At 49.2% G+C, this 57671-nt stretch carries 54 protein-coding genes (1 of these 54 running past the window's edge); 26 read left to right on the top strand and 28 right to left on the bottom strand.

Annotation, left to right across the window (positions count from 1 at the left end; translation table 11 throughout):
- Together QCB45_RS06585 and QCB45_RS06580 are read right to left on the bottom strand one after the other, a co-directional pair.
- Positions 1-1788, bottom strand: partial view of a PD-(D/E)XK nuclease family protein gene (locus QCB45_RS06585; RefSeq protein ID WP_279420074.1) — the 5' portion only. It extends 963 nt beyond the left edge of the window; the window shows 1788 of its 2751 coding nt (coding positions 1-1788); the start codon lies at positions 1786-1788; its stop codon lies off the left edge, out of view.
- 74 nt (positions 1789-1862) lie between these two features.
- Positions 1863-2657, bottom strand: a complete 795-nt coding sequence (locus QCB45_RS06580; RefSeq protein ID WP_279420073.1) for a SprT family zinc-dependent metalloprotease — start codon at positions 2655-2657, stop codon at positions 1863-1865.
- A 203-nt stretch (positions 2658-2860) separates the two neighbouring features.
- Here QCB45_RS06580 and QCB45_RS06575 point away from each other — a divergent pair, with 203 nt between their 5' ends.
- The 3 genes from QCB45_RS06575 (at position 2861) to QCB45_RS06565 (ending at position 5198) form a co-directional block, all read left to right on the top strand.
- Positions 2861-3802: an RluA family pseudouridine synthase gene (locus QCB45_RS06575; RefSeq protein WP_279420072.1), complete on the top strand. Its 942-nt coding sequence runs from the start codon at positions 2861-2863 to the stop codon at positions 3800-3802.
- On the top strand, positions 3802-4245 hold the full coding sequence (locus QCB45_RS06570; RefSeq protein ID WP_279420071.1) for an HIRAN domain-containing protein: 444 nt from the start codon (positions 3802-3804) through the stop codon (positions 4243-4245). The genes QCB45_RS06575 and QCB45_RS06570 overlap by 1 nt, the downstream gene beginning before the upstream one ends.
- 71 nt (positions 4246-4316) lie before the next feature.
- Complete coding sequence (locus tag QCB45_RS06565) at positions 4317-5198, top strand: 3'-5' exonuclease (RefSeq protein ID WP_279420070.1); 882 nt, start codon at positions 4317-4319, stop codon at positions 5196-5198.
- Between the two features lie 75 nt (positions 5199-5273).
- Here the strand turns inward: QCB45_RS06565 and QCB45_RS06560 are convergent, their stop codons facing one another.
- Positions 5274-6230 carry a helix-turn-helix domain-containing protein gene (locus QCB45_RS06560; protein ID WP_279420069.1) on the bottom strand — a complete coding sequence of 319 codons (957 nt, stop codon included), beginning with the start codon at positions 6228-6230 and terminating at the stop codon, positions 5274-5276.
- 172 nt (positions 6231-6402) lie between these two features.
- On the opposite strand from QCB45_RS06560, the gene QCB45_RS06555 reads away from it, so the two are divergent.
- The 7 genes from QCB45_RS06555 (at position 6403) to QCB45_RS06525 (ending at position 13490) form a co-directional block, all read left to right on the top strand.
- Positions 6403-7809 carry an ethanolamine ammonia-lyase subunit EutB gene (locus tag QCB45_RS06555; RefSeq protein WP_279420068.1) on the top strand — a complete coding sequence of 469 codons (1407 nt, stop codon included), beginning with the start codon at positions 6403-6405 and terminating at the stop codon, positions 7807-7809.
- Entirely contained in the window at positions 7806-8681 is an 876-nt protein-coding gene (gene eutC / locus QCB45_RS06550) for an ethanolamine ammonia-lyase subunit EutC (protein ID WP_279420067.1), read from the top strand. The genes QCB45_RS06555 and eutC overlap by 4 nt, the downstream gene beginning before the upstream one ends.
- A gap of 22 nt (positions 8682-8703) precedes the next feature.
- On the top strand, positions 8704-10125 hold the full coding sequence (gene eat, locus QCB45_RS06545) for an ethanolamine permease (RefSeq protein WP_279420066.1): 1422 nt from the start codon (positions 8704-8706) through the stop codon (positions 10123-10125).
- 332 nt (positions 10126-10457) lie between these two features.
- Positions 10458-11096, top strand: a complete 639-nt coding sequence (locus tag QCB45_RS06540; RefSeq protein ID WP_279420065.1) for a hypothetical protein — start codon at positions 10458-10460, stop codon at positions 11094-11096.
- Between the two features lie 146 nt (positions 11097-11242).
- Entirely contained in the window at positions 11243-11881 is a 639-nt protein-coding gene (locus tag QCB45_RS06535; RefSeq protein ID WP_279420064.1) for a DedA family protein, read from the top strand.
- 349 nt (positions 11882-12230) lie between these two features.
- Complete coding sequence (locus QCB45_RS06530) at positions 12231-12992, top strand: Spy/CpxP family protein refolding chaperone (RefSeq protein ID WP_279420063.1); 762 nt, start codon at positions 12231-12233, stop codon at positions 12990-12992.
- Between the two features lie 204 nt (positions 12993-13196).
- Positions 13197-13490 (top strand): hypothetical protein, encoded by a 294-nt coding sequence (locus tag QCB45_RS06525; protein WP_279420062.1) that lies wholly within the window; start codon positions 13197-13199, stop codon positions 13488-13490.
- Between the two features lie 22 nt (positions 13491-13512).
- On the opposite strand, the gene ggt is transcribed toward QCB45_RS06525, so the two are convergent.
- The 9 genes from ggt to QCB45_RS06480 all read right to left on the bottom strand — a co-directional run bounded on the left by ggt (position 13513) and on the right by QCB45_RS06480 (position 26460).
- Positions 13513-15228, bottom strand: coding sequence for a gamma-glutamyltransferase (ggt, locus tag QCB45_RS06520; RefSeq protein WP_279420061.1), 1716 nt, complete (start codon positions 15226-15228; stop codon positions 13513-13515).
- 123 nt (positions 15229-15351) lie between these two features.
- Complete coding sequence (locus QCB45_RS06515; RefSeq protein ID WP_279420060.1) at positions 15352-17307, bottom strand: amylosucrase; 1956 nt, start codon at positions 17305-17307, stop codon at positions 15352-15354.
- 39 nt (positions 17308-17346) lie between these two features.
- Positions 17347-18255, bottom strand: coding sequence for a carbohydrate kinase (locus QCB45_RS06510; protein WP_279420059.1), 909 nt, complete (start codon positions 18253-18255; stop codon positions 17347-17349).
- Complete coding sequence (locus QCB45_RS06505) at positions 18248-19111, bottom strand: HAD-IIB family hydrolase (protein ID WP_279420058.1); 864 nt, start codon at positions 19109-19111, stop codon at positions 18248-18250. The genes QCB45_RS06510 and QCB45_RS06505 overlap by 8 nt, the downstream gene beginning before the upstream one ends.
- The gene (locus QCB45_RS06500) at positions 19111-21294 is read right to left on the bottom strand and encodes an HAD family hydrolase (protein ID WP_279420057.1); all 2184 of its coding nucleotides are present in this window, start codon (positions 21292-21294) and stop codon (positions 19111-19113) included. The genes QCB45_RS06505 and QCB45_RS06500 overlap by 1 nt, the downstream gene beginning before the upstream one ends.
- A gap of 462 nt (positions 21295-21756) precedes the next feature.
- Positions 21757-22953 (bottom strand): MFS transporter, encoded by a 1197-nt coding sequence (locus tag QCB45_RS06495; protein WP_279420056.1) that lies wholly within the window; start codon positions 22951-22953, stop codon positions 21757-21759.
- A 138-nt stretch (positions 22954-23091) separates the two neighbouring features.
- On the bottom strand, positions 23092-23736 hold the full coding sequence (locus QCB45_RS06490) for a 2OG-Fe(II) oxygenase (protein ID WP_279420055.1): 645 nt from the start codon (positions 23734-23736) through the stop codon (positions 23092-23094).
- A 141-nt stretch (positions 23737-23877) separates the two neighbouring features.
- A complete protein-coding gene (locus QCB45_RS06485; RefSeq protein WP_279420054.1) occupies positions 23878-25821 on the bottom strand; it encodes a M48 family metallopeptidase in 1944 nt (647 codons plus the stop codon).
- A gap of 42 nt (positions 25822-25863) precedes the next feature.
- Entirely contained in the window at positions 25864-26460 is a 597-nt protein-coding gene (locus QCB45_RS06480) for a LemA family protein (protein WP_279420053.1), read from the bottom strand.
- Between the two features lie 344 nt (positions 26461-26804).
- Here QCB45_RS06480 and QCB45_RS06475 point away from each other — a divergent pair, with 344 nt between their 5' ends.
- Together QCB45_RS06475 and QCB45_RS06470 are read left to right on the top strand one after the other, a co-directional pair.
- Positions 26805-27374, top strand: a complete 570-nt coding sequence (locus QCB45_RS06475; protein WP_279420052.1) for a lipid-binding SYLF domain-containing protein — start codon at positions 26805-26807, stop codon at positions 27372-27374.
- 125 nt (positions 27375-27499) lie between these two features.
- Positions 27500-27838 (top strand): DUF3392 domain-containing protein, encoded by a 339-nt coding sequence (locus QCB45_RS06470; protein ID WP_279420051.1) that lies wholly within the window; start codon positions 27500-27502, stop codon positions 27836-27838.
- A 103-nt stretch (positions 27839-27941) separates the two neighbouring features.
- On the opposite strand, the gene QCB45_RS06465 is transcribed toward QCB45_RS06470, so the two are convergent.
- Positions 27942-28220 carry a peptidyl-prolyl cis-trans isomerase gene (locus QCB45_RS06465; RefSeq protein ID WP_279420050.1) on the bottom strand — a complete coding sequence of 93 codons (279 nt, stop codon included), beginning with the start codon at positions 28218-28220 and terminating at the stop codon, positions 27942-27944.
- 168 nt (positions 28221-28388) lie between these two features.
- Between QCB45_RS06465 and QCB45_RS06460 the strand changes: the two genes are divergently transcribed.
- The 6 genes from QCB45_RS06460 to mvaD are packed head-to-tail and all read left to right on the top strand — an operon-like array spanning position 28389 to position 34807.
- Complete coding sequence (locus QCB45_RS06460) at positions 28389-29441, top strand: hydroxymethylglutaryl-CoA reductase (RefSeq protein ID WP_279420049.1); 1053 nt, start codon at positions 28389-28391, stop codon at positions 29439-29441.
- A gap of 2 nt (positions 29442-29443) precedes the next feature.
- The gene (gene fni / locus QCB45_RS06455) at positions 29444-30475 is read left to right on the top strand and encodes a type 2 isopentenyl-diphosphate Delta-isomerase (protein ID WP_279420048.1); all 1032 of its coding nucleotides are present in this window, start codon (positions 29444-29446) and stop codon (positions 30473-30475) included.
- 39 nt (positions 30476-30514) lie between these two features.
- Entirely contained in the window at positions 30515-31678 is a 1164-nt protein-coding gene (locus QCB45_RS06450) for a hydroxymethylglutaryl-CoA synthase (protein WP_279420270.1), read from the top strand.
- 39 nt (positions 31679-31717) lie between these two features.
- On the top strand, positions 31718-32752 hold the full coding sequence (locus QCB45_RS06445; RefSeq protein WP_279420047.1) for a hypothetical protein: 1035 nt from the start codon (positions 31718-31720) through the stop codon (positions 32750-32752).
- Complete coding sequence (locus tag QCB45_RS06440; RefSeq protein WP_279420046.1) at positions 32739-33731, top strand: GHMP kinase; 993 nt, start codon at positions 32739-32741, stop codon at positions 33729-33731. The genes QCB45_RS06445 and QCB45_RS06440 overlap by 14 nt, the downstream gene beginning before the upstream one ends.
- 41 nt (positions 33732-33772) lie before the next feature.
- Positions 33773-34807, top strand: a complete 1035-nt coding sequence (mvaD, locus tag QCB45_RS06435) for a diphosphomevalonate decarboxylase (protein ID WP_279420045.1) — start codon at positions 33773-33775, stop codon at positions 34805-34807.
- 11 nt (positions 34808-34818) lie between these two features.
- Here mvaD and QCB45_RS06430 read toward each other — a convergent pair whose 3' ends face one another.
- Positions 34819-35271: a ClpXP protease specificity-enhancing factor gene (locus QCB45_RS06430; protein ID WP_279420044.1), complete on the bottom strand. Its 453-nt coding sequence runs from the start codon at positions 35269-35271 to the stop codon at positions 34819-34821.
- Positions 35271-35909 carry a glutathione S-transferase N-terminal domain-containing protein gene (locus tag QCB45_RS06425; RefSeq protein ID WP_279420043.1) on the bottom strand — a complete coding sequence of 213 codons (639 nt, stop codon included), beginning with the start codon at positions 35907-35909 and terminating at the stop codon, positions 35271-35273. The genes QCB45_RS06430 and QCB45_RS06425 overlap by 1 nt, the downstream gene beginning before the upstream one ends.
- Before the next feature lie 297 nt (positions 35910-36206).
- Between QCB45_RS06425 and QCB45_RS06420 the strand changes: the two genes are divergently transcribed.
- Complete coding sequence (locus QCB45_RS06420; RefSeq protein ID WP_279420042.1) at positions 36207-36818, top strand: NAD(P)H-dependent oxidoreductase; 612 nt, start codon at positions 36207-36209, stop codon at positions 36816-36818.
- 14 nt (positions 36819-36832) lie between these two features.
- Here the strand turns inward: QCB45_RS06420 and epmA are convergent, their stop codons facing one another.
- Both epmA and efp read right to left on the bottom strand, forming a co-directional pair.
- On the bottom strand, positions 36833-37843 hold the full coding sequence (gene epmA, locus QCB45_RS06415; RefSeq protein WP_279420041.1) for an EF-P lysine aminoacylase EpmA: 1011 nt from the start codon (positions 37841-37843) through the stop codon (positions 36833-36835).
- Positions 37833-38399 carry an elongation factor P gene (efp, locus tag QCB45_RS06410; protein WP_279420040.1) on the bottom strand — a complete coding sequence of 189 codons (567 nt, stop codon included), beginning with the start codon at positions 38397-38399 and terminating at the stop codon, positions 37833-37835. Before efp ends, epmA begins: the two co-directional genes overlap by 11 nt.
- Before the next feature lie 135 nt (positions 38400-38534).
- On the opposite strand from efp, the gene epmB reads away from it, so the two are divergent.
- Positions 38535-39470 carry an EF-P beta-lysylation protein EpmB gene (gene epmB, locus QCB45_RS06405; RefSeq protein WP_279420039.1) on the top strand — a complete coding sequence of 312 codons (936 nt, stop codon included), beginning with the start codon at positions 38535-38537 and terminating at the stop codon, positions 39468-39470.
- A 33-nt stretch (positions 39471-39503) separates the two neighbouring features.
- Here the strand turns inward: epmB and QCB45_RS06400 are convergent, their stop codons facing one another.
- From QCB45_RS06400 to QCB45_RS06390, 3 genes are read right to left on the bottom strand one after another with little or no spacing between them, the layout of a single operon-like run.
- Positions 39504-41027 carry a glycosyltransferase family 39 protein gene (locus QCB45_RS06400; protein WP_279420038.1) on the bottom strand — a complete coding sequence of 508 codons (1524 nt, stop codon included), beginning with the start codon at positions 41025-41027 and terminating at the stop codon, positions 39504-39506.
- A 41-nt stretch (positions 41028-41068) separates the two neighbouring features.
- Positions 41069-41494, bottom strand: coding sequence for a divergent PAP2 family protein (locus tag QCB45_RS06395; RefSeq protein WP_279420037.1), 426 nt, complete (start codon positions 41492-41494; stop codon positions 41069-41071).
- On the bottom strand, positions 41495-42388 hold the full coding sequence (locus QCB45_RS06390; RefSeq protein ID WP_279420036.1) for a decaprenyl-phosphate phosphoribosyltransferase: 894 nt from the start codon (positions 42386-42388) through the stop codon (positions 41495-41497).
- A 94-nt stretch (positions 42389-42482) separates the two neighbouring features.
- Here QCB45_RS06390 and QCB45_RS06385 point away from each other — a divergent pair, with 94 nt between their 5' ends.
- From QCB45_RS06385 to QCB45_RS06365, 5 genes are all read left to right on the top strand, one after another.
- Entirely contained in the window at positions 42483-42890 is a 408-nt protein-coding gene (locus tag QCB45_RS06385) for a GtrA family protein (RefSeq protein WP_279420035.1), read from the top strand.
- Positions 42887-44191 (top strand): FAD-binding oxidoreductase, encoded by a 1305-nt coding sequence (locus tag QCB45_RS06380; RefSeq protein ID WP_279420034.1) that lies wholly within the window; start codon positions 42887-42889, stop codon positions 44189-44191. Before QCB45_RS06385 ends, QCB45_RS06380 begins: the two co-directional genes overlap by 4 nt.
- A 3-nt stretch (positions 44192-44194) precedes the next feature.
- Complete coding sequence (locus QCB45_RS06375) at positions 44195-44932, top strand: SDR family oxidoreductase (protein ID WP_279420033.1); 738 nt, start codon at positions 44195-44197, stop codon at positions 44930-44932.
- 41 nt (positions 44933-44973) lie between these two features.
- Complete coding sequence (locus QCB45_RS06370) at positions 44974-46464, top strand: glycosyltransferase family 39 protein (RefSeq protein WP_279420032.1); 1491 nt, start codon at positions 44974-44976, stop codon at positions 46462-46464.
- A gap of 73 nt (positions 46465-46537) precedes the next feature.
- A complete protein-coding gene (locus QCB45_RS06365) occupies positions 46538-47641 on the top strand; it encodes a glycosyltransferase family 2 protein (RefSeq protein WP_279420031.1) in 1104 nt (367 codons plus the stop codon).
- A gap of 17 nt (positions 47642-47658) precedes the next feature.
- Here the strand turns inward: QCB45_RS06365 and QCB45_RS06360 are convergent, their stop codons facing one another.
- Positions 47659-48270, bottom strand: a complete 612-nt coding sequence (locus tag QCB45_RS06360) for a DTW domain-containing protein (protein ID WP_279420030.1) — start codon at positions 48268-48270, stop codon at positions 47659-47661.
- Positions 48271-48291: 21 nt separating this feature from the next.
- Here QCB45_RS06360 and QCB45_RS06355 point away from each other — a divergent pair, with 21 nt between their 5' ends.
- Positions 48292-48774 (top strand): GNAT family N-acetyltransferase, encoded by a 483-nt coding sequence (locus QCB45_RS06355; RefSeq protein ID WP_279420029.1) that lies wholly within the window; start codon positions 48292-48294, stop codon positions 48772-48774.
- Between the two features lie 36 nt (positions 48775-48810).
- Here the strand turns inward: QCB45_RS06355 and rmuC are convergent, their stop codons facing one another.
- The 7 genes from rmuC to QCB45_RS06320 all read right to left on the bottom strand — a co-directional run.
- Positions 48811-50241, bottom strand: a complete 1431-nt coding sequence (rmuC, locus tag QCB45_RS06350; protein ID WP_279420028.1) for a DNA recombination protein RmuC — start codon at positions 50239-50241, stop codon at positions 48811-48813.
- A 26-nt stretch (positions 50242-50267) separates the two neighbouring features.
- Positions 50268-50885 carry a hypothetical protein gene (locus tag QCB45_RS06345; RefSeq protein WP_279420027.1) on the bottom strand — a complete coding sequence of 206 codons (618 nt, stop codon included), beginning with the start codon at positions 50883-50885 and terminating at the stop codon, positions 50268-50270.
- Between the two features lie 26 nt (positions 50886-50911).
- Entirely contained in the window at positions 50912-51502 is a 591-nt protein-coding gene (locus QCB45_RS06340; protein ID WP_279420026.1) for a hypothetical protein, read from the bottom strand.
- 43 nt (positions 51503-51545) lie between these two features.
- Complete coding sequence (locus QCB45_RS06335) at positions 51546-53117, bottom strand: hypothetical protein (RefSeq protein ID WP_279420025.1); 1572 nt, start codon at positions 53115-53117, stop codon at positions 51546-51548.
- Between the two features lie 2 nt (positions 53118-53119).
- Entirely contained in the window at positions 53120-54322 is a 1203-nt protein-coding gene (locus QCB45_RS06330; RefSeq protein ID WP_279420024.1) for a type II secretion system F family protein, read from the bottom strand.
- A 9-nt stretch (positions 54323-54331) separates the two neighbouring features.
- Positions 54332-56017 carry an ATPase, T2SS/T4P/T4SS family gene (locus QCB45_RS06325; RefSeq protein WP_279420023.1) on the bottom strand — a complete coding sequence of 562 codons (1686 nt, stop codon included), beginning with the start codon at positions 56015-56017 and terminating at the stop codon, positions 54332-54334.
- Positions 56014-57671 (bottom strand): tetratricopeptide repeat protein (locus QCB45_RS06320; protein WP_279420022.1); only part of this gene is annotated, 1658 nt, incomplete at its 5' end. The genes QCB45_RS06325 and QCB45_RS06320, both read right to left, overlap by 4 nt.

Raw genomic sequence — 57671 nt, 5'->3', positions numbered from 1 at the left:
CTGGTCGAAATTCACGCTCGCCAAGGTCCGGTAATCCGCACGAGTAAATGAACAGGCCTGTTCAAAAAGATCGGACTCCAATAAAGGACTGTTTAATAGCTCGGCTTCGCCCAGATAATGGGCGTAACTCCACACCTGAACCGGTGCGGCGGCATAAAGACGTTTTGTGACCTGACGGGCATATTCGAGTTCGCGCTGAGCGTCGCAGCGCGGCAGTTTGTAGGTACGCTGCAGGGCCACCGGCAGGAATGGATTCGGGTTCGGCATTCTTGGCCACGCTTCGTCGGTCAGTCCCATGACCCAAAGCGCGTCGAACTGCTGTCCACCCGCTTCGAGCATTCCCATAATCTGGATCGGCTGTAGTCCACGGCTTTGCGACTGGTGCAAGGTTTCGCCAACATAGCGGTTCAATACGGACAACCATTCGCTCAAAGACTGCTTACCTTGCGTGGCCGTCAGGCTGCGGAAACGGGCAAGCACATCGCCAAACGCCTGCTTCTGCTGGTATTCGTCACTGTTGAGTTCACGGAAGCTCGCCCAGCCGAGTGTCTGAAGACAAGCTTCCGCCAGATCGACGAATTCGGCAACGGAAAGCGACGCGGTCGATTCGCTTTCAATTTTCTTTTGCCATTGCTGCAGACGCTTTTTCAGGCCTTTCGGCAGTTTATCACCCGCTTCCGCCGCCAATAGCGACGGCCACTTAAAACTGGTCCATTGCATTCGTCGTAAACTTGCATCGGACTGCTGTCTCTGCAAGGCATTTTCGGCGGTATAAGGAGAAATCAGCCATTCGCTCCACTCACTATAAGCGCAGGTGCGTCTAGGCTGTAAAAACAATTTGAGGGTCTGAAGCGCATTCTTCACCAAAGGCACTTCACGCAGTGAAACACCGAGAGACAAGTTATAGAGAGTATGGGTTTTGGCGCTCTGCAAATGCAGCCACTGCTGTTGCGCCAAAGCGAGCTGTTCGTCCAACGCACCGCTCAAAGCGGCTTTGTAATCCGCCAGATTCGGAGCGACCACACCGATCTTGATGCTGTGAACCGGCTTGGTCTTCTGTAGTTCTAGCCACTGTTGCACACACCAGTTTGCTACCTGACGGACTTCGTCCAAAGGGTCTTGGGCGGTATAGAGAGACACTTGCGGTGCCGTTTCGATTTCCATATCGGCCTGAACCAATACCTGACAGCCACGCTGTTCGGCGATAGAACGCCAACGCTTCATCAATGGTGTGATTTCGTCAAATCCGTGCAGTACAAAGCTTTGCGGCAAACGTCCCTTTCCATCCGCCAGCCATTGCAAACGTTTGCGCTGATGCTGCACTTCATCCTGCCAGCCATGTTCGTCCAAGATAGCCTGATAGCGTTTAACGCCGCTTTTGAACAGTTCGACCTCTTCGGAATGGAAGTGCAGTTCCAACACCTCGTCACGCTGTGAGTCGTCCAACCACTCCATCCATAACGACCAGGCCTGATAGAGTTGTTTGGCGGTACTCGACGGATTCAACAACGTCAGCGGCTGTCCCTGATCGTCGGTTCGCTGTTCGATCTCCTGCTCCAGAACCTGCTCCCAGACAAGTTGCGCCTCAAAGGTGGAGAGAATCTTGCCGGACAGATCATCTTGTGCCAACTCGCCGCGTAACAGGCAGGCCTGTTCCCATTGCAGCCACCATTGCCCGATAGTCATCACCTGCGGCGTCACAATCACCGTCTGCGTCTGACTGGCAAGCGCCTGCTGTTTCAAGGTTTGGGTCAAACGGCTGTTAGCGGTTAGGTGAATCACGGACATATAAAATTCCAAAATCGTCGGTTTAACAATGTGTTTCTAACAAGGGGTTCAGCATACCAAAACGTTGGGGTTCTTTAGCTCAAAAATTGAATCAATTGCCCGCCATGCTGTTTGATCCAGCGTTTGGCCTGCGGCGTTTGTGGGTAATGGCGCTCCACCAGTTGCCAGAAGTTGCGTGAATGATTGGCGTGCACCAGATGGCACAACTCGTGGACGATGACGTAATCCACCACCCACTCCGGCGCCTGCATCAGCTTCCAGTTGAACTGGATACGCCCGTCGGGATAACAGCTTCCCCAACGCGACTTATAGGTTTTGACGGTAACACTTTTAGGCTGCACGCCGATCTGCCGCGCATAGCTTTCCATTCGCGGTTCGATGTAAGCATGGCTCTGTTCGATAAACCAGTGTTGGATGGCCCCTTTGATGTCAGTCAGAAACGTTTCGGATTCGGTATCGACGTTTTCGGCAATACCATGCAGATAGAAAGCACCGTCCTGCAAGCGGCATTGCAGTTTCGATTTACGGCGTCTTGAAGAAACCGCCCGGTTTTCCGATACATCCGCTTCGGAAAATTGCAGTTCATAAGCTTCGCCATGAAACAAAACCGTCTCGCCCGGTTGCGCCTTGAAGCCTTCCAGTGGTCTGGACTGCAAAGTCTGTACCTTGCGGGCAATCCATTGTGAATGATGTTGCAGCAGCTTGTTCAGCGCCCGCTCGGACAGATGACGTGGAACGTGCAGTTCGATGCCCGAAGACGTGTGTTTGAGCGCGATCGATTTCTTACGGGCGGTTTTGACCACGGGCAGCTCATGCTCTCCGGCCGTAAAACTATTCACAGGCTGTGTTTTCAGCAGTTTATTCAACAAATCGCAATCCCACGCATGACCAAAATCCGGCTCTTGGAATGTTCCGAAAACCCTCTTCGAAACCAAACGCCGCTTGTATGAATATTATAGAGACTCCACAAAAAATGAAACGGCTAATCCATCCTTTTTGTTGCACACTTTTCATTGCTTCTCCCGAACCCGAAAGCGGCCTGTTGTTCCTTTATCCGCTCAAGTGGCTTAGAATGCAAGCCATTGCACTTATAACGCGACGACAGCCGAATTCCATGCCGACAGCCCAGCACTTCAAACATCCGATCGACACAGAACAAACCGCCATCGATGCTTTGGCGGAATGCACAGGCCTGTCCAAAGCGGAACTCAAAACCTGTTTCAGCAAAGGGGCGGTATGGCTGACGCAAGGCAAGCAGAAACCCGTCCGCTTACGCCGCGTCAAAAAAGACCTCAAACCGGGCGACTTTATCGAACTCTATTACAACCCCGATGTGTTGCACGAAGAAGCCACCGCCCCGCGTCTGATGCTGGATAAAAAACAGTACAGCGTCTGGTTCAAACCGCGCGGCATTCTGTCACAAGGCTCAAAGTGGGCCGACCATACCGCACTCTACCGCTGGGTGGAAATGAACTATCATGCGGAAAACGAATCGTCGCCGAGACAAGCCTGGATAACCCACCGTCTGGATCGCGCCACCGCTGGCTTGCAGATTCTGGCGCACACCAAGAAGATGGCGCAGATCCTGACAGGCCTGTTCGAAAAACACCAAATAGACAAACAGTACCAAGCGATCGTGCACGGCGAGTTTCCGCAAGAGACCCAAACCTACAAAACGCCAATCGACGACAAACCGGCGGTTACGCATGTACAGCGCCTGGCTTACGAACCGGAGCGAAATCTGACGCAAGTTCAAGTTACGATTGAAAGCGGACGCAAACACCAAATTCGCAAACACCTTTCGCAAGCTGGCTTCCCGATTGTCGGCGACCGATTATATGGCGACGAACCCCTTGATAACTCACTTAATATGGAACAACGACCAGACCTGCAACTGACCGCATTCCGCCTGCAGTTCACCTGCCCGGTCGACGGCGAGCCAATAGACATCGAACTGAACGAAGAACAGCTCGATTTACTTCCGATAAACACAACTCAAACCGAGCCGGGCTGATGAAACGCCGTTACCGTTTTCCCGTCAAAGGCAGTTATTACTATTCGGCTGACGAGGCCTTTTACCAAGGTTTGATTTTCAACGGACAAACGGTGACATTCAAACCGGAACCGGAGAACCCGCACGACAAACACGCCATGCAAATCTGGTATTTCGCGCAACCCGACGACGGTTACCTGCTCGGTTACCTGCCACGGCAACTCGCGCGCTACTGGCAACCGGCCTTGAAACGTAAATTGCAAAACCACCCGGACGATATCCGCCTGACGCTCTCCAAAGCCGTCGCCAGAGGCAAACTTCTGCGTCTGGAATGTTCGTGCGAACTGGATTTCAACTGGCTGCAACACCTGTATTTTCTCTGGCTGAGTTTCTGGATTCGTCAGACACACCGACTCAATTTTCTGAGGCCGAACCGACAAATCCGACATTCACGCCCCGATTGATTTTCGCTCTGTTAAAATCTTCGCCATATACTGTTTAAAAATCGTTTAATCCAATTTCCGTCGGGAACCTTATGAACTCAATCAATCTGGAACAATGCGTTCAACAACTGCAACAGTCTGACGACTATCAGGTACTTCGAAAACTGCAACCGGCCAACCAATTCAACACACCGAATCCGGCTGCAGCCACCCACAAGGTTTGCATCATCGATACCGAAACCACCGGATTGGACACCGACGTTTGCGAGATCATCGAATTGGGTTATCAAATTGTCGAGTTCGATTCCGAAGGCCATTTCTACCGAGTGCTGTCTGCGCAGAACTTCCTCAACGAACCGAAAGGTGAAATCACCCCCGAAGTGACTCAGGTTACCGGACTGACTATGGAAGACGTCAAAGGCCACAGCATTCCGTGGCAGCAAGTGGAACAGGAACTGGCGGACGTGCAACTGTGCGTGGCGCACAATGCCGGATTCGACCGCCCGGTAGTGGAACGTTACAGTGAAACATTCGTAAACAAAATCTGGGGCTGCTCTGTGGCACAGATCGACTGGCTGAATCTGGCCGATGTCGGTTCACGCAGTCAAGAATTCCTGTGCTGGAAAATCGGCCAGTTCTTCTACGGCGCCCACCGCGCTTTAGATGATGTGCAGGCCTTAACACAACTGCTGTCGATGCCGATCTCCGACGCACAAAAACCGGCATTCCACTTCCTGCTGAAAGCGGTTCGCGTCAGCAAATCATTATTGAAAGCCACCGGCGCACCGTTCGACATCAAGGACGACCTGCGCAGCCGCGGTTATCGCTGGAACGTCGGCGAACGCGTCTGGCAGAAAGTCATCGACGACTCCGACCTGCAAGATGAACTGGCCTGGCTGATCGACCACAACACCCCGAACCCGAACGTCATCAAACTCAAAGCCACCGACAGCTTCTCGGTGCGTGCGCGATAAGAGTTAAAAGATAATTCAAAACCTAGCAGGCCTACTAGGTTTTCTTTACGGTGACATGAACGCCAATTTAGGCGTTTATCGATTTGATTTTCTCAAAGTTTCCGACGGCGATTCGCCGAACAATTTCTTATAATCCGCACTGAACTGCCCTGCGTGGGTGAAGCCCCACATTTCGGCGATCTCGATAACGGTACTGTCTTGAGGTGCGTTTTTGAGTGCCCGTCTGACTTGATTCAGTCTTGTCATGCGCAGAAACTTCAATGGGCTGTAACCCAGAATGGTTTCGAAACTGTATTGCAGAGTCCGTCGGCTGACGTAAGCGATTTGACAGAGTTCGGTCATGGTCACGGGTAACTGTTGATGCGTTTGAATATAGGCTTTGACCCGTTCGACCACATCTTTTCGATGCTTGTAGCTCGGCAAGGTTTTTTTGCGGGTCGGATGATCCGGAAAGGCCTGTAGCAGGCTGGAAACCAGAATGTCTTCCTTGATATGCGAGGCCATTCGGTTGGAGTTGGCACCAAGTACTTCGGCCAAATTGTACTTCAGAGATTCGAGTCTCTGCGGTTCCAGTTCAATGACCGGCGACTTGAAAACATCAAGCTCCCTTAACTCCAGTCCTTGCAGCTCTGCGATGTTATTGAGAAAAGAACTTTCCAGCACGATGCCGTAGATATTGAAGTCTTCGGGCGTGACCAGTTCAAACTCCTCGTTGCCGACACGGGTTGCCAAAGTATTGCTTGCAAGACTCTGACCGTTAATGCGCACATCCTCGCTGCGCTCGAACGGAATCCCGAACCAGATTGCATCCGGCCAGATCTGACACTGCTGATGCAAAGCGCGGTTTGTGTATTCCCGAAACACATGCAGATTCCGACTGGTGAGTTTATCGACCCTTCCATAAAAAGAACCTTCACTCATCTGATCGTATTCCTGTAGCCAGTTGGTCAGGTTATTAGCTTGCTGGTCTGGATCATTTGTATTCAAAGTGCACCGAGATAGTGCACTTTCCTGATTTTTAATACCCAACATTTCGCTCACCCTCCTGACCAACATCACTACATGAACCAATTAAACCACTATAAACAGTTGTTTTACATGGCTTTTAAAACATTTGCCAAAATTCGATATTCGCTCGGAATGTAACTCGCTTGCAAATTTTCAAGCAACTTTTATTCCTCGTAGTCATTCGAAATTATTACCAATGAACTCTAAATACCAATATTCACTCGGTGGATACCATTATCGTTTCAAGGATTTGGGCGACCTGCTCGCCAAGGCGACCCCTGCTCGATCGGGTGACCGTTTGGCGGGCGTGATTGCCGAATCCGCCGTGGAGCGTGCCGCCGCACAGATGACATTGGCGGAACTGCCGCTCAAAACCTTTTTGAACGAAGCGGTCGTTCCTTACGAAACCGACGAAGTGACCCGTTTGATTATGGACGATCATGACGCCGAGGCGTTCTCAGAGATATCACACCTGACGGTTGGCGATTTCCGCAACTGGTTACTGAGTGATAAGGCGACACCGGAAGTGCTTGAGCGGATTCGCGCGGGTATCACACCGGAAATGGCGGCAGCAACAAGCAAGATTATGCGTAATCAGGACCTGATTATGGTGGCGAAGAAATGCCAGATCACCACCGCGTTCAGAGACACCATAGGTCTGCCGAACCGTTTGGCGACACGCCTACAACCCAACCATCCGACTGACGACGTGAACGGCATCGCTGCAAGTATTCTGGACGGCCTGCTCTACGGCAACGGCGATGCGGTCATCGGAATCAATCCGGCGACGGACAATGTTTCACAAGCCATCAAGCTCATGAAGTTGATGGACGAGGTCATACAGACCTATCAAATTCCAACGCAATCCTGTGTGCTGACGCATGTCACCAACACGATCGAGGCGATTGAACTGGGCGCGCCGGTTGATCTGGTTTTTCAGTCCATCGGTGGAACCGAAGCGACCAACACCAGTTTTGGTTTCAACCTGAATACTCTGGCTGAAGCCCGCGAAGCGGCGCTTTCGTTGAACCGAGGTACGGTCGGCAATAACGTCATGTACTTTGAAACCGGACAAGGCAGCTCGCTTTCCGCCGACGCACACCACGGCATTGACCAACAAACCTGCGAAGCCCGCGCTTACGCCGTCGCCAGAAAGTTCTCGCCGCTATTGGTGAATACGGTCGTAGGCTTCATCGGGCCGGAATACCTGTTCGACGGAAAAGAAATCACACGCGCCGGACTGGAAGACCATTTTTGCGGCAAACTGCTTGGCCTGCCGATGGGCTGCGACGTCTGTTACACCAACCACGCCGAAGCCGATCAGAACGACATGGACAACCTCCTCACCCTGCTCGGTGTCGCAGGTTGTTCTTTTGTGATGGGGATTCCGGGTTCCGACGACATTATGCTCAATTATCAGACCACCTCCTTTCACGATGCACTCTATGTCCGCAGAGTGTTGGGACTAAAACCCGCACCTGAATTTGAGAAGTGGCTGGCCGACATGGCGGTGTTCAAAGACACGGAACAGTTTGTACTGCCGGATGAAATGCCAGCCTCTTTCGCACACTCGTTGAAATCTTTGCCGGGGGAAAGCGCATGAAGACCGAAGACTTTTCCATACAGAGTCATGCAACTTCTGAACCGGTTTCGTCTTCTGCCGAGGTGATTGATAACCCATGGCGCAAACTGCGCCGTTTCACCGACGCAAGAATCGGACTGGGTCGCACCGGGGTCAGTTTACCGACACATGAAATGCTGGGATTCCAACTTGCGCACGCCCAAGCCAAAGATGCCGTTCATCTGCCTCTGGACGTGAGTCAGCTGCATTCAAAATTACACGCATTGCAAACCTTTAACGGTACGCCTCCTTTTCTTCTGCAAAGCCGCGCTCTTGACCGATTCACTTATCTGCAACGTCCGGACATGGGAAGAAGACTGGAAGCCGCCTCTAAAAATCAGCTTGTCACTTATTCCGAATCGGGCAAAAAGGAATACGACCTGGCCATTGCCGTGGTCGACGGACTTTCTTCGAAGGCCGTTCAGCAAAATGTCGAGCCGTTTATGAAAACCTTCTTAAAGAATCTGGCCGAAGACCCGGCCTTAAATGACCTCAAATTAGCTCCGTTCAGCATCGTCCAGCAAGGCCGGGTGGCGATCGGAGACGAGATTGGCGAATTGCTCAAAGCGGAGATGGTCGTCGTATTGATCGGAGAACGTCCGGGACTGAGTTCACCGGATAGCCTCGGACTCTATTTAACCTGGCACCCGAAGGTGGGACGCCACGATGCTGAAAGAAACTGCATCTCCAATATCAGACCGGCTGGACTTTCCTATGAGGAGGCCAGCCGGAAAGCACTGTACTTAATTCGGGAATCACGCCGTCTGAAACTTTCAGGCGTTAACTTAAAGGATCGAAGCCATGAAAAAACAATAAGCAGGGACAGCAATGAAAAAAACTTTTTAATTGAATGACTCTCTCTTTGGAGGTAAGAAAATGGAAACGAAAAACAATCAAGAATATTATGCGAAACGGCAACTCAAGAAAGGCACGGCAGGCTGGTTTTTGCTGGCCGGACTTGGGGTGTCTTATGTAATTTCCGGTGACTTCGCCGGTTGGAATTTCGGGATTGAACAGGCCGGTTGGGGTGGATTCGCCATCGCCGCAATTTTAATGGCAGTCATGTATTTGACTTTGGTGTTGTCTCTGGCTGAGATGTCTTCAGCCATTCCTTCCGCGGGCGGCGGTTACGGTTTTGCCCGTCAGGCTATGGGATCTTCGGCTGGTTTCATGACCGGGCTTGCGGTACTCATTGAATATGCCTTGGCGCCTGCGGCCATCGTCATATTCATCGGCTCCGCCTTTCAGGAACTCACCGGTTTTGAAGGGGTATGGGTCTACGCCCTCTTCTATCTTATCTTCGTGGGAATTCATCTGATGGGTGTGGGTGAGGCCTTGAAGATCATGATGGTGATCAGTGGACTGGCAGTGTTTGCGATTCTGGCAACCGGAATTGCGCTTTTCAGCAGTTTCGACGCATCAAACTTGTTCAACATCGCCGTGAGCGACGCAGCCGGTGCTTCTGCATTCTTGCCTCTGGGCTGGTACGGTGTTTGGGCCGCTCTGCCGTTTGCTATGTGGTTGTTCCTTGCGATTGAGGGTGTGCCTTTAGCGGCGGAAGAAGCTAAAGATCCAGCCAAAGACGTTCCAAAAGGGATCATCGGTGCGATGTTGTTCCTGTTGTTCACAGCGCTTCTTGTGGTCTTTCTATTGGCCGGATCAGCCGGTTCGGAAATGATCAGTAAAAGCGCTGTTCCATTGGTGGATGCATTGAATGCCAACGGTAATCACAGCTTGGCGACGTTGGTGAACCTATTGGGACTGGCCGGTCTGATCGCCTCGTTCTTCTCGATCATTTATGGTTACAGCCGCCTGATCTTCGCACTTTCCCGTGCGGGTTACCTTCCAAAATCCTTGTCTCTGACCACAGAGCATAAGAAGGTACCGGCTCGTGCATTGATCATTCCTGGAATTTTCGGATTTCTGGTTTCGCTCAGTGGTGAGGGCGATTTGATTCTGGCAATGGCCGTTGTCGGTGCAACCGTTTCTTATGCTTTGATGGCTTATAGCCACATCGTATTGAGAATCAAGCAACCGGAACTTGAACGTCCATACAAAACGCCGGGCGGAATCATCACGTCGGGAATCGCTCTGGTGCTTTCATTGGTGGCGTTGACCGGGGTATATGCATTTGACCCTCGCGCTTTCTTCTACACCATGATTCTGTTCGCCATCGGTGCGGCCTATTATTTTGTTTTCAGCAAAAACAACCTTATGGCCCACAGCGCACAGGAAGAGTTCGAAATGTTGGCACAGGCACAAGCCGAACTGGAACCTGCTTACCAGAAAATCTCTTAAGCAACCCTAAACAAACCGGATTCGGTACGCCAGTACCGTTCCGGTTCCTTGACAGGCCTTTTCATTTTTAAAGGCCTACTAAAGCCCTCTCCTAAAGATCTTCTTCTCGACCATCAAAACTTACTTCATTTTATTGTAAGACTGTGCCTGTTGTTTTCCTACCGGGCTTTTGTTACCGTGACCGTCTGAATTTTAATTCCGTTAAATTGTTTTGAGGCTTTGTACGAACCGCCGACCGTCCACCGATCGGATGATGGGCATAGACAGACCGTTTCTTGAACGCTTTTGTCTTGGTTGGCGCAACCGTCTCTCCCTGAAAGTTAGGAGATTTCATGAATTTTCGTTTTAACCGCGTTTCTAAATCCGCATTGTCCGCTTTGGTTCTTTCCTTAGGACTTAGCGTTTCCGCCGCTGCATTGGCCGAACAACCGGCCGGACCGAGCGCAGGCCCTATGCCTCAAGGCCCAATGGCACACGGTCAAATGCAACCGCCTAAACTGACACCTGAACAGCAAGCGACCATGATGGAGCTGAGAAAGCTGCAGCAGGAAATGCAAAGCACACAAATGACTCTACAAAGCATCCAGCAGAAAACATTTGAAAAAAACCCGTCGCTGGTCAAACAGCGTGACAAACTTCAAGTGACCATGCTTAAAAAAATGTCATCCAAGGACTACGATGCCAAAGCGGAATTGGAAGCGCTAAAAGCTACTATGGCGAAATATCAAGACGGCAAAAACAAGCCATCTCAGGAAGAAGTCGTCAATTTCCAAAAGCGTCAATTGACTTTCCAGCAAAATCAGCAGAAAGCCTACCAGGATCCGGAAGTACAGAAATTGGCCACCTCTTTAAAAACAAACGTACAGGCTAAAATGGTAGAGGTTGACCCTAAAACCACTGACCTGTTGAAAAAGGCTGAAACCCAAGGCAAACAGTTCATGGAACTACGCCAGAAAATGATCGGCAAATAAAAACGATTTACTGATTTCCCCATACCCGCTCGGAAACAAATCCGTTTCCGGTCGGGTCTTTTTTTTAAACCAAAATCAAATCAATGGATGACAACCGCCCATAGGGCTTAAAACGTTCTTACCCTATCTTATTAAGGACTATTGTTGTGATCGACCTAATCAATTCACTGCTTCCCTCAATCGAACACTTCAGTGTTGAAGGCTACTGGATCGCCTTGCTCGTTGCGCTTCTAGAAACCACTGTCGCCGTCGGCATGCTTTTGCCCGGAACAACCATCATTCTGATACTGGGTGCCCTAGCGTCAAGCGGTTATCTGGATATTGTCGATCTTATCTGGTTCTCGCTGGTAGGCGCTGTACTCGGCGATAACTTGAACTATTATCTCGGCAGAAAATACGGTGCCCGTTGGCTCAAAGGCGGCTTCTGGTTCCTCAAGCCCAAACATATCCATAAAGCCAAAACCTTCATGAACAAACACGGCGCAAAAAGTGTCTTTCTGGGACGCTTTATTCCCAGCATGAAAGAGGTGGTGCCGTTCATTGCCGGCAGCGTACAAATGAACCGCAAAACATTTATGTTCTGGAACCTGTTGGGCGCAATCGGCTGGGCCTGCCTATGGACATTGACCGGCTATGCGTTTGCACAATCCCTCAATCTAGTCGAACTCTGGGTCAAACGGGCTGACGTTATCATTCTGGGCTTAATCGTAGCCGCAATACTGTACTATCTGATCAAATGGCTCACGATCAGAAAGCACAGGCTTTCTGAAAAAACCTCTAAATAACGGGACTTTCCAGAAATCGACTCACCGCTTCTTATCCATGACATTTGAATGCTGTTTCAAAAGCCTGAATAAATCCTGACTATAAAAAGAGGTTTTTTGACATTAAAAAAAAAGAGGCGCAGAATCTACTTATTAGTTGAGATGATTTACGACATCAAAAGGCGTCGAAATCCGAAGATACTCTCTACCCTCGATCACTCACCCGCCTTAGCAACAAGTGTTTCAGAACAGGTCATCTTCAACTTGATCCAGCCTGCTCTACCGACAAGATTTTCAAGATTTGTCACGCAGGCCTCTTGGTTGTTTTTTTACGATGTAACGTTACAAAAAACAATATAAGGAGTATCAAATGAAAACCTCTATGAAAGTTTGGTTGTTGTCTTCAATTGTGAGTATTTCCACCCTTTCCTACGCCATGGCGGACGAACCAGATAACATGCCCTACCAACGCGGTATGATGGGTGGTTCAGGCTATGGAATGATGGGCCAAGGATATGGACCGGGACCGGGTTATGGTCCAGGCCCTGGTTACGGCTATGGCCCCGGCTATCATATGGGGCCCGGCTACGGCATGGGTCCTGGAATGATGGGCCAAGGTTATGGTCCGGGCTACCACATGGGGCCTGGTTACGGAATGGGCTACGGCCCAGGACCTGGATACCACATGGGTCCAGGTTATGGAATGGGGTACGGCATGCACCCGGGGTACGGAATGGGTCCAGGATATGGAATGATGGGCCCATACGGTATGATGGGCGGCATGATGGGTCCAGGCTACGGCATGATGGGTCCGGGATACGGAATGGGAATCCAGCTGAGTAAAGATCAGCAAAAAAGTATCGATAAAATCCGCAGTGACCTCTTCAAATCACAACGCAATACCATGCGTGAAATGTGGCAAGAGCAGAAAAAACTCGGCGACCTGATGACAGCCGATAAAGAAGACCCGGCCGCCATCAAGGAAGCCTACGGCAGAATATCTGACCTACAGAATAGAGCGTTCAGAAAACGCATGGAAATGCAGAAACAGATGGATGGCGTACTGACCGACGAGCAGAAAAAGCAGATGCGTCGTGCTTATCCTTATCCCATGTACAACGATAACGATTAAACCCACTAACAAACCGAACAGGCCGGATTTCAACAGGCCTGTTCGGTTTTCAACAACCTATCCCGACCTCTAACTCATCAATTCCCAAGTCTATCCAACAGACGTGAAAAAACTTACCTAAAATCAATTCAAAACATAGGGTATTGGGTTTATATTAGAACCTTCGTCAGCAAACGAAAATCGAACCACAGAGGAGTGTTCACGATGAGCAAAAAAGACGAATACAAAGCGATGGCCGAAGCAAAAATCGAAGAGTACACAGCGCGAATCAATGAACTCAAGGCTAAAACCAAATTCGAAGCGGCCGAAGTCAAACTGGAAATGCATGAGCAGATCGAAAAGCTTGAGGCTAAATTAGACGTCGCCAAAAGCGAATTCGAAGAACTCTCCGATGAAGCCGGCCAAACTCTGGAAGATTGGTCCGACCGCTTTGAAGTGTTAGGCAAGGATCTGGAAAGCGCTTTCAAAAAATTCTTCAGCAAGCACGAATCCAAATAGCAGATTCCGTTTTCGCTCCCGATCAATTAGGCAGTTCGAAAACCTCGGACACTCCGCGTCCGCGTCGGTCGGATGCGGCGGTCACCTTACCTTGCTGGCTGACGATCAACTGAACGTCTCCCATATAGTTGTTCTGTTTCAAGGTATACCCCATCGCCTGCAATTCTGTCTTGACGGTTTCCGGCAGCTCCGGATTGTAGGCTATCTGATCCTTGGGTAGAAGCTGATGGTGCACTCGCGGCGCATCCACCGCCTGCTGGGCATCCATTCCTTCATCCACCACATTAACGATGGTCTGAAACACGGACGTGATAATGGTGGAACCGCCCGGCGTACCAACTACCATTTCAACTTGTCCGTCTTTCAACACAATCGTAGGAGACATCGACGACAGCATGCGCTTTTCAGGTGCGATCTCATTCGCCTTACCACCGACCACACCAAACACATTGGCAACGCCTGGCTTGGTACTGAAGTCGTCCATCTCGTCGTTCATCAGGAACCCGGCGCCGTTAATTACAACCCCGCTACCAAACGGCATGTTCAAAGTATAGGTGTTAGAGACCGCATTGCCTTGAGAATCGATAACCGAAAAATGCGTGGTTTCCGGCGATTCCAGTTTGCCGGGATGAATCGATTCCGATTCTGAAATTTCATCCATCAGCACAGATTGGCTTCGACGTTGCAGATAATCGTCGGCAATCAGCTTTGAAACCGGCACCTTTACGAAATCCGGGTCTCCCAGATAAAACGCACGATCGGCATAGACACGTTTTTCCAACTCGGCATAAAAGTGAGCTTTAACCGCCAGCGGGTCAATTCCTTCTTTTTCCGCCTGCTTCAACGCCGCTTCCAGCTTTTCCGCCAGCAGCTGCTTCATTTTCAGCAGCTGAACAATCGCCACGCCCCCTGAGCTTGGCGGCGGCGCGGAAACCACTTCGCGTCCCTGCCATTGACCAACAACCGGTTCACGCCAAACGGCCTGATAGCTTTTCAAATCGTCTAACGTAATCAAACCGTCTTGCGACTGCATGGTTTTGACCAGCAACTTGGCGGTTTCACCGCGATAAAAATCTTCCGGCCCCTGTTCGGCAATACGGCGCAACGTCTTCGCCAATTGCGGTTGTTTGAAGACTTCCCCCGCCTTCAACCCTTGAAAATACTCGTTGAAATTCAACGGCTGCTTCGACTTGTCGGCAATCCAGTTACGAAACCATTCTGCCGTCCCCTGAAGATGTTCCGATACGCTAAACCCCTTTTCGGCATAGTCGATTGCCGGTTGCAACAAGGTCTTCCATGGCAATGAGCCGAAACGTTGGTGCGCCTGCCACAGCCCCATGACCGTTCCCGGCACACCAGACGCCTGATACCCGACCAATGAACGGTAAGGAATCACCTGCTTGTCTTGGTCGAGATACATGTCGCGATGCGCGGCCTTGGGCGCTTTTTCACGGTAGTCCAGAAAGAATGCCTTTGGGGTTTTATGTTGAGCGGACTGTGTGTAAAGCGTCATGAAACCACCGCCACCGAGGTTTCCTGCTTCCGGATAGGTCACGGCCAAAACAAAACCCGCCGCGACAGCTGCATCCACTGCATTACCGCCCTGCTGCATAATCGACTTGGCAACTTCGGCACTGTATCCATCCGGCATGGCGACCGCGGCAGGCTTGGCATAAACCACGGCTGCAAAAAACAGGCTAAAGGCCGTCAACAATGAAATTATCGATTTTCTAATCATACGTTTACCACACACATCTGAATCACCAAACGGACAGGCCTGTTCGGTTTTAATTGCTTATTTAAATTGGGGCAAAGGATACAGCAAGAGAGAAACGGCGTCCATCTAGACGCCTTACCGGACTCACATCTCACATAACCAGTAAAAACTGAAACCGGGAATGACTAATGTGTCTTTGAATATCTCCGGACTTTGGCCGGTATAAAGATCGATTAAATGACCGTGCTGAGGATGCCCCCAACTACCGACATCATCCAGCTTCATAGACTGCGGTTTGCTGTCGAAATTAGCAACGACCAGCACACCTTCACCCTGACGATGCAGGTTGTAACGACCGAATACGAACAGGTGCGGGTTTTCGACATCGATCAATTCACGATTGTTGAAATCTGCGAAAACGTCAATTTCCTTGTGAACCGAAATCATTCTCTTCAAAGCACTGAAGATCGAATACTCAACCGTGCCCGGCACGTTGCGGCGCTCGGCCTTTTCCCAGTCAATGAACGGACGGTGCACCCAACGCGAGTCGTCCATTTTATGGGGATCGTTCAAATAAGAATCGTCATTGACGGTGCCGATCTCATCACCATAATAAAGCAACGGAATCCCACCGAAAGAAAGGATCAGGCTGTGCAAAAGCAGAATCAGTTTGACGGAATCTTCAATCGCCTGAGGATCACCTATTTCCTGCGCATATTGCAACCCGACCAAAGAGGCCAGAGAACCTGAAATACGTGCATCACCAGTTTTCTCGTTCTCACCGAAAGGCACGCCGCGTGCATGGGAATCGTCAAACCGTCCGGTGAAATAATCGATCAGGAATTTGCGGTGTCCGAAAGGTTCGTAGCCGGCCTGTACGATATCCTGATCGTCAAAGCCCAAACCGATGTCGTCGTGGCAACGCACATAGTTCAACCAGGTCGCTCGCTCCAGCTTCACAGGTAGGCTCTTAATCCCTTGATTAAGCAGCTTGGCATTCTTGGTAGCAACCGCGTCCCACAATAGTGCCATATAGGTGGCGTTGTACGCGATTTCACACTCTTTGGCGATAACCGCGTCCTCACCGAAATATTTGGTGACTTCTACTGGTGCGACAATCGCTTCGGCGATGAATAAAACACCCGGAGCGGTCACCTGGCAACAGTCTTTCAACAACTGCAGGATCAAATGGGCTTCGCGTTCGTTCTGACAGGTACTGCCAATTTTCTTCCACAGGAAAGCCACCGCATCCAGACGCAGGATATCGACGCCTTTATTGGCCCAGAAGAGAATGACGTCCAACATCTCGATAAATACGGACGGATTGCTGTAATTAAGGTCCCACTGGTAATTATTGAAAACCGTCATGACCCAACGGCCCATCTCTTCGTCCCAGGTAAAATTACCCGGTGCGGTCTGAGGGAAGATTTCCGGCATACTCTGTTCGAACATATCGGGCACATGCCGGTTTTCAAAGGTGTAGTAGTAATCCTGATATTTGGAATCGCCCTCGCGGGCACGCTGTGCCCATTCGTGTTCGTCAGAGGTATGATTAAGCACCACATCCAAAGCCAACAATATCTCACGACCCCGCATCTCATCGGCAAGCTGCTGCAACTCATCCAACGTCCCTACCCGTTCGTCGATCTCACGGAAATCACTGACCGCATAACCGCCGTCAGAATGCCCTTCCGGACAACGCATGATCGGCATGATATGGACCATGTTGACGCCAAGTTCGTTGAAATAATTCAGGTGGTCGCACATCCCTTTCAAATTACCGGCAAATCCGTTGCTGTACAAAGCCATACCGACCCATTTCTGACTAAGAAACCAGTTGTAATCCTTCTCTCTATCCAAATCGATCTGTCTGAGATGATCAGGACGTTTGATGTATTTTCGGGCCATCGTCTCCACGAGACGCAGAGCCTGTTGGTCAAAATCGTCGCGCTTGCCGTAAAGCTTTTCGAACAGAGAATGGATGGCATAGAAGTTGGCACCTAAACGGGTATAGAAATGCCTCAAATCCTGCTCGGAAATCTCCGGTTTGATCTGATTGAGAATGTCGTTGAGAAGTGAATGTGAAATCTGTTCGTACATACCCGTTAGTGCCCCTTAAAAAACCCTAAAACCAATTATTTATTCAACAATTCGAAAACCGTGCAACTCATTCTTGATGAATTCCCGGTAAAAATCGGAATCATTTGTCGTGGCACCCCGCAAACCGATCACCTGGCTGGCGAACTTCTGTGCGGACTGCAAGCTTTCTGAAATCCCCCACCCCGACAACAAGCCATGAATATACACCGCTGTAAACGCGTCGCCGGCACCGACGGCATCCACGAAATGGTCCGCTTTGGTCGGCACTACATAGTGAAATTCTCCATCATGCCCCAACACCATCGCGCCTTTTTCCCCGAGCGTCAAGATCACCTGCTCTAAACCGAACTGCATCTTCAGTTTTTCCATGGCTTCTTCTGTGTCGTCATGCCCCAATTCCAATTGTTGAATCTCATGCTCGTTCAACTTAACCCAGCGTGCCTTTTCTAACCAGTGATACACTTCCTCTTTTTTCCACCAGGGAGAACGTAAGTTTACGTCCAGAAAGACGGACAACTCGGGACAGCATTGCAACAGATGCGAAAACGCCTTGCGCGAAACCTCGTTTCTCAATCCCAAGGTACCATGATATAAAATGCCGCGCCGAGGCAAACTGAACATGCGTTCCGCCGAGATGAAGTCATAAGCGCAATTAGGCGTGATGCGGTAATTGGGTTCGTTATGGATCATCGTCACCTCGACCTTACCGGTCGGGTGTTTGGGATCAACCTGAACGTGGGTCACATCCATCTCCCAGCGACGCATGGCCATGAGAATCATCCGGCCGAGTTCATCGTCGCCGATTCGAGATATCAATTTAGGATTATCCCCCAGAGCCTGCAAGTGCCATGCCACGTTAAAAGGCGCGCCGCCCAAAACACGTTCACCGTTCTGAAAACAGTCGAACAACACCTCTCCGAAAACTAGGATTTCTGGTTTTTCACTCATGGGTCATTCCCCGTTTCTCAAAAAGCGTTTCGAAAGCCGGTACGTAATGCCAGACACCCTGCAAAACGCCGGCCGAATAGTTTCCATCACCATCAATACGGGTGTTTTCCGCCATAAACAGTGCCGATTCATAGCCATTTTCAGAGGCGATTTGTCGTGCGGCATCCTTTACTTCATCGGTCGCGTTCGCCACCAATACCGACTGCACCGGACTGGTCAGAACAGGCAAGTCATTACCGCTGTCACCGGCAAACACCACTTCATCACGACGGTAACCGAGTTGCTGCTGCAAGAACTCAATCGCATGTAATTTGGTCGCATTTCGGGGTAACACATCCAACAAACCTGTCTGCGTGGTTTCGTCCACACTCCAAATCAAACTTGCTGCAACGCCCTGCTGTTGCAGGCAGTCAGCAATCCGACTCATCACCTTTTGATAATCCGATTCAACCGGCAAGTAATAACTCAACTTATGCCGATTCTGCTTGCTGGCCTCTTGAAGCCTTAAACCATCCATCGGACCAATCAAATCTTCTATCTGTTGGCGGCTCTTGCCCCGCCAATCCGGATCGATTTCCGCTTCCCAACCACTCAATTCAAACCACTCGCCTTCAATAACCTGATAGATCTTGGTGCCGACATCAGTAATCGCATAATCCGGTTCGGGCAAACCGTACTCGGCAATGGCGTCCTGAACCAAATGTAAATGACGCCCGGTCACGTAAACCAGCTTGACCTCCGGCTGTGCACAAAAACGAGTGAACCGCTCTCTTGCGGACGTCTGCTCCGGTTGCTCACCGTTGGGAATCACCGTACGATCCATGTCGGTACAAAGTAATAAACGAATCCCGTCCATCAACTAACCCTCGCCCCGTTCTGGGAATGCTGACCACTCTCTCTTGGATCCTGGCAGGTATCAAAGAAATCATAATATTCGAGTGCTTCAAGAATCCCCGCTTCAAAGGGCTGTTTCGCAAAATAGACCCGTTCGATGTCCACCAGTTGGGACAGTTCTTCGTCGTGCCGGTTTGACACCACGGCAGCCAAGGCGTTCCCTCGCATCATATCTTCATCGGCTCCGGACCCACCTGCGACAAAAATCCTTTCAAGCGGAATCTGCCAACGATCCGCCACATAACGTAACGCCATCCCTTTGGAAGCGCGTAGCGGCAGAATGTCCAAAAACTCGCCGAAAGACATCTGTACATGCACGGATTGCTCCTCTTGATGCAACAAACGCTTAACATCCTCCACATCCACAACCTGTGGATCGATGTAATAACTCAATTTGAAACGGCTTTGTTCCCCTTTAGGCTGTCGAATCAATCCGGGAACTTCATCCAGAATCAGCCTTAATTTATGCGGCGACCATTGGTAATCGATGTGACCGTCCCACGCCGTATCGAAAGTCAATTTAGGTGCATAATAGATTTCGGTTCCGCCGCTGGTGATCAAGATATCCGGCTCCGGCATGTTGTAACTTTTGAGCAATTTCAACGCCGAATCCAAACGACGGCCGGTTGCGATTATGAATAAGGTACTGCTCCGGTTACGTCGGATGGCGCCAATCAGTTTCTGCAACGCTTCCTCGTCGCCGATTAGATTCTGATCAAGGCAGCTGACGATCGCCCGATCCCGATAGAGGCGTTCCCGGCGATGAATCGGCTGACGAACCAGATGTTCCGAACGTTCTGCAATCGGACGAATCAACTGCAAATAACGTTGAGCATGCGCATCCCAGGAATAGTGCTCACGAACGCCATCCAAACCGTTGGCAATAAAATTCTGCGCCAACTCTCGGTCCTTCAATACCTTTAACAACGCCTGCGTAATCGAATCTGCCTCCAGAGGATCGATTAAAAGGCCGTTACGACAGTTCCCGATAATATCTCTCGGTCCACCGTCTTCGGTGGCGATAATCGGCAAACCGGAAGCCGCCGCTTCAATCAATGTCAGACCGAACGGTTCGGTCAATGCCGGATTGACGAACACGCCGTTGGATGCCGCAGCAATCCGGTAAATCATGGGGACCTGGTCACGTTGATGATGTTTCGGCATCGCCACCTTGCCATAGAGGTCATGACGATCAATCGACACCAGCAATTCGTGAAACACCTCCTGCGCACCATCTTCAAGATCGTCTATGTCGTCCCGGTTACCGGCGATGATGACCAGATTGGCAAGCCCTTGGAGTTCCTGGGACAAGCCGTAAGCTTCAATTAAGGTAACAATATTTTTACGTTTATCGGGACGAGAAAGCGCGAGAATAATGGGTTTTTCGGGTTGTTTAAGGTGGCGGACAATTTCGAAATAGAGTGGTGTTTTGAGTTCTTCGCCCGTTGGCGGCATGAATTGTTTCAGATCGGTACCGGGGGGAAGTACACGCATCTGATCCGGTTGATAATGGTCATAGAGTTCGTACTGTTCTTCGATCTCCTGATGCGTACTGGTGATCACCCTTTCCGCCGTTGCCAGCGTCATCTCCTCCGCTTCGATCCGCCTCGCCATGTTGTAGCGTTTTTCTATCTCTTCCGCAGTCAGCCCGCTCGCCAATAAGCGACTGCGTTTGACCCGCCCCAACGAATGTCCGGTATGGATCAGAGGAATTCCGAGCTGGTTGGCCAAGTGTTCCCCCACATAACCCGCATCGGCATAATGGCTGTGGATGATGTCCGGCCAGATTTCAGACTCCCGGAAAAAACTGGTGAGATTGTCCGCGAAGCCGTCCAGATGATCCCACAATTGCTCTTTGGCGATGTACTCATCAGGCCCGGCATGGATGCGCACGATTCTCAGATTATCGGACAGTACCTCAATCGGCCTGGCATATTCCTCGTCCAGGGCATCGTCTACGACCTGACGGGTAATCAAGTCGACTTGAATCACATCCGGATGACGGGCCAAAGCCTGAGCCAACTCCAGCACATAAAGCGTTTGCCCTCCGGTATCCGCGTCACGGCCGAGTTCAAGATTTTTTCCACGAATCAAACCGTGGACACTAATCAAAGCAATATAGAGTTTCGGTGTGTGTTGACCCATAAATTATTCAGGTTCTGCCTATTTGATGATACGCGATTAATCGATTGTCCCTGGCGCTTAAGTCGGTTTCCCGAATAATTGGATTCGGTAGATCGCCAGCACTTTTAGCGGTAATAACAGCCGTGAATTGAAGATTTAAAAAAAAGCTTCAAACCTGAACCGGCCTGTATGTTTCTTACTTCTGGTTAATCTTTATATTGTCTTGTATATCTGGCACCAGATTAACTGGTGTTTAAAACCGTCACCTAAGCAGTGACCAAGTGGAAAGGTTATTCAACGAAACACTTAAATTTCGTTTTCAAAATTATTGACCTTACAAATAGAGCTAGAATTGATTGTACAAAACCTAGCGAAGAATACAACCGAAATAATGCAAAACACTTAGGAACGAACGCGACCAAGGCGCTGATAAACAAGGAAATAAAAATAGATTCAGGCGAACTTACTAGCCTTCAAACCCGGTTACCCTGAATGAGCCGGAAGCGTCTTTTTGCCGACACTGACCACGATCAACACCACCAATAAGCCTACGACTGAAAAGGTCAGCGCACTGAAGGTTCCAACCTTCTCCCACAACTGACCGACAATCAGATTTCCAACCGCCATCGCCACCGCCGTCCCCAGATAAAAAACACCATAGGCGCGGCCTTTGCCTTGTGAGGTTTGACCGATTCTTGCCCGCAACGCATTCAATCCCGACACCATGAAAACACCTTGGAAAACAAATGCCAAAACAATCGCCACAGAACCTTGCAGGTACATCAAACCAACCGCAAACAGGCCTGCCCACAAACTGATGATGAACAGTAACCTTGCGCCTTGGTCATCCAGCCGTTTACCCACTCGATAACTGATCAGTGTTTGGGTCAACGCGGAGACAACCATCAACAATGGCAGCCATTGGGTTGCGATGCCGATTTCACTTCCCCGCATCACCATAAAGGCATCGTTAATCATGAAAAACACCGCCAGAAAATAAGCGCCGAACCAAGTCCATAAAGTACCGTCAAACGCCTTTCGGCCATGAGGTTCTTCCGTATTCTCGGTTACAGTCTCGCTCCTTGCTTTCGCTGCCGTTGTATCCAGGCGTTCCTTAACGAAAAAGACCAGAATTAATACCCCAATGACCCCCGGAATGATCGTCATTTCGAAAATCAGACGAATCCGTTCCGGTGATTGTCCCAACCAACTCAACAGCAGAAACGCAGCCACACCGCCGACGGTTTCGCCGGCAATGTCCAACGTCTTATGAATACCGAATGCCCGCCCCTGACTGTGCTGTTTGGCGGACGCGGAAATCAGAACGTCTTTCGGTGCACTGCGGATTGCCTTGCCCAGCCGTTCGACCGAGCTGACTGCGGCCACGCCTATCCAACTCGCGGTAAATGCAAACAGAGGTTTCATGATGGCGGAAAGGCCGTAACCGGCCAATAAGAGAGGTTTAGTCACCTGCAAACGGTCACTGAGCCAGCCGCCCAACCAACGGAACAGGTAAGAGACCAATGTCGTGACCGCGAGAACGTAGCCGAGCTTATCCATGCCCTGATTGAGCACCAGCACCACATAGATTGGAATCAGGGGTTTGATCATCGCCGTCGCCAGGTCGGTAAAAAAGCTGACCCAACCAAGCGCCCAGATATTTCGTGAAGCTATGAACACGGCGATCACCCAAAATAGAAAGGAGAATTGACTTCAACCCGTCCGACAATCCAACCGAAACACCGGCTAAACAATCCAGACGTTACCGAACATCATACAATAATCACAACCGATTCGACGACCGGCCCGCAGCTAAAATCAGAAAGCCGGATCGATATTCCCGCCGATACTGGTATTGCAGCGGAACCAACCGGCAATACTGACTCTTGGGTGGTGAGTCACCAATACCTCATGGGGAACCTGTTCACTCATGAAAATGGCCAGCTTGCCCATTTCAGGAGTAATGACGGCCATTTGTGCGCTAGAGTCCTCATTATAAAGAACCAATTCGCCGCCCCACTCCGGCTGCCAATCCGGATTCAGGTAAAGAACAGTGGTGACCATACGATTGGCACGCCCGCGAAAACTGTCGAGGTGTTTTTTATAAAAGTCACCTTGCTTATACACCGCGAAATGGCACTCATACTCGAATAACCCAAGAAATAACGCGCGGTTGAGCTGGTACTGCAATTGCGCCATCTGTTGCAGATAGATATTCTGGGACACGGTCAGACCATCAAGCCACTTGATCTGGTCGCGACGAATCTCTTTATTAAGCTGATGAATCTCACCCCGGCCGATTCCGGCACGCTGCAATTCACCCTCTTCGTCATAGGTTTCGACTTCTTCCAACAGCGCCTGACAGAGTTCTTCGGACACCGCATTCGGCCATTCAAACCAGCCCTGTTCAACCAAAGAATCCAATAACTGATCAATGACTTTTAAATCCAACTCCTGCGACATTCGCACACACCTCAAATTAAGCGCGGGAATTATCCTCCCAAGTCATTCTTTTAGCAATAAAAATCGTCACTGCTAAGCCTACAATACAAAGGACTTGAAAAGGTTAAAAAAAAGACTGAAAGAATCGGATTAAAGGCCAATTTAAAGACGAATACGAGGAATCGGAGCGTCCATGGTCGCAGCGATAGCTAAAATGAGTTCACGCTCCACATCGGCGACCTTGCCGTCGAATTGTGCGCAGGCAAGCAACCCTTGCATGATCGTATTTTTAAGCTCTAAAGAACAGTGAGCAAGTTTTTCGGTGGCCCGATCAAAATCATTGGCCGAATAGGCATCTACTCGCGCACGACGCTCAAAAGAAAGTCCCACTACACCCATACCTTTTCGGTAGGCCTGTTCAACCTGCGCTTCCTCGGTGGCAGCGTGTCCGTAATGCGCCAGCATCGACATCAGCAACTGCACCTCGATTGCCACGGCACTGATCTTACGGTAACGGACTTTGCGGGCTTTGCTGAAACCGAAATGCACATCCAGAAAGTGGGTCACCAATTTATAGAGTGTCTGTTCGTAGATGTCGGCCTGATGATCCAACTGAATAATGCCATCCAGCAATTGTTTAAATCGCACATACTGCGGTTCGGAAAGTGATTTCAAAGACGGCATCGCCATCTCGACCAAAGGGAGTTCGTCTTGCAACCCAATCTTTTGCAACAGTACTGAAATCTCCACTACGCTGGCACCTAGCCCCTCGAAACCGGAAGCGTCCAACACGTTAACCGCCCCCTCTTCCGAAAACGTTTCTGCCGACTTTGTCGGCCGTAAGAGCAGGGCCACGACTAAAGCGACGGCCTCGTTAGGTTCCTGGATTTTCTCGAGTAACCGATCATACTCCGAAAGCGATTGGGGAACGGATTCATTCGTCACGCCTGAATCGGCTTGTGACGCGACCACACCATCAAGCACGGCTGCGGTCACCACCGTTTCCAAACGGCTTTCCGCTGTTGTCTCAGCCGTCTTTTCCTCTTCGGTTTTCTTAGGTGCAGGAGGCAACAGGTACTCGCCGTCCCAACTTGGTTCCAAATGCCGGATCCGCTCTTCAAGCGGCGGGTGGGTGGCAAAAATGAAATTGAAATAACTGTCGAACACCTGGCAAAAGAACAGATGGTTCACCTGAGACGTATCGGTCTTACGCAACTTGGAACCGTAAGCTTCTCCTCCGATCACTTTCAAGGCATTCGCCACGGCGCTCGGATTGCGTGTAAATTGCACCGCTGACGCATCAGCCAGATATTCCCGCTGTCGGCTAACCGCCGCCTGGATGATGCGTCCAAACAGCACGCCGATCCAACCGATCAGGCGCAAAACAATGCCAGCAAGAATGATCGCCCCCGCTCCCTTGCCGTTGGAACGGCGTCGAGAGCTGTAAGAGCGTCTAGATGAACGAGAACTTTGAGTGAAGATACGACCGATAATGCCGACAAACTCAATTCCGGTGATCAACATGATCAGGCGAATATTAAGTCGCATATCGCCGTTCAGGATATGGCTGAACTCATGGCCGACCACGCCTTGCAACTGGGCGCGGCTGAGCTTTTCAATCGCTCCCTGTGTTAACCCAATGATGGCGTCGGTCGGCGTCAGTCCAGCGGCAAAGGCGTTGATGGCGCTTTCGTCAGGAAGAATATAGACTTCTGGTACCGGCATACCGGAAGCAATGGCCATCTCTTCGACGACATTGAGAATCTTACGTTCGTTGAAATCGGAAGTATTTGGTTGGATTTTTCGCCCGCCTAACGACAACGCCACCATCCGCCCACCCTTGGAAAGCTCCCGGCCTTTGACATAGGAACTGATCAAGGCCCCGAAGAGGATGAATCCCGCCACGCCGGCAAACAACCAAATATCGTTTTCGGTCAATGTATAGAATTCCACACCGCGCGGGAACGATTGAAAACCGAGCGTTCGCAATAAAATCAGTAATACCCAGCTACTAATCACGGTCAGTGCTGTGAGGGAAAGCAAATAGACGATTACCAACCAACGCGTGCTTTTTCGGGCGCGATCCTGAGAAGCGTAAAAATTCATGGCGGCAGTCGTTCAGTCAATGAAAGTCACTGAGAAAGCGGCCTAAAAAATGACTTTCGGAGCCTGTTGAATCTGTTCGCTGTCGGCAAATTTAAGCAACTCGGCATCGGTCGGATGGCCGAAGGTCGCGGCAAATAAAATCGGCGGGAAGCTCTGACGGTAAGTGTTGTAGGCCATGACCGCGTCGTTAAATGCCTGACGGGCAAATGCCACACGATTTTCGGTGGTACTGAGCTCTTCAGTCAACTGCATCATGTTCTCATTGGTTTTCAGGTTTGGGTAAGCTTCCATCACCACGTTAAGACGAGACAAAGCTCCCCCCAACACACCTTCCGCCTGGGAAAGATGCTGGATGGCGGAGGCTTCACCCGGATTGGCCGCCGCCGCTTTCAAAAAGGCTGCGGCTTCATTACGGGCTGCGACTACCGCTTCAAGGGTTTCGCGTTCGTGCGCCATCGCTTTCTTGGCGACTTCAATCAAATTGGGAATCAGGTCGTAACGACGTTTTAGCTGCACCTCGATCTGAGCAAAACTGTTCTGAAAGCGGTTTTTCAATGACACCAACTGGTTATATATATTGATCAGATAAATAATCAACAAGACGATCAATGCCAAAATCACAATCAATGTAGTACCCATAACAATTCCTTTGCCGATTTAACTGAAAACAACTCCGTCTGAAAACCGGGCAGGCCTGTTGAAAACGTTTTCGTTAACTCTCAAAGCCCATCCGCCGTTCAATAGTACAAGAAATTCATACAAATACAAACCACTGTACTCGATGAAGCCAACGAACCCGTGTCTTCCGTACCTTATGATATTTTTCAAGCCAGACTTCTAAAAAATGGACAGCACAAACAAACAATTTCCGTTTATCTTCTACAGAGGGGTTTAGAGCGGATAAAAAACCACTATAATGGAAAAAATTAACTCACTTTTTGACTGCGCGACTTTGTCGGCACAGCTACAACGAGGTAACTATTATGTCTAAGTTGATCAATGCCATTCTACTAAGTGCTTTAGCATGGCTCACTATCGTACCTTCGGCGCAGGCCGATGAGTATAACGATACCGTCAATCGTTTCCACAAAGCCAATGAGTCCAAAGACTTCTTCAAAGACGCTTACGGCTTCGCCGTATTCCCAACGGTGGGTAAAGCGGGATTCGGAATTGGCGGCGCCTACGGTCAGGGGCGTGTTTACCGCGGATTGAAACACGTCGGTAACACCTCTCTGACGCAGTTGAGCATCGGATTCCAGCTGGGTGGGCAGGCTTACAGTCAGATCATCTTCTTCAAAGACAAGCGCGCATTCGATGAATTCACCAGCGGCAGTTTCGAGTTTTCCGCACAAGCCAGTGCCGCAATCATCACGGCTGGCGCATCAGCTGAAGCGTCTACAAAAGGAACCAGCGCTTCGGCCGGTTTAACCCAAGACAGCAACAAAAGTGAAGGCCAATACTATAAAGGCATGGCGACGTTCATCATCATCAAAGGCGGTTTGATGTACGAAGTATCGCTTTCCGGTCAGAAGTTCAGCTATACGCCGAAATAAGTCCGACCACATTACTTAAAAGGGCTGAATGGCCCTTTTTTATCGTTCGGCTTAAGACAGGCTTTTTTCAAAACCTCTCTTGCCGGGGTAACCGAACCAAGACCCAACAATAAAAAGAGAATTTTATGGATTTTAGTTTTGTAAGCGATTTCTTGAGCCTGATTGCAGGATGGATGAAACCTTATCTAGGAGAGATTGGTCTTTCGATGGCGGCAACGCTGCTGGTCATTTACGGTGACGACATCACCAATGTGGTGAAACGCCAAATCGGCTCGCTACAGTTCTTTTTGAAACTCACTCTGTTCGTGATTTTCTGCGCATTCGGTTTCGCCTTGATCACATCATTCCTCACGCCGCTACTCGTCAATCTGCTGCGTGACATCCATGATGCCTGGCTACCGATCGTCATCATCGGCGGTTTCTACCTGATCGGTTTAGGCGCCCAAAAGAAAGGCATGATCTGAACGGAGCTTTCCTTCCCGTTCAGCCTAAAAGCAAAAAGCCCGAAGCGGAATCTCCGTTTCGGGCTTTTTCTTTACCAATTCACCTCTAAGAGGCCAACGCCAATTAAGTTCGGCTGGTTACCTGAACCAAGTGATAACCGAACTGAGTCTTGACCGGACCTTCAACCGAACCGACTTCGGCACTGAACACCACCTTGTCAAATTCCGGTACCATCATACCCGGTCCAAACTGACCCAAATCACCGCCGCTACGGCCTGAAGGGCAATTCGAATTTTCCTTGGCCACTTCCGCAAAATCGGCACCGTTGGCGATCTGCTCTTTCAATTCATTACATTTTTCTTCGGTATCAACCAAAATATGACGTGCCGTTGCTAAAGTCATGTTATTTCCTTTACGTTCAAAATTGTCGGATTTCAGCGGAGATTTTCATCCACGAACAGGCTCTATGTAATGACATTTCCATCGTTTTCAACCCCTTTGTGGGCTTTTTCCGCTTTTTTATGACGCAGTTGCGTACGCTCATTTATAATAACGTCTATGAAAAATTCGATGCAATCATCCAACACTGCTTACGCCTCCATTCCTATGGAATCCGTGGGGCCATTCAAACTGATCGGCGACGTCGAAACCGATGACCTGATGGTGCCCATGGCAACCTATGAGTCTCCGCTTTGGCCTTCCGTCGCACGCGGCGCACGCGTCTCCGCACGTGCCGGCGGTATCCGTGTCAGCGTCATAGACGAACGCATGACTCGATCGATCCTGTTGGAAGCACCCAATGCCGGCATCGCGGCGTTGAGATTGAACGATATCCAGAACCGACATGCCGACTTGCAGGCCGTGGTTTCGGAAACCAGCCGTTTCGCCAAACTGATCGATACCCACTATCAGGTGGTCGGCAACCTGATTTACCTACGCTTGGAATTCACCACCGGCGACGCCTCCGGTCACAACATGGTGACCAACGCGGCGGACAAGATCATTCCGTGGATACTGAACGAATACGACGATTTGAAATACGTCTCGATTTCCGCCAACTACTGCACCGACAAAAAAGTCTCAGCAGTCAACGGAATTCTGGGACGCGGTAAATACGTGGTCTGCGAAACCACCATTCCGCGTAAACTTTGTCAGCGCTACCTAAAGACCACACCGGAAGCGATTGTCGACCTGCACATCAAAAAAGACCTAATTGGCAGTATCGTTTCAGGCGGTTTACGCAGTGCCAACGCACATGTAGCGAACATGCTGCTGGGCTTCTATCTGGCGACCGGTCAGGATGCGGCCAACATCGTCGAAGGTTCTCAAGCAATCAACCATGTGGAAGAAACCGCCGAAGGCGACCTATACTTCTCCACCACCCTGCCTAACCTGATCGTCGGCAGTGTCGGTAACGGCAAAGGCTTGGACTTTGTATTGGAAAACCTGAAACAGCTCGGCTGCGATAATCCGGATGTCGAACCGGGTGTAAATTCCCGTCGCCTGGCCTGTATTGCAGGCGCGACCGCTCTTTGCGGCGAACTTTCACTTTTAGCGGCTCAGACCAACCCGGGCGAACTGATGGAAGCCCACATCAAACTTGAACGTGCGGAAAAAGCCTGACCATGAGCCAAATCACGCAACGCAAACAGGACCACATCGACGCGGTTCTGAACGATCCCCAGGTAGAGCGCCAACAAAGCGAATTCGACGAAATTCAGCTAATACACCGCGCCTTGCCTGAATTGGATTTCGCGGCAATCGACACCCAGACCCAATTTCTAGGTAAGACAATCTCCTTTCCATTCATGATTGCTTCGATGACTGGTGGCGCGGCGCAGAATCTGCAACAAATCAACCGTCATCTAGCCGAAGCCGCCGAGGCCTGTCAGGTTCCGATGGCCGTCGGATCTCAACGTGCCATGATTCTTGACCAAGCCGCTCGCGACAGTTTCGAATTACGCCGATACGCACCGACGGCTCCGTTGATTGCCAATATCGGCGCGGTACAACTGAATTACGGATTCGGAACCGATCAGGCGCAACAAGCGATCGACATCCTTGAAGCGGATGCACTCTACCTACACCTGAATCCGTTACAGGAACTCATCCAGCCCGAAGGGGACACCAATTTCAACCGACTGAGCGACAAGATTGCGGAACTGGTCGATGCACTTGAGGTGCCGGTCATCCTCAAAGAAGTCGGCTGTGGCCTGTCTCCGGCTGACATTGAACTGGGACTGAAAGCGGGCATACGACATTTCGACGTCGCCGGTCGAGGCGGTACCTCATGGAGTCGAATAGAAGCGCACCGCGCCCAAAACGATCTCGGCTTTCTGTTCCAAGACTGGGGACTCACCACCTTACAATCCTTGGCCGGGGCACAACCGTATCAAGAACAAGCCGATTTTATTGCCAGTGGTGGCATACGAAACGGCATTGACATGATAAAAGCTGTTATAATGGGGGGTCGACTATGTAGCGTTGCCGCTCCGTTACTCACGCCCGCACTGGAATCCACTCAGGCTGTAGTCGCTAAAATAGAACAGTTTAAGCAGGAGTTCGCAACAGCGCAATTTCTGTTGGGCGTTCCCACTTCAGGCGCCCTGCATTTAAAGACCGAGCTCGTTTTCCGGCAGCCGAACTCGAAGTGTTAAATTAAACCCAAATACAAACGTAAAGATTCTGCTTTGAATATGAATGTAGGCATAGACTTAATCCATTTTTCCACTTCAGATTACTACTTAGGCCTTGACGTCTTTGCTGAAGAAAAAAATATCGACGTTGATAAATTCTATATCGGGATAGGACAGGAAAAAATGTCGATCGCGCCTCCCGACGAGGATGTGGTAAGCCTTGCCGCAAAAGCCGCTGCGCCGATTCTTGAACAGATCGACAAAGACAGCATCACGGCGATTCTATTCGCAACCGAATCCGGTGTGGATCAGTCTAAATCGGCGGGCGTATTCCTGCACGGTTTGCTAAATCTCTCTTCCCGATGCCGAGTCGTAGAATTCAAACATGCATGCTATTCCGGAGCCGCTGCACTGCAGATGGCCACCATGATGGTCCGAGCCAATCCAAAAGAAAAAGTATTGGTCATCGCTGCGGACATCGCAAAATACGATGTAGACACTTCCGGTGAAGCGACTCAGGGCTGCGGAGCCGTGGCCATGCTGATCACCGAATCCCCACGCATTATCGCGATTGAACCGGGCTCGGGTTACCATACCGAAGACGTTATGGATTTCTGGCGTCCGAACCAGCGCAAAACCGCGTTGGTGGACGGCAAGTATTCCACGAAAGTTTACCTGCACAGCCTGAAACAGGCCTGGCAGCACTTTACCGAAGAGACCGGTAAAACCTTCTCGGACATCAACCATTTCTGTTACCACATCCCATTTACCAAAATGGCTGAAAAGGCACACCAAACCTTGGCGAAAGTGGCGGGAGTCAAATTGACCGATGAGGAATTCCAGGCTCAGACACTGCCGAGCCAAGTTTATAACCGTATCGTCGGTAACAGCTACAGCGCCTCCCTATTCGTGGGCTTCTGCTCGCTGCTAGACAACTTGAAAGAGAACTTGTCTGAAAGACGTATCAGTTTCTTCAGCTATGGTTCCGGGTGCGTCGCCGAGTTTTTCACAGGGCTGATGCAGCCTGGTTATGAAAAGGTATTGATGACGACCAGTCATACGCGCCAGATTGAGCAGCGCGAACCGTTGACCTACGCCCAATATCTGGCGTTCTACCACGAGGTGGAAGACGATGTGGAAAACATCGAATTCGAGGTCAATAACAAAGGTCCGTATCGATTGGCCGGCATCAGAGATCACAAACGCTATTATCAAGCCGTCTGACGGGCTTAATCCACTCTACAAGGCGAAGGAGAACCGCACATGAGAACTCGCTGTTCCGTGCCCTCCAAACTGATTCTTTCCGGGGAGCATGCCGTGCTGTACGGCTGCCCCGCCTTGAGCATGGCGATCGACCTGCCCACGCTCTGTACCCTAACCGATGACGAAGCGATCCTGGACACACCTCGCTTTGAGATCAAGCTAAAAAATTTCAATCTGAAACAAAGCTTCACCTTCGAGCAGTGGCAACTTCGTGCCGAACAGGTCGAACAACGCTTTGAAACTTACGTGAATGACGATGGAACCATTGGCTCGGTGCTAAGCGACCCTTTCGATCTGGTACTCATCACATTGGCCAAACTAGACCAAATCCAGCCTTTTTCTCCGGCCAACTGGCAATTTGAAATCGAATCCACCGCCCCGATTGGGCGTGGACTGGGTTCTTCCGCAGGTGTCATCGTCGGTGTCGTCAAAGCCGTACAGGCCAAACTGGATTGGCCGATGTCGATACCTGAAACGCTTGAACTGGCAAAACAGATCGAATCCTATCAACACGGCCTGTCCAGCGGTATCGATCCGGCCACCCTACTGTACGGTGGCCTACTCAAATACCAGTTGCACCAACCGCCACAACCGCTACCAGCCCAACCGTTCCAAGGCTGGCTGATTGACACGGGTGAACCTCAAAGCACGACCGGAGAGTGTGTGACATGGGTCAAACAACACCACCAGAACGATAAAACACTTTGGGAAGCGTTTACGCAAACCACCAACCAAATCGAACAGGCCTGGTCAAATCAAAACCAGCCTGCATTGAAACAAGCCATCAAACAGAACCATGAACTGTTGTGCAGTATCGGCGTAGTGCCAGATAAAGTGCGCGACTTTATCGGCCTACTCAATGACACCTATGATGCGGCCGGTAAAATCTGCGGTGCCGGCAGTATCACTGGGCAACAGGCCGGTATGGTATTGTGCATCAGCCAAACTTCCCCTGAAGCGCTTTGCCGTGAGTACAGCTACCCATTATGGCCGGTTACCATACAATCCCAAGGAGCTCGATGTGAACTGGATTAGCCGAGCACCCGCCAATTTGATGTTGATGGGCGAACACAGTGTAGTCTACGGCCATCCGGCACTGGCCTGTGCCGTTGATCAGTTCATTGAAATCGAGTGGCAATCGACAGATGACGGCCTGATCTGCATTGAGTCAGAACTTTCCGACTATGAACTCACCTTGGAAGAACTCAAGATCGCACCGCTTGAAGCGTTCGAACACCCGAAGCTGCGCTTTGTCATCCACGCGCTCAAAGCGTTTGCACCATCTCTACAACACGGTTTGCAGATCGTGATTAACAGCGATTTTTCATCCACCGTCGGATTGGGCAGTTCCGCCGCGGTTCTGGCCGCCAGCCTACATGGATTGAATCAAATTACCGAACAGAACCTTGATACGTCGGAACTGTTTCAAATCGGCCGTAAAATCATCCTGGCGATTCAGGGACGCGGTTCGGCAACCGATCTGGCAGCCAGCCTCACAGGTGGCGTTATCTATTTTCAACCGCAAACTCCCGAGCACCAAGCGAAGATTTTCCCTTTGAATTCGTTAGTGGTCGATGCCCTATCCCCAACCTTAATCTACAGCGGATACAAAACGCCTACGGCCGAAGTCCTGAAACAAGTCGCCGAAAACTGGGAAACACAGGAACCACTCATGCTGGAACTCTACCAACTGATGGGCAATACAACCCACCAGGCCTGCATCGCCCTGTCGGAACGGGAGTATGATGAATTCTACCGTCTCTGTAGTGTCTATCAGGGATTGATGGAAGCACTTGGCGTCAGTGATTCAACCCTATCAAAACTCATATACGCCATGGAAAGCTGCGGCGGGATTCATGCCGCAAAAATCTCCGGCTCTGGGCTAGGCGACTGTGTACTGGGGTTCGGCGACCTGCAACACTGCCCAGCTACGGCTGAGGTTGAACTTGAGGCCTACCAGAGAATTCACGTACAGCTCACGCCTTTTGGCGCGAGTACCGAAACATTGAAATGAACCGATTCCCAAAAAACGATTTAGACGGAAAAACTGAAACCATGTCATTTGAAACCACCGCAAGCCTCAGTCCACAGGATTTTGTAAACCAGGTTATTGGGCACACCGCCGAACATTCAGCACTGGCCAATCCGAAAACAGAAGGCTTTGGAGAAGCGCCGGTCAATATCGCGCTCAGCAAGTATTGGGGAAAACGTGAAAAATCGTTAAATCTGCCGATCAACGGCAGTGTCTCGATCAGCCTCCCGGGGTTGGGAACCCAAACCGAACTGACATTGACCGAAGGCAAAGAGGATCAGATTGCCCTTAACGACAAACTTCTCGAACCTCATCACCCTTTTTCGCAGCGTTTAAGCCGTTTTCTGGACTATTTCAGAGCGACTGAAAACACAGCCTTCCAAGTCGACACCGTCAACAGCGTACCAACTGCAGCCGGCCTAGCTTCATCGGCATCAGGATACGCCGCACTGGTGCTTGCCCTAAACGACCTGTTCCAATGGCAACTACCGATGGAAAAACTTTCTTTATTGGCACGCCTCGGAAGCGGCAGTGCCAGCCGTTCACTCTACCCCGGCTTTGCGGTCTGGCATAAAGGGGACCGAACGGACGGCATGGACAGTTACGCCGAAGCCATCGAGGCAGAATGGCCGGAGCTGTGCATTGGATTGTTGAAAGTGGATGTCAGTGAAAAACCAGTTGGTTCAAGCGTAGGAATGCAACAGACCGTCGATACCTGCGAACTCTATCAGGCCTGGCCGGAAAAGGCTGCGAAAGACATGCAGACCATTCAGAAAGCCATCGAAAAGAGAAACTTCAGCCTGTTGGGACAAACCGCGGAGCACAACGCCTTAAGCATGCACGCTACGATGATTGCGACCTGGCCGCCGATCGTCTATTGGCAACCGGAATCGGTCGCAGCCATGCACAAGATCTGGCAACTTCGCGAGCAAGGAGTCGAAGTCTATTTCACAATGGATGCAGGGCCGAATCTTAAATTGCTGTTCCTAGAAACAGAAAAGCCTGCAATCTTGCAGGCTTTTCCGGAAATGAGTGTGATTCAACCTTTCAAACAGTGATCACACAGCCATTATTTGACGACGGATAGAGTCGGCTTTTTCTTATCGGATTTTGGTTTATCGGATTTGGAACCATCCGTTTTAGCCGGCTTTTCACTGCCTTTTACAGCCGTCAAACCTGGCTTACTCGAACTCCCGATTTCCTCTTCAGGATAAGGCTCTGCCGGGAACGGCATGCCTTGACCATTTTCACGTGCGAAAATCGCCAGAACCGCCTCAGGCGGGAAACCGACACGCTGTTCGACGCCTTGAAAACGGGCCATGAACTGGAACCAGTCGTTCTTCAACTCCAACCCGACCACTGCGGAAGGTGCGATGTTCAATACAATCACCCCCTCCTGAGCGAACTGCTGAGGGACTGTGATTCCCGGATAATTCGCATCCACCTGAACGTGCGGTGTCCACTCGTTATCCACCATCCATTCATACATCGCACGGATGATATAAGGACGATTTGAAATCATCAGATCACATCTCGCATATCAAGTTCGTCGTCCGACAAGCTTTCGGTAAACATCTCTCTTTCCAAAACCTTCTTCGCATAATCCAAGATCGGTTTCGCAGATTTCGGCAAATCGATGCCCAACGAAGGCAGACGCCATAATAGAACTGCCATGCTCACATCAACCAATGAGTATTCTTCACTCATGAAAAACGGCTTATGCTCGAACACAGGAATCAACTGAATCAAACGCTCAAGCAAATCACGACGGGCCTTCTTCACCTCGTCAGCGTCCGTACCGTTGCTAACGGTCTCAACCAATGGGTACCACTCTTTTTCGATCTGACGCAACATCTGACGGGCGCGCGCTTTAGAGATCGGATCAACCGACATCAATGGTGGATGCGGGAAACGTTCATCCAAATATTCGATGATGACTTGAGGATCGTACAAAACCAAATCGCGATCCACCAAAGTCGGCAAAGTCCCATATGGATTTAATTCCAACAAATCTTCCGGCAAATTTCCTTCTTCAACAGAAACCACTTCCAAAGGAATGTCTTTTTCTTTTGCCACTAAACGCACACGGTGAGAACTTGGGCTTTTTGGATCGGAAAACAGCACCATAACAGAACGTTTAGTAATTGGAATATCGGACATCTAAGCTCTCCTAAGCTAAAAAACAACGGATTGATATTTTTTTAAGTATTTGAATAGTATACACCCCTTGTCAACCCCCCTGACGGTGCCCTGAAAACGGTCTTCAAATCCCAACAGGCCTGCTGAGATTAAGTTAGGCTTTAAAGAAGCGATTAAAACGCTAAAATGCACCTATACACTAAGGAATTAATGCCGGAACGAGAACAATGTTTTGCCGAACGGCCGGTTTTTTACGTCGACCGATTTACGTAAACTGGAATCCACTTCAATCACTCTTATTGTTTAAAGGTAAACAGAATGACCAATCTAGTTCGCATTGATGCCAGCGCTCGGCCGCACACCAGCTCACATTCAAAACAACTGGCCGATTTTTTCCAACAACAATGGCTGGAAAAGCACCCGGGCGGTCAGGTCATTCAGCATGACCTGGTTGAACTGGAACTCGAACACATCAACGAAGACTTCATCAACGCCATGTATACGGCCAAGGAAGAGCGCACCCTGAAACAGGAGCAGACTTTAGAGTTGTCCACCCATTTCGTAGAAGAACTTAAAAATGCGGACACTTTGTTGATTAGCACGCCGATGTATAACTTTAGCGTTCCTTCTTACCTCAAGACCTACATCGACCTGATTACGAGAAAAGGGGAAACCTTCCGTTACGGCGAACACGGCCATGAAGGCTTGCTGGACGTCCCCCAGACCGTCGTCATCATGGCGTCCGGCGGAGACTATACACCACCGAATGATGCCGAGAACTTCGTCACCCCTTACCTGAAAACCATGCTGAAATACAACGGCATCGATGCGGTAACAACGATCGAAGCATTTGGAATGAGCCTAGGCGAAGAGAAACGCCAACAGAGCCTCGACAACGCCGAAAAAGCGATTCAGGATCTACTGGCCTAAAGAAAATAAAAGAATCAGGCGTCCTTCAAACCGAATGCAATGCCTTGACGGATATCTTCATAGCCTTGCTGTAATGCGAACAGACGATCCACCCCTAAAGCCACACCGCTGCAATCCGGCAACGGAAGATCTTCCAGCGTTTGCAGCAGTCTTTCATCAAGAGGAATCGATGGCAGCGCCATACCCTTTCGTTGTGCAAGGGAAGCTTCGAAACGTTGGCGATATAGCTCGGCATCAGCCAATTCATGGTAACCGTTGGCCAACTCCATGCCGTTCACGAACACCTCGAAACGCTCCGCCACCGTCGGATCCTCTTCACTGATCTGAGCCAACGCCGCATCTCTGGCGGGATAATGGTAAAGAACCGAAATCGCCCCCTGGCCGAGCTGAGCTTCAATCACTTCGGTCAGCACCAATTGCTCCCAAAGTGCTTTATCGTCCTCATCCACGCCAACGATTTCAGGCACACCATGCTTGTTCAGGCAATCCATACATTCCTGCGCCGTCGCACTTCCAATATCATCGATGCCCGCATAACGTTGAAAGGCCTGCTTATACGATAAACGCTCGACCGACCATTCTTCGGGCAATACAGCTTGGATCAATTCAACGACTTCATCCATCAAATCGAACATCGAAAATCCGATCCGGTACCACTCCAACATGGTGAACTCCACCTGATGCCTAGGGCTCAAATCACCGTCTCGGAATACCTTGCCTAAATAGAAGATATCGCCGCTCCCTTCGCACAGAAGCCGTTTCATAGGGTATTCGGGAGAAGTGTGCAAATAGTAACGCTGGCGATCAGTTTCACCGGGCACACGGACATCGGTGAACAACGAATGCAAATGCACATCCGGTACGCCGGCCTGGGAGAGCATCGGGGTATCCACCTCGATAACCGCGCGGGCATAAAAAAACGCCCGCAGAGTTTGCAACAACTGCGAGCGTTTTTTCAGCCTTTCCGGTAGTGAGCCTTGCCCACCACACGAAATGTTTTCGGAAAAACTTGGCTTATTTGGCACGTGAAACGTACTCACCCTTTTCGGTGTTCACGATCACTTTCTCACCGATCTGGACGAACAACGGTACCTGAACCACCGCACCGGTGTTCAAAGTTGCCGGCTTACCACCTGTTCCAGCGGTATCGCCTTTCAGACCAGGATCGGTTTCAACCACTTCCAACGTCACTTGCTTAGGCGGCGTAACCGAAATCGGCTGGCCGTTGAACAAAGTCACCGTACACATATCCTGTTCCGTCAACCACTTGGTAATATCCGCAACCGCCGCTTCTTCCGCCTGATACTGTTCAAAGCTTTCAGGGTCCATGAAATGCCAGTATTCACCGTCGTTGTAAAGATATTGCAGGTCAGTGTCTACAACGTCCGCCGCATCCACTTTTTCACCGGACTTGAACGTCTTCTCCAATACACGCCCTGTGACCAGGTTACGGTATCTAACACGGTTGAACGCCTGACCTTTACCCGGCTGAACAATCGTATTCTCAATAATCGAACAAGGCTGGCCGTCCATCAAGAACTTCAAACCGCCTTTAAATTCATTAGTACTGTAAGTTGCCATATCTTTACCTAAGCTGTTGCCTTAAAATAGTATTCAAAAATAAAATCATTATATTTTAACTTAAAAGCCAGGCGGTGAAAATACAACTGCGGGCAAACATACAATCATCCATCCAGCAGACAGACGCCGTTTTTCATGATGCAGCCACTCGCACAGCTTCACAAACAACTCGAACTAAACCTCGACGAATCGCTCGAGCGAGAAACCGGTTTTCGTTTCAAGGCGCATACCGACTTTATCGAACGCATCGAGCCTGGCAATCCTGACGACCCACTGCTCAAACAAATTCTGCCAATCAAAGAAGAGTTGCGCCCTCACCCCGACTTCAAACTCGATCCGGTCGGCGATCTGAACGCCAACCCGACCCCGAGCCTGATTCATAAATATCACGGTCGCTTACTGCTGATGGCAAGCCCGAAATGCGACATCCACTGCCGCTACTGTTTTCGACGCCACTTCCCCTACGGAGAACAGATCAACCAACGGCATTGGGAGACCGCCCTGCAACAAATTGCCGACGACAACACAATCCACGAAGTCATTCTCAGCGGCGGCGACCCTTTCAGTCTGGCGGAAAACGCGATGGTGACGCTGATTGAAAAGATCGAACGGATTGCACATGTGCGTACCTTACGCATCCACACCCGCACCCCGATCGTAGCACCGAGTAAAGCGCCGCGCGGAAAATTGCTGGAATGGGCTGAAAACAGCCGTTTGCAAAAAGTGATGGTGGTGCATTGCAACCACCCGAATGAATTGAGCGACAAAACCGCCGAGCTGATGAGTGTGTATCGCCTGGCAGGATTTCACCTATTGAATCAAAGCGTGCTACTGAAAGGGGTCAACGATTGCAGCGAGACCTTGGCCGAACTCAGCCATAAACTGTTTTCGCAAGGCATTCTGCCCTACTACCTGCACCAACTGGATCGTGTTCAAGGTGCCGCGCACTTTGAAGTGGACGATGCGACCGCACAAACACTCAAGAAAACATTAATGGAGAGCCTTCCCGGCTATCTGGTACCCAAACTGGTTCGGGAAATTGCCGGACAACCGCACAAAACCCCGCTCTAATACAAAATCGACAGGCCTGTTCGGTTTCAAAATCTACTGGAAACCGTACATCCGTTTGAAGCCGCACTCCGCTTTCGGCAGCCACTCAGGCGCGACATAGTACTGTTCGTATACCGGCTTTAAAATCCGCTCCCGATACGTGGCATAGTCAAAGCCGATCCCGGTTACCAGATAGTAGACAATTCCTTCCACCGGCTTAAGCTCCTCAATCTTCGCATCCTTGAAGAAACTCGCCACCTTCTCTAGGTCTTTCCGCTTGCTGACAAAAATCGTCAAATCCTGTCCGTCCAAACTCTTGTAGTTCACTTTCTTGTCGTCTTCGCGCCCATATTTCGACGTGCTCATGAACACATGAATATCATCATTCGCGCAATAATAAGACAGAGTCGACTGACTGCTGTAATCCAAGGTGAACATCATTTTTTCCCGCGGCAGCAATGCGCACACCTTATCGGTCTGCGTATAGATCGCCGCTTGCGATTTATGCGCGTCCGGCAAGAGTTGAGTCAGAAACGGCAACGCCCCCAGCAGAACGACGGCAATCACCAGAGAACTGACGGCATTGAATAGGTATAAGCCTTTGAGCTTGGCATCCGGCAAGGTCACGTATAGCAGATAGATGATCGGAATCGACAACAACGGCCAGTGCAAACCAATCACGTTGGAAAAGCTCACCAAGACCAAAACCAATAACAAAGGCAGCCCTGCATACACAGCCAGTTTCTGGGAGAACCCGGCATTCCACTTGGCATAGCGCACCCAGTAGTAGACGCCCAACGGAGACAACATCAACACCAGCATGCCCAGATACATCAGGACGTTGTTCAAATCGATTTCGCTGTCACGGGTACGCGAGAAGAAGTTGAACAGAATGTTGTTCCAGCAGTGCGTCAGGTTGAAGTAGATGTTTTCACCCACAAACAACAAGACAATCAGCGCGGCCAGCAACGGCAATTTCCAACCATAGGTTCTGATGTTCAAGACGCTGAAAATCAACAGGCCTGTGAGCATAAAGACGGCAAAATATTTGGATAAAAACGCCATCCCCAGAAAGACGCCGGCCAAGACCGCAAACGCCCAGGACTGCTCCCGCATCGCCTTGGCAAACCAAAACACACCAATAAGACCAAAAAACACCAGAACCGTATCGTTGGCGTTGATGACGAACATCAAGGAAACCGGAGAGACAAAAAACGCCATCGCCACATAGAACGCCGGTTTGGAATCGTGTTCGTTTTTCAAAGTCAGAAGCTTGAAGATCAGATAGGCAATCAGAGCGGCAGAGAAAAACGCAAAAGCACGATACCAATAGAGATTGTCCGCCACCAGACTCAGTACATAATTAACCCAGCCGACGGCAGGAGGATGGTCGTAATATCCGAGAGAGATATCCTGTCCCCAAACGATGAAATAAGCTTCGTCACCGGTTAGCGGGGTTGCGAACAACAACGCGGTTTTGAGTAGAACGAACAACCCGAAAAGTACTTTTTCGGAAACAGGCAGGCCTGCCCACAATGAAGGAAGTGAAAGGCGGCTGGAATAAGTTGTCTCGGACAAGGAAGTTCCTTTAAGAAATCATTTGATGCGGATAAAGAAGATCATAACATCGGCGGCCAGGCATTCAATACCAAAGCGCACAGACAGCCTACTAGGATACCCGCCAAGATCTCCGGTTTGGAGTGCCCCATGCGCTCGCGCAGAACCGGCGCATCGGAACCGGCTTCCCGGTTCAATCGGTTGATCGCCTCAGCCTGCTTACCAACCTGACGTCGCAAACTGCTGGCATCCAGCATCACCACAAATGCTACCCCCAAGGCAACCGCAAACGCCGGATGATCGATGCCTTCACGCAAAGCAATCAAAGCCGCAACACTGCTGACAATCGCGCTGTGGTTGCTCGGCATGCCGCCGTATCCGATCAACTCAAATGCCATCTTTTTAGCTTTAATGCTATTGATCGCGAACTTAGTGACGCCGGTCACCAACCAAGTGAAAAATGGAATCAACAGGTAACCCAAATCCATTTACAGCACTCCTGTCGTTTGCGGCCACAAAGCCCAAAGAGAGGCGACCACCCAACCAATAACGGTAATCATCAACTGCTTATCGGTCAATAAGGCATCAGTCGGCGACTCACCCTCGCCGAGAAACTCAACAATGTACCAATAACGGAACAGACCAAACAATACAAACGGCACCGTGATCACCAGTTCGGGACGCGCCGACATCACAAAGAAACTATAGAATAACAGAGCGCCGGTTGCCGAAATCTCGGCGAACTTATCAACGATCGACACCGAATACATCTTCAACACCTTGCGGGCGGCATCGCCGCTTTGCGTGATCTCCTGACGGCGCTTGATCGCCGCAAGGAACAGTGCCAGACTCAGGGTCGTGACGAACATCCACGAAGAAACCGGCACGCCAATGGCCATGGCTCCGGCGTACACACGCAAGACAAAACCGATGGCGATCGTGAAAATATCCACCACCGGCTGGTGCTTCAAGGCGTAGGAATAAGCCAGATTCAACAACAGATAGGCGACGATCACCTGCATCACCGCAGGCTGAACGAAGAACCCTGTAATCAGAACGCCATACAGAATTGCCAATAGAACATATGCTTGAGCAGGCTTGACCCGACCAGACGCCAAGGGACGTTTCAAACGTTTCACCGGGTGTATGCGGTCTTCCTCAATATCACGAAGGTCGTTCACCACATAAGTCGCAGAGGATGCCAGACTGAACAGTACAAAGGCTAATAGACTTTGACCGACTGAAACCCAATCCAGAAACTGGCCCGCGAAAATCAACGGCGCGAGTACGAATGCGTTTTTAATCCACTGGCGAGGTCGCATCAACAGAATCAAGCCGGGTAATACCGATTTATTACCCTGCCCATAAGTGTTAGAATCCATAAAAATCTATCAACCTCAAAACCAGTTTCGTATAAAGGAAAGGGGCCTGACCACACAAGTATTATTCCTTGCGTTCGGCCGTAAATCTAAAAAAATGAAGATTGCGCTAATTTACACGATTTTTGCGGTAATCGCCACCGCCGCCAACATCCTGAGCCAGGATTTAAGCGTCACTCTGTATCAAGGGAACTATGCGATTCTTTTATCCGTCATGGTCGGCACGGCCGTCGGTCTGGTGGTGAAATACCTGCTCGACAAAAAATACATTTTCAAATACCAAACCACCAGCATCCAACACGGTAGCCGAACCTTTTACCTTTATACCGTAATGGGGCTGGCGACCACCGTCATCTTCTGGGGATTCGAATTCGGTTTTGAAGCGCTTTTCCACTCCAAGGAGATGCGCTATCTCGGCGGCATCATCGGGCTGGCGATCGGTTATTACGTCAAATACCAACTGGATAAACGCTTTGTGTTCGTCCACAAAGAGGCACTCTCTTGAAACTCTCGGGCTGGGGACAATACCCCACCGCCCAGGCGGAAAGCCGGGTGGTGCATTCCAAGCGCAAGGTAAGCGAACTGTTGGCGGAAACGCAATCCGCCCACCTGATTCCGCGCGGATTGGGTAGGAGTTACGGAGACAGCGCCCTTGCCGAACAGATACTGAACACCCAACACTTGAATCACTTCATGGCATTCGATCCGTCCACCGGCGAAATCAGCTGTGCCGCCGGCGTCAGTTTTGCGGAACTGCTTGAGATTTTCGTCCCGCGCGGCTGGTTCCTGCCGGTGACACCGGGCACGAAATTCGTCACTGTCGGCGGCGCGATCGCCAGTGACGTACACGGCAAAAACCATCATCTGGACGGTTGTTTCAGCCAACATGTCCTCTCGATCAAACTGGCACTGGCCTCCGGCGAAATCATCGACTGCTCGCCATCGGAACATCCCGAACTCTTCCATGCGACTTGCGGTGGTATGGGATTGACCGGCGTCATACTTCAAGCCACCTTCCGCCTGCTACCGATTGAAAGCGCCCTGATCGAAGAACGCAGCTACAAGACCAAAAACCTGGCCGAAACACTGGAACTGTTTGAAGAACATGAAGCGTCCACTTACTCGGTGGCGTGGATCGACTGCCTATCTACCGGAGACAAACTCGGACGTTCGCTGTTGATGTTGGGCGAACACGCTACCCGTGGCGAACTCGAAGCGCATAAGAACAGCAAACTCAATGTTCCGATCAACATGCCGAACCTGCTGCTGAACCGCTACTCGATTCAGGCATTCAACACCCTGTACTACCACAAGCAGACGCAGACACACGCCCAGCGCAGCGTCCACTACGAACCGTATTTCTATCCGCTTGACGGCATCCACAACTGGAACCGACTCTACGGCAAGAATGGTTTCACCCAATACCAATTCGTCCTACCCAAAGAAGCCGGACTGGAAGGTATGACCCGAATTTTGAAAGAGATCGCCCAATCCAAACGCGGTTCATTCCTGGCGGTACTCAAGGCATTCGGAGCGGCGAACGAAAACTATTTGAGTTTTCCGACTGAAGGCTATACTCTGGCACTCGATTTCAAGATCGATGCGGCCCTGTTCCCATTCCTTGAAGAACTCGATCACATCGTGCTCGACTACGGCGGACGCCTCTACCTGACCAAAGATGCCCGCATGTCGGAAACGACTTTCAAACAGAGTTATCCTTTATGGGAAACTTTCCAGGAAGTTCGCACGCGATACGGTGCGGATCAAGTGTTCAACTCCCTACAATCGCAACGTTTAGGACTCTAAGGCATGAAAAATATTTTAGTGATTGGCGCAACCTCGGCCATTGCGGAACAAACCATCCGTCTCTACGCCAAACAAAATACAAACCTGTACTTGTTGGGACGCGATGAGGAAAAACTCCAGGCCATCGCTCAAGATGCCCAAATTCGTGGAGCTGAATCTGCTAGCTTTCATGTTCTGGACTTCAACAACTTCGACCGACACCCCAAAGTGCTGGAAGCCGCTTTCGCCAAACTGGGCACCATTGACCTGGTTCTGATTGCCCACGGTTCACTTCCGAACCAGCAGGCCTGCGAGGAAAGTGTCGAAACCACCCTGCGCGAACTTAACACGAATGCGATCAGCGGCATCGCTTTGCTGACTCTGATTGCCAACCAGATGGAAATGCAGGGGTGTGGTACCATCGCCGTCATTACGAGTGTCGCAGGCGACCGTGGCCGACAGTCCAACTACGTCTACGGTGCGGCCAAAGGAATGTTATCGATCTTTCTGCAAGGTCTGCGAAACCGTCTGTTCAAAAAGGGCGTTCATGTATTGGACATCAAGCCCGGTTTCGTCGACACGCCGATGACGGCAGAATTCAAAAAAGGTCCGTTATGGGCTAAACCGGAAACCATCGCCAAGCAGATCGTCAAGGCCGTGGAACGGCGCAAGAACACCCTGTACACACCGTGGTTCTGGAGCATCATCATGTTGATTATCCGCAACATTCCGGAAGTCGTGTTCAAAAAACTTAAGCTCTAAGCTCGCAGTCCAAACAATAAAGAACAAACATCGAAAAAGATATGACTGAATCAAAGCACCTCAAACCGCACCAAGCCGCTTTTCTGTTAGTCGGCCTGATGACCCTTGTGCATATTGTGCTCGCCTTCAACACCGAACTCGGTGGTGACGAGGCGCATTACGCCTTATACGGCCTCATGCCGGACTGGAGTTACTTTGACCATCCACCGATGGTCGGTTGGCTTCAGATCATTCCGATGTGGCTGTTCCCAACCGACTGGGGCGCCCGAATCGTACCGATTTCACTCTACATTATCCTTAACTATCTTCTTTACCAGATCACCGTTCGCCTATTTGCACAAAATGAACAGGCCTGCTCGGATTCGAAAACGATCTGGACAGGCTTTGCCAGCCTGCTTTTGCTCAATGCGACCTTGATGTTCCCGCTCATGGGGATGGGACAGCTTCCGGACAACCCTCTGATGGTTGTCGTTCTGGCAATGGTATGGCTGGTTTGGGAGATGCTCAAGACTGAAATCCCTTCCACCAAACAATGGCTCCTGCTCGGATGTCTGGTCGGGTTGGCCGCACTTTCGAAATATACGTCCATCACCATCGTTGTCTCCTTGCTCCTCGTCATGATGGTGGAAAAGCGTTGGTACTGGCTAACGCAAAAAGGACTGTGGCTGGCAATTCTGATTGCACTGGTCATCACCGCTCCTCTGCTTTATTGGAACGCCATTCACGATTGGGCTTCTTTCCTCTATCAGCTACATCACGGCACCCATAACCCGGATTGGCGCATCGTACGATTCTTACGCTCTCAAGCCGCACAGTTTATCGTTTATACGCCACTGCTCTTTATTCTCGGATGGTGGATGATGCTTAAGGTTCGTAATTACCGGAGTCCGGCAACCCGATTATTACTGCTGTTTGCCGTACCGGTTTTTGTCTTGTTTGCCTGGGGCTCCGGCCGAGAGGAAAGCCTGCCGCACTGGCCTGCACTGGCGTGGCTTCTGTTGATTCCGGTCGTGATTGATTGGCTATGGCAACGCCGCGCCAAGCTTGGCGTGAAAATCGTTATCGGCCTGCAACTGGCACTTAGCTTGGTTCTAACCGTTGTGATGCACAGTTTCCTGTTCACCCCTTGGATTCCTTTTGAAGACCATAAGAACCCGATTCAGGGTGAATATGGTTGGAAACAAGCGGCCGCAACCGCTAAGGAGATTCAAGCCGAACTCAGTACAGACAAAACGCCATTACCGTTGTTTGTCTCCAACTGGAGTTACGCCAGCCATTTGACTTGGTATGTACGCCCCCAGCCGGTTTATGTCACAACGGCAAGGCAAACCCAATTTGAATTCTGGTTTGGCAAGGCAAAAGCAGGAATGGACGGTATCCTGGTGGTTCCACACTATGAAAAGATTCCACCTTTGACCAACCAGCCCAATCATTTCGAACGCTGCGATTTGGTAAAAAAACTGCCAATCCGCGCAAACGACTCTATAATAGTGAGCTATTATTTTTATCGCTGTTCCAACTACTTGCAATAACCGAAAGGAAGACAAATAGCAGGGAAAGCGGCATCAATTCACAGAAACGACGGCTAGACAGTATTAGAACATTATGATTTCAATTATCGTTCCAACCTACAAAGAGGTTGAAAACCTCAAACCGCTCAGTGAAATGATTCAAACGGCTCTGAAAGACCGTGACTATGAAATCATCATCATGGACGATAACTCTCAGGACGGTTCGGCCGAACTCTGTGCGGAACTGGCGGCAAGCCACCCTATCCGCATCATCACAAGAACCGAAGATCGTGGGCTCTCCCCTGCTGTGATCGACGGTTTTGACAATGCCAAGGGTGACTATATTGTCGTCATGGATGCCGATCTGTCACACCCTGCCAGTGCGATTCCAAAAATGATCGACCAACTGCAATCCGGTGAAAGCGATTTCGTACTGGGTTCCCGTTACGTTGCCGGTGGCAGCATTGACGAAAGCTGGACATTGTGGCGATATATCAATTCGGCGGTCGCTACCTTGCCGGCCCTGCCGTTGACTCGCGTCAAAGACCCGATGTCCGGTTTTTTTGCGGTACGCAAGGCCGACATCCCGCCACGCAAAGACCTCTCTCCAATCGGCTATAAAATCGCGTTGGAAGTCATGGTCAAAGGCGATTTCAAGAAAGTTTCGGAAGTACCGATCCATTTTGTCGACCGCGTACACGGTGAATCCAAACTGACGTTGGCCGAACAGCTCAAGTATTTGCGCCACCTGCGCCGCTTGTACCAACACAAATTCAAGACCAAAGCTGAATTCTTCCAGTTTGCGCTAGTGGGCAGCAGCGGATTCATTGTGGATTTGGTTGTGTACTTGCTGTTGCAGACGTTAGGACTTTCCCACACCGTCGCCCGAGCTATCTCTTTCTGGCCAGCCGCGTCCTGGAACTGGATGTTGAACCGCATCATGACGTTCAACCATCGTGAAAAAACCAACAAGAAAGTTCAGTGGACGGCCTTTGTAAGCAGTTCCCTGCTCGGCTTCTCGGTCAACTATGGAACCTATTACACCCTGACCACCTATGTGCCGTTTTTTGAACAGCACATGATCTTTGCGCTGATCATCGGGGTCTTGATGGGAATGGGCTTCAACTTCACGATTTCAAACCTGTTCATCTTTAAAAAACTGCGCGACGAAATCAGCGAAGAATCGGACAAGCGCTAAGCGCGTACCATCGAAATTCAGTCCTTACCCCGCTTCGGGGAAGGACGAAATGCCATCTGTTGCTCAACCATCCCATCGAAAGCCGTTAACAACGGTGTGAAAGCACTTTCATCATTTTCCAATTGCGATAACACTTCATAGATCGCCTCGATCGTCGATAAGCTGTGTGAATTTTTCTGTTTACGGATTTTATAGGCCGATTGTTTAGCTGGCTTGAGCATGATGCGTGGCAATTTATTTAACGCAGGATTAGCCATTACAATCTTGTGAGCCTTGCGCCAGGTACCATCTATAACGAGAACCTTGATGTTTTCCAAGGGCTGACCTGCTCGAATCTGCTCAATGGTGTGGAGCTGACAGTCGCATTCCTCGGTTTCAGGGTAAAGTAAATAAACCGCTCCGCTTTCAAGCCATGAAAACAGAGAATCTTCTTCCGAAAAATCTTCTCCGACCCATGTTCGACAGTTCGACAGACCTAACTGTGCAATCCGTGCCGTGCCCTTAATTTGAGTGACTTCGGACGGATGTTGTAAGATACCGATTTCAACCCGGTTATCAACCGGACGGATCAACGGGCACAAACAGACCTTTTCGGGGCGTGAACAAATTGGACAGACGATTCTGGACATAATTCAGAGCTTCATAGAATATTGGCAACCATTATGAACGAAACAGTTTATCAAAAAGCGCAAACGCACGACATTCACCTGTTGAACCATTTTCTCAAACAACACCATCAGGCAAGTGCCTCGCGAGGCGATTTCAACTACATAGCCAAACGGGATAATACCATTGTCGGCTGCGCCCGTTTGATTTCGATCGGCTCAACAAACCAAATGGAAAACAGCTTCTGGTTAAGGGGGGTTTTTGTCCGGGAAGAGAATCGCCGTCAAGGCATTGCATCACAGCTGATTGAATTCATGCATCAGGACTTATTGCAGCGACAAACAATGGATGGATTGTCAGAATCGACGTGTTTCGCTTTCCCGCTTCGCCATTTGAACGGTTTCTACGAAGCACTAGGCTATGAACATTGCGAGATCGACTCTCTGCCGGAATCTCTCCAACAACGTTACCGGCAAGCCCTGAACACGGGAAAAAACTGGCTTTGCATGATGAAAACAATCGATTAAACGCTTTTCTGAGAAACTCGACAGGCCTGTTGAAAATTACACTTTCGATGAAATTTCAGTTTGAACGTCCATACCGCCTTCCGCTTCTTCAAGAAGGTGCTCGGGGATCTCTTTTCGGGTCTTACCCGCCAACTCCTTAAGCATCTCCGCTTGACGAACCAAGTTTCCGGAACCTGACATCATCTGCTTACGGGCCGTTTGATAGGTGCTCTGCGCAGTATCCAATTGCTTACCGACCTTTTCAAAAGTCTCAACAAACCCGACGAACTTGTCATGCACTTCCGCTGCTCGCTTAATCAACTGCAAGGTATTCTCGCTTTGACGTTCGTAACGCCACAACTGCTCAATCGTCTTGAGAGTCGTAAATAGCGTCGTCGGCGTCACCACCGCAACCCGTTTTTCAAATGCATTCTCGAAAACACTAGGATCGGCCTCAATTGCCATCATATAAGCACCTTCGACCGGCACGAACATCAAAACGAAATCCGGTGCATTGAGGCGTTCCAAATGCTCGTAACGCTTTGCTGCCAGCGTATCAATATGATTTTTAAGGCTACTCAGATGCTGCTTTAAAGCAGTTTGCTTTTCAACTTCCGAATCACTGTTCAGAGCTTTTTCGTAATGAAGTAGCGAAACCTTGGAATCGATGACGATATGTTTGTTATCCGGCAAGTTAATCACAACATCCGGCCGTTGGCGTTTGCCCTCGTCATTGACAAACGATTTTTCACGATCGAACTCAACCCCTTCCCGAAGCCCCGAACGCTCAAGCAAACGCTCAAGAATCAATTCTCCCCAATTACCTTGCGTCTTGCTGTCGCCTTTTAACGCTTGAGTCAGATTCTGAGCTTCTTCAGTCATTTTACTGTTCAAACTCTGAAGCTGTTTCAACTGTTCGGTTAAGCTTGCACGTCCTTCGATGTCTTCCTTATGGGCGGTTTCGACCCTCTGTTTGAAAGATTCCAGAGCCGCCTGCATCGGTTTGAGGACCGACTCGACACTCTGTTTACTGTGTTCGTTGAATTGTGACTGTTTACTCTCGAAGATCTGGTTTGCGAGCACCTTGAACTCGTTCGCAAGTTGCTGCTTGGCTTCTTCTAATAACTGAATCTTCTCCTGCGCATTCTGCTTTTCGTTTTCCAGGCGGCTCGTCAGTTCCGCTGAGGTTTCTCGAAGCTGATTGTTTCTCTCCTGCAATTCCAGCAGCGATGTTTCCTTTTGCTGCAAAACATTCTGGAGATTCTCCAACTGCCTTTCCAGCTGGATCACACTGCCTTCCAAAGGTTGCAACTCTGAAACTCGTTGTTGCAGCTTCTGTTGACTTTCAGCCAACGCTTCCATGGATTTGAGCTGTTCCTGCTGACTTGCATTTTCGATACTGAGCCTGTCCAGCTTCGATTTTAAGGAAAAACGTGAATAGATAAGGTAAAGAATGGCAACTCCCCCTGTAGAGCCAAGGAGAGCCATTTGAGGTACAGAAATTTCAATCATTGTTATTGTGGGTTTGGCGTATTGACCGTTTTGACAGCCTTAAGATCGCGTTTAACCGAACTGTCGTCCGCTTTCAGTATTTGCTGTTTCGTGCTTGGCTTCTTGTTCAACTTATAAGTCTCGACCATTTTATTCTTGCCTGGATAGTAGGTACTTCCGACCGGAATGAAGACATCCCCTTTGGTTTCGATGTCCATTTCCACGCCACGCAAATTACTTTTGTCGTAATCTATTTTTACGTGCTTGGAAGGAACTTCTTCAAACTTATTGTTGATACGTATGATTTTACTGCCATCCGGTCTTTCGATTACCGCTGATACTTCAAGTTTTTTAGGCAATACAACACGCGGTTTTTTCTGAACAAATTTCTTAGGCTTTTTTACAACTTCTTTTGGTTTTTCAGCCGCTTCTTTATCCTCACCTACCTGCCCCACTTTTAAACTTTTTAAATAAGACAAGCGTTCGGCATCGATCTTGGCTCTCTGTTCAGGCGTCAACATCAAACGATCAAGCTTCTGTTCCGCAGCAACAGCAACATTAACCGATGTTAACAACAAACTCACGGCGATTAGTGTGCCGGTTGAAAAAGTTTGAATGATCTGTCGCCATTGTTGTTCCATAATTATTTCCTTCCAAGCGGCCTGTATTATAAGTTCTTATCAATTTTAGAGTGTGAGTGGAAGACAATCAAAGAACATTTCGTTTCGATATTCCCTTCCTTAGGATCGAATTTAGCCTTCACCACTTCAGATTTCTCTTTCATCTCATAACTGCAATTATCCACCAGATAAAACGGAGAAACCCTCTCATTGATGGCATTAAGCAACTTGGGAAGATCCCCGTCGTGTTGTAACGACATTTTAATATTCAAACGACTGAAATAGAAAATGCCTCGATCTATTTTAATAGACTGGAAACGGCGGCTATCCAACTCCTGTTCGGGCGTAAACTGGAAAGAAAATTCAGGAATCACCAACGTCTTCTGCATCTGAATAAGAGAGTCAGCCCAGAAAACACGATCCTGGGCTTTAACAATCCCCTTTCGAACCAAGTCTTTATATTTTTCACCGTACTGCTGATAAAGCCGAACCTGTTGCTGCAAAAAAGTGACCTGACTTCGTAACGAATTAAGGTCTTTTAATTTAATGGTCTCTTCTTTCTTCAGCTCGATCTGCTTCTCTTCTAAAAAATGCCACAAGCCTGCGAATAGACCTATCAGGACAACAGCAATAATCACCGGTTTTAAATAAAACCTTTTAAATAGAGACGCTGAAACAACATTATTTAGACTGGGCATCGTTAACCCTCATTTTGATTTTAAACTCTAACGCGGTAACGGTTTCGTCTTTGGTAAGAACAGTTAAAGCTTGCTTTAAATTACGGTTCAGCGGCTCTTGAGTCAAATCCACCTGTTTGACATTTGGGAGCTTTCTCAAATCGTCCATCAAAGCATCCACCCATTTAACAGGATCTCTGTAGTATTCCACAAATGGAAAAACCCAACCCTCTAAATCGATTTCATAAGTGTTACTGTCAAATCGATCGATCTGCTTCCATTCCAGCTTGTTCAACTGAACATGCTCGTGTTTGCTGAACACTTCGCTAATCGGTTCGACATTGAATCCCATGGTTCTATCGGACTTAAGGCCCAGAATCGCCTCGGAAAAGTCTACGGATGCTTTGATCTTTTTCGCATCGGTCTGTAATTTAACCTCTTTCTGCAAACGATCCTTCTCAACCTTATGCTCTTGAATCTTCTGGTCAAGCAATTCCAGTTTGTGCTGATCCAAATAGGTTCCGATACCGAAAACCAATGCGAATCCGATTAATGAAATCAAAAGCAAACTATTGAAACCGATGAAACTTCTATAGCCTAACAGAACCGCATTGATCTTCTTAACATAGTCATTGAAATAGGACTTGGTCGGAGAAGCATTCAAGACATAATCCGCCATTGCTTCCGCTGCATAATATTCTTTAGGATCTACGTTGCAAATAACTTGCTCGTATCCCAAAGAATTGAATGTAAGGGCCTTAAATAAAGCGTTTTGCAATTCTTCCTGAGACGTAACCAATCCCTCATCCAAGCAGCGTTGATCCATATCGATCAGACAGTTTTCATCATTGTCGAGAAAGATATAACCGATTGCGTGGTTATCGCCGGAAAGGTTTTGGTTATAGATATAGTTTCGAGCCAGTTTCGCTTCATGAATTAACGCCGACTGAATACCTTGAAAGTCATCATCTTCCTTTTCGATTTCGATCAAACGGCTAATACGCAGCTGACCTTCATAGAAGAAGGTTTGTCGATAAGTGTTTTTCGATTGTCTGGAGATGATGAAAAATGGGCTATTCATCTCCTTTTTCGTTAAATTAAATACGTTCTTTACATATTTTTTGAAATAATCCGCCAACATGAATGGGGCGGAATAGATTCCTTTAACGATGATTTCAGCTTCTTCCAAAGAAGAGATGAAGTTCATGATGTGAGCAGGAGCCATAATGGATGCTGAAAGGATCAGTTCATCCACACGGCCTTCTTCGTTGGTCTGCGTCAGGCCGGTCCACTCAGTATAGATAAAATCGGCACCTTCGGATTCAAGACGCTCAACCAGTTGTTTGCGGATAGCGGAACGCTCCCACAAATAAAGCTTTGGATAAGCTTCAACGACGATATCCTCATCGACCAGATCAATAACGATGGAAACTTGCCCACGACTTGGAAAGGTAGACAGCCACTCTTCAATAGCTAAGGTGTCTTCCCAATCGAAGAACAGGGGGGAACTTAGACTTTTACAATCATCCGAATAGATTCCTACGCCCTGATCATTTAAATAGAATACAGCTTTCACAATTATTGTACCTTTGAAATGGTGTCATAAATTGGACCAAGTACTGCGAGCATGACCCAACCGACGATAAACCCCATTACCATCGTTAAAATCGGTTCAATCGTGGGTTCGATTTTCTCAATTAATTCTTTCGCTTCACGGTCGTAAAAATAACTGATGTTTTTTAGGGCCTCATCCATCTGTCCGCTGCTTTCTCCCACTCTTATCATTCGGATGGCCATGGATGGAAATACCTGTGCCTCTTGGAAAGCTTCATGAATCGGCCGCCCTTCCTGGATAAAATGAACAGCATATTCAATATTTCGCTCTAAATAGGCATTCCCAGCGACCGCAGAAGTCATCTTCAGACTATCTGTAAAGCTAACCCCGGCTCCGTACATTACCGCTAAAGAGTTGGCGATTCTGGCAAGCTTCAGTTTATATATGACGGGACCGATAATGCTGACCTTAAGAAGCTTTTCATCTGATTTTATCTTGAAGTTTTCAGACTTGCTCCGCCACCATTTGAGTATCATATAAATAACGATCGGGGTAATGAAAAGTTCCAATAGGTAATCCTGAATAAATTCAGAAGTCGCAATGAGTGAAATCGTCGCAAAACCTAGCTCCCCGCCCATGGATCTAATAAAGCCAAGTAGCTCCGGTACAACGAAGACCATCATTAAGATGACTACCCCGATAACGACTGTCGCGACTATGGCCGGATAAATCATGACTTTCTTAGCCTTTGAAATCAGCTCGTCTTCCCATTTCAACATATTCGCTAAATCGGAAAGAATTGCATCCAAGCGCCCCGTGTTCTCACCAACCGAAACCAGAGAAATGTAGACGTTTCCAAAAACATCTTCATACTCCCTTAAAGCATCCGAAAATGTCGAACCACCCTGCATGGAATCATAAATACCAGCCAGCATCTCCTTGACAGCGTCATTTTCATATGACTCTCTCAAGTCATCAATGATTTCCATCAATGGAACACCTGCCTTGAGCAGCTGCTCAAATTGGAACGTGATCGAAATCATATCCTTACGGCTGACTTTCGTTTTCCTAAGACCGAACAGGCCACCCGACTGTTTTTTACTGCTGATCAGGTCGATGTTTTTCTTTGCCAATCGCTGCGACAGATCTTTTGCGTTGGCAGCAGGCATTACACCATTTACGCGCTTGCCGAAACGATTAACACCTGTGTAGCGATAATTCTCCATCTAAGACCTCTACAGTAACTCTGTTAAATTCACGACTCGGCTGACTTCTTCAATAGAGGTTTCCCCCTGCCTCACCCAGCGTAATGCACTTTGAGCCATGGTTGAAAAACCTTGTCTCAGTGCTTCTTCCAATATGACATGCTGAGATTCGCCCGCGAGCATTAACTCATCCATCTCACCGGTAAATCTCAACGTTTCCAATACGGCTAAACGTCCTTTATAACCGATATTGTTGCATTCTGAACACCCAACGGGTTTGTATAAAGTAACCGACTCATCATCAGGTATCTTCATAATTTGTCTTTCAAACGTCTCAGCCTCATAAGGCTGCTTACATTTCTTACAAAGTTTTCGCGCCAGTCTTTGAGCGATAATCCCGATAATGTTCCCCGCCAATATCGAAGGAGAAACGCCAATATCAATCAGTCGGGGAATCGCCCCAATTGCCGAGTTAGTGTGTAAGGTGGCAAAAACCTGATGCCCCGTCATCGCGGCCCTTAATGCCATCTCAGCCGTGTCCGGATCTCGAACCTCACCAATCAAAATGATATCTGGGTCTTGTCGTAACAAAGCTCGGATACCAGCCGCAAACCCCATTCCGATTTCTTCATTAACGGGTGTTTGCCGGATTCTCGCCATCGGATACTCGACCGGATCTTCGAGGGTCATAATATTGACCCCTTCCTGGTTCAATTCATTAAGTATCGAATACAAGGTCGTCGTCTTACCGGATCCCGTTGGCCCAGTAACCAGCAAAATCCCCGTAGGACGTGCCAGCATCAACTTCAATTCTTCGTAAGAGTCTGTATCCAGACCCAGCTTATCTAAAGGAACAATCCCCTTTTCCCTATCTAAGATACGCAATACAAAGTTTTCACCGTGCGTAGTAGGCAGGGACGAAACACGAAAGTCGATTCTACGACCATGCACGATTAAATCCATGCGCCCATCTTGAGGAAGCCTTTGCTCCGTGAGATCCAACCTGGACATAACCTTTAAACGAACGACCAGGCCTGACCAAAACGACTTATGCAACAAACGTACTTCTTGCAACACACCATCTATACGGTAACGAATACGTATGTAATTTTCTTCTGGCTCGAAATGCACATCGGATGCATTTTTTTTTACCGCATCCGTTAAGATGCTATCAACCAAACGAACCATCGGCTGGGAATATTCTCTGGCTTCAGAGATACGGGTAATATCAATTTTCCCCGTTTCCAGCTCCCTCAAGATACCGTCTATCGATAACTCATACCCATAGTAGTTATCAATGGTATTGAGTATCTCTTTTTCGACCCCTAAGGTCGGTAAAATTTGAATATCAGGCTTCTGTATGTGCCTTTTCAGCTTATCCAACAAGAGAATATCATCGGGCGAAGCCATCGCCACTTTCAACGTGTTATCGCGTAAACTGACTGGCATAATCAGATAATTACGGGCAAACGATTCCGAAATTAAACTGATTGCTTTTGCATCTGGAACAATACCGGACAAACTCATTGAGTCAAAGCCTACGGATTCACCGATTGCCTCACTCACGGCTTCTTCTGTCAGAAACCCTAATCTAAATAGAACTTCCCCGAGCTTCTTGCCTGTCTTCCTCTGTTCGGTTAACGCAATCTCTAATTGATCGGGAGAAATTTTCCCGTCAGCAATTAAACGTTGCCCTAAAAGCCCCGGGTGCTTCATAAATCATTTTGCCCAATATACTGCTTGATCGATGCCAATCTCAATTTAACTTGCTCAACATCAAAGTTTGTTGTTTTCGATTCGGAATGCACTAACCCTAGCGTGTAGTATTTTTCAGCCAACGCATACTTTCCAAGATGATCCAAACTGATTGCCAAGTTCACTAAATAATCCGGATTTTGTTGGTCTAGACGATGCGCATCGAAATAAGCAGACTGAGCCTTCTCCCAATCGCCTTCCTGTGCATAAATATTACCCAACGCGTAATTCAATATCGATGAATCCGGATGTTTAATCAGCACCCGCTTTATTTCTCGTTTCCAATCCTGGCCTGACAGATTGGAACCGACCAATGAAATAATCGCTTCAAACGCATGGATATTGTCAGATGATATCTCTAAAACCTTATAGTATTGCTTTAAAGCTTGCTCTTCCATGTTCATCTGAGCGTAGACGGCACCTAGACCATTCAGTGCATCCACATCTTCAGCATTATCCTGCAAAGCATTTTTAAACAGATCTTCGGCCTTTTCAAAATCTCCTGCATACAAAGCTTGATAAGCATTTTGCACATACGGTTCAACAGGCACTGACTCTATATTGACCACCACCGAGGGTTTTTGAACTTTTGGCTGAATGACTTTTTTTGTATATGCGGTTGTTTTAACAGGCTGAGACGGTTTAGATTTTTTAGGTAACGAAACTGTGGACTCAGGTTCGCTAACAGACTTTTCGGATGAAATCCCTTGTTCGGCTTCCGCCAAGTTTTCAGCTTCTGCTAACTTTGTTTCTTGAACTTCTTCTGATATGGCAGGCTGCTTTTTCTCTTCGATTTTAGCCGGTGCTTTGTACGGCTCCATTTTTACAATGTCGTACTTGTGCATGCTTTGCTCTAATTTCAAGCTTTGATCCTGATAGTAGAGAATGCCGAACAACCCAAGGAAACTGAACACCAAAATGGACAATAGCGTGTAAACGGTATAATTGGAAGATCTGCCAAATAGCGCGCTTCGCAGACTTTTTGGTAGATATTTTCGGAATCGTTTGTCCGAACTCAGAATCGGATTCTGCTCAGGTAGGCTTTGTTCGACATGAGGTAAAACAGGATTTACTTCTACCTCCGGCAAGGTTGGTTCTTTTGAATCGCCATACCCTGGCAACGAACTCAAACTCCATGCGTAGCTATCATCAGGGGATTCTTTCGAAGAAGTTTCCTCTTGAATCTGCTCCGTGGATGCAGCTTGTTCTGCTTCAACCAGAGCTTCATCGGAGGCAATTACGACCTTTTCTTGGGCATCATTAGGAATACCTGTTCCCACCTCATCCACATAAGGTGCACTCAACACACTACCCAAAGCCGATGCCTTTTCCTCGGGAACTTTAGCATCGACAGTTGACTCCCGATTTTCCTTCTCTACTTCATTAGGCAATTCTAACTCATCAATGGATTTTACAGGAGACTCGTCATTAACGGTCGGGGATTCCTTAACCAATTGAATGGAGGAGAGTAGTGATTCATGAACTTTCTTACCGTCATCCGAACTGTCCTGGCCTACCCCTTCGGACTTAACCTCTTCGGACTTAACCTCTTCGGACTTAACCTCTTCAGCCTTAACCTCTTCAGCCTTAACCTCTTCAGCCTTAACCTCTTCAG

Origin of the sequence: Thiomicrorhabdus sp. ZW0627, assembly GCF_029767005.1 — a bacterium.
In the GTDB taxonomy this organism is placed as follows: Bacteria; Pseudomonadota; Gammaproteobacteria; order Thiomicrospirales; family Thiomicrospiraceae; genus Thiomicrorhabdus.
This window is presented reverse-complemented; position numbering and strand designations above follow the sequence as displayed.

Excerpts from the sequence above, each read along its gene's own strand:
- QCB45_RS06575 (WP_279420072.1), top strand. The coding sequence starts at position 2,861 with ATGCAAGCCATTGCACTTATAACGCGACGACAGCCGAATTCCATGCCG.
- QCB45_RS06570 (WP_279420071.1), top strand. The coding sequence starts at position 3,802 with ATGAAACGCCGTTACCGTTTTCCCGTCAAAGGCAGTTATTACTATTCG.
- QCB45_RS06565 (WP_279420070.1), top strand. The coding sequence starts at position 4,317 with ATGAACTCAATCAATCTGGAACAATGCGTTCAACAACTGCAACAGTCT.
- QCB45_RS06560 (WP_279420069.1), bottom strand. The coding sequence starts at position 6,230 with ATGTTGGGTATTAAAAATCAGGAAAGTGCACTATCTCGGTGCACTTTG.
- QCB45_RS06555 (WP_279420068.1), top strand. The coding sequence starts at position 6,403 with ATGAACTCTAAATACCAATATTCACTCGGTGGATACCATTATCGTTTC.
- eutC (WP_279420067.1), top strand. The coding sequence starts at position 7,806 with ATGAAGACCGAAGACTTTTCCATACAGAGTCATGCAACTTCTGAACCG.
- eat (WP_279420066.1), top strand. The coding sequence starts at position 8,704 with ATGGAAACGAAAAACAATCAAGAATATTATGCGAAACGGCAACTCAAG.
- QCB45_RS06540 (WP_279420065.1), top strand. The coding sequence starts at position 10,458 with ATGAATTTTCGTTTTAACCGCGTTTCTAAATCCGCATTGTCCGCTTTG.
- QCB45_RS06530 (WP_279420063.1), top strand. The coding sequence starts at position 12,231 with ATGAAAACCTCTATGAAAGTTTGGTTGTTGTCTTCAATTGTGAGTATT.
- QCB45_RS06525 (WP_279420062.1), top strand. The coding sequence starts at position 13,197 with ATGAGCAAAAAAGACGAATACAAAGCGATGGCCGAAGCAAAAATCGAA.
- ggt (WP_279420061.1), bottom strand. The coding sequence starts at position 15,228 with ATGATTAGAAAATCGATAATTTCATTGTTGACGGCCTTTAGCCTGTTT.
- QCB45_RS06515 (WP_279420060.1), bottom strand. The coding sequence starts at position 17,307 with ATGTACGAACAGATTTCACATTCACTTCTCAACGACATTCTCAATCAG.
- QCB45_RS06510 (WP_279420059.1), bottom strand. The coding sequence starts at position 18,255 with ATGAGTGAAAAACCAGAAATCCTAGTTTTCGGAGAGGTGTTGTTCGAC.
- QCB45_RS06505 (WP_279420058.1), bottom strand. The coding sequence starts at position 19,111 with ATGGACGGGATTCGTTTATTACTTTGTACCGACATGGATCGTACGGTG.
- QCB45_RS06500 (WP_279420057.1), bottom strand. The coding sequence starts at position 21,294 with ATGGGTCAACACACACCGAAACTCTATATTGCTTTGATTAGTGTCCAC.
- QCB45_RS06490 (WP_279420055.1), bottom strand. The coding sequence starts at position 23,736 with ATGTCGCAGGAGTTGGATTTAAAAGTCATTGATCAGTTATTGGATTCT.
- QCB45_RS06485 (WP_279420054.1), bottom strand. The coding sequence starts at position 25,821 with ATGAATTTTTACGCTTCTCAGGATCGCGCCCGAAAAAGCACGCGTTGG.
- QCB45_RS06480 (WP_279420053.1), bottom strand. The coding sequence starts at position 26,460 with ATGGGTACTACATTGATTGTGATTTTGGCATTGATCGTCTTGTTGATT.
- QCB45_RS06475 (WP_279420052.1), top strand. The coding sequence starts at position 26,805 with ATGTCTAAGTTGATCAATGCCATTCTACTAAGTGCTTTAGCATGGCTC.
- QCB45_RS06470 (WP_279420051.1), top strand. The coding sequence starts at position 27,500 with ATGGATTTTAGTTTTGTAAGCGATTTCTTGAGCCTGATTGCAGGATGG.
- QCB45_RS06465 (WP_279420050.1), bottom strand. The coding sequence starts at position 28,220 with ATGACTTTAGCAACGGCACGTCATATTTTGGTTGATACCGAAGAAAAA.
- QCB45_RS06460 (WP_279420049.1), top strand. The coding sequence starts at position 28,389 with ATGCAATCATCCAACACTGCTTACGCCTCCATTCCTATGGAATCCGTG.
- fni (WP_279420048.1), top strand. The coding sequence starts at position 29,444 with ATGAGCCAAATCACGCAACGCAAACAGGACCACATCGACGCGGTTCTG.
- QCB45_RS06450 (WP_279420270.1), top strand. The coding sequence starts at position 30,515 with ATGAATGTAGGCATAGACTTAATCCATTTTTCCACTTCAGATTACTAC.
- QCB45_RS06445 (WP_279420047.1), top strand. The coding sequence starts at position 31,718 with ATGAGAACTCGCTGTTCCGTGCCCTCCAAACTGATTCTTTCCGGGGAG.
- mvaD (WP_279420045.1), top strand. The coding sequence starts at position 33,773 with ATGTCATTTGAAACCACCGCAAGCCTCAGTCCACAGGATTTTGTAAAC.
- QCB45_RS06430 (WP_279420044.1), bottom strand. The coding sequence starts at position 35,271 with ATGATTTCAAATCGTCCTTATATCATCCGTGCGATGTATGAATGGATG.
- QCB45_RS06425 (WP_279420043.1), bottom strand. The coding sequence starts at position 35,909 with ATGTCCGATATTCCAATTACTAAACGTTCTGTTATGGTGCTGTTTTCC.
- QCB45_RS06420 (WP_279420042.1), top strand. The coding sequence starts at position 36,207 with ATGACCAATCTAGTTCGCATTGATGCCAGCGCTCGGCCGCACACCAGC.
- efp (WP_279420040.1), bottom strand. The coding sequence starts at position 38,399 with ATGGCAACTTACAGTACTAATGAATTTAAAGGCGGTTTGAAGTTCTTG.
- epmB (WP_279420039.1), top strand. The coding sequence starts at position 38,535 with ATGATGCAGCCACTCGCACAGCTTCACAAACAACTCGAACTAAACCTC.
- QCB45_RS06395 (WP_279420037.1), bottom strand. The coding sequence starts at position 41,494 with ATGGATTTGGGTTACCTGTTGATTCCATTTTTCACTTGGTTGGTGACC.
- QCB45_RS06390 (WP_279420036.1), bottom strand. The coding sequence starts at position 42,388 with ATGGATTCTAACACTTATGGGCAGGGTAATAAATCGGTATTACCCGGC.
- QCB45_RS06385 (WP_279420035.1), top strand. The coding sequence starts at position 42,483 with ATGAAGATTGCGCTAATTTACACGATTTTTGCGGTAATCGCCACCGCC.
- QCB45_RS06375 (WP_279420033.1), top strand. The coding sequence starts at position 44,195 with ATGAAAAATATTTTAGTGATTGGCGCAACCTCGGCCATTGCGGAACAA.
- QCB45_RS06370 (WP_279420032.1), top strand. The coding sequence starts at position 44,974 with ATGACTGAATCAAAGCACCTCAAACCGCACCAAGCCGCTTTTCTGTTA.
- QCB45_RS06365 (WP_279420031.1), top strand. The coding sequence starts at position 46,538 with ATGATTTCAATTATCGTTCCAACCTACAAAGAGGTTGAAAACCTCAAA.
- QCB45_RS06360 (WP_279420030.1), bottom strand. The coding sequence starts at position 48,270 with ATGTCCAGAATCGTCTGTCCAATTTGTTCACGCCCCGAAAAGGTCTGT.
- rmuC (WP_279420028.1), bottom strand. The coding sequence starts at position 50,241 with ATGGCTCTCCTTGGCTCTACAGGGGGAGTTGCCATTCTTTACCTTATC.
- QCB45_RS06345 (WP_279420027.1), bottom strand. The coding sequence starts at position 50,885 with ATGGAACAACAATGGCGACAGATCATTCAAACTTTTTCAACCGGCACA.
- QCB45_RS06330 (WP_279420024.1), bottom strand. The coding sequence starts at position 54,322 with ATGGAGAATTATCGCTACACAGGTGTTAATCGTTTCGGCAAGCGCGTA.
- QCB45_RS06325 (WP_279420023.1), bottom strand. The coding sequence starts at position 56,017 with ATGAAGCACCCGGGGCTTTTAGGGCAACGTTTAATTGCTGACGGGAAA.